The 55,690-nt window shown below is 69.2% G+C and carries 47 protein-coding genes (2 of these 47 cut by a window edge); 20 read left to right on the top strand and 27 right to left on the bottom strand.

Going from position 1 to position 55,690, the window contains the following annotated elements:
- Positions 1-214, bottom strand: partial view of a hypothetical protein gene (locus tag ACE3QP_RS08730; RefSeq protein ID WP_374435252.1) — the 5' portion only. The gene continues 236 nt to the left of window position 1, outside the view; only the first 214 of its 450 coding nucleotides appear in the window; it begins with the start codon at positions 212-214; the stop codon falls past the left edge of the window.
- Between the two features lie 140 nt (positions 215-354).
- Here ACE3QP_RS08730 and ACE3QP_RS08725 point away from each other — a divergent pair, with 140 nt between their 5' ends.
- Both ACE3QP_RS08725 and ACE3QP_RS08720 read left to right on the top strand, forming a co-directional pair.
- The gene (locus ACE3QP_RS08725) at positions 355-1,347 is read left to right on the top strand and encodes an acryloyl-CoA reductase (protein ID WP_374435250.1); all 993 of its coding nucleotides are present in this window, start codon (positions 355-357) and stop codon (positions 1,345-1,347) included.
- A gap of 135 nt (positions 1,348-1,482) precedes the next feature.
- Complete coding sequence (locus ACE3QP_RS08720) at positions 1,483-2,328, top strand: alpha/beta fold hydrolase (RefSeq protein WP_374435248.1); 846 nt, start codon at positions 1,483-1,485, stop codon at positions 2,326-2,328.
- A gap of 2 nt (positions 2,329-2,330) precedes the next feature.
- Here ACE3QP_RS08720 and ACE3QP_RS08715 read toward each other — a convergent pair whose 3' ends face one another.
- The 4 genes from ACE3QP_RS08715 to ACE3QP_RS08700 form a co-directional block, all read right to left on the bottom strand.
- Complete coding sequence (locus tag ACE3QP_RS08715) at positions 2,331-2,828, bottom strand: hypothetical protein (protein ID WP_374435247.1); 498 nt, start codon at positions 2,826-2,828, stop codon at positions 2,331-2,333.
- A 61-nt stretch (positions 2,829-2,889) separates the two neighbouring features.
- Positions 2,890-3,288 (bottom strand): hypothetical protein, encoded by a 399-nt coding sequence (locus ACE3QP_RS08710; RefSeq protein ID WP_374435245.1) that lies wholly within the window; start codon positions 3,286-3,288, stop codon positions 2,890-2,892.
- Positions 3,285-4,922, bottom strand: coding sequence for a calcium-binding protein (locus ACE3QP_RS08705; protein WP_374435243.1), 1,638 nt, complete (start codon positions 4,920-4,922; stop codon positions 3,285-3,287). The genes ACE3QP_RS08710 and ACE3QP_RS08705 overlap by 4 nt, the downstream gene beginning before the upstream one ends.
- Before the next feature lie 79 nt (positions 4,923-5,001).
- On the bottom strand, positions 5,002-5,670 hold the full coding sequence (locus tag ACE3QP_RS08700) for a TetR family transcriptional regulator C-terminal domain-containing protein (RefSeq protein ID WP_374435240.1): 669 nt from the start codon (positions 5,668-5,670) through the stop codon (positions 5,002-5,004).
- A gap of 135 nt (positions 5,671-5,805) precedes the next feature.
- On the opposite strand from ACE3QP_RS08700, the gene ACE3QP_RS08695 reads away from it, so the two are divergent.
- The 6 genes from ACE3QP_RS08695 to ACE3QP_RS08670 all read left to right on the top strand — a co-directional run bounded on the left by ACE3QP_RS08695 (position 5,806) and on the right by ACE3QP_RS08670 (position 13,674).
- The gene (locus ACE3QP_RS08695; protein WP_374435238.1) at positions 5,806-7,170 is read left to right on the top strand and encodes an NAD(P)-dependent oxidoreductase; all 1,365 of its coding nucleotides are present in this window, start codon (positions 5,806-5,808) and stop codon (positions 7,168-7,170) included.
- Between the two features lies 1 nt (position 7,171).
- The gene (preA, locus tag ACE3QP_RS08690; RefSeq protein WP_374435236.1) at positions 7,172-8,482 is read left to right on the top strand and encodes an NAD-dependent dihydropyrimidine dehydrogenase subunit PreA; all 1,311 of its coding nucleotides are present in this window, start codon (positions 7,172-7,174) and stop codon (positions 8,480-8,482) included.
- 689 nt (positions 8,483-9,171) lie between these two features.
- Positions 9,172-10,587, top strand: coding sequence for an NCS1 family nucleobase:cation symporter-1 (locus ACE3QP_RS08685; protein ID WP_374435234.1), 1,416 nt, complete (start codon positions 9,172-9,174; stop codon positions 10,585-10,587).
- 1 nt (position 10,588) lies between these two features.
- On the top strand, positions 10,589-12,037 hold the full coding sequence (gene hydA, locus ACE3QP_RS08680) for a dihydropyrimidinase (RefSeq protein WP_374435232.1): 1,449 nt from the start codon (positions 10,589-10,591) through the stop codon (positions 12,035-12,037).
- Positions 12,034-12,405 (top strand): bleomycin resistance protein, encoded by a 372-nt coding sequence (locus tag ACE3QP_RS08675; RefSeq protein ID WP_374435230.1) that lies wholly within the window; start codon positions 12,034-12,036, stop codon positions 12,403-12,405. The genes hydA and ACE3QP_RS08675 overlap by 4 nt, the downstream gene beginning before the upstream one ends.
- 9 nt (positions 12,406-12,414) lie before the next feature.
- Positions 12,415-13,674, top strand: a complete 1,260-nt coding sequence (locus tag ACE3QP_RS08670) for a Zn-dependent hydrolase (RefSeq protein ID WP_374435228.1) — start codon at positions 12,415-12,417, stop codon at positions 13,672-13,674.
- Positions 13,675-13,700: 26 nt separating this feature from the next.
- Here ACE3QP_RS08670 and ACE3QP_RS08665 read toward each other — a convergent pair whose 3' ends face one another.
- The 5 genes from ACE3QP_RS08665 to ACE3QP_RS08645 form a co-directional block, all read right to left on the bottom strand.
- Positions 13,701-15,065, bottom strand: coding sequence for an FAD-binding oxidoreductase (locus tag ACE3QP_RS08665; RefSeq protein WP_374435226.1), 1,365 nt, complete (start codon positions 15,063-15,065; stop codon positions 13,701-13,703).
- On the bottom strand, positions 15,055-15,282 hold the full coding sequence (locus tag ACE3QP_RS08660; protein WP_374435224.1) for a hypothetical protein: 228 nt from the start codon (positions 15,280-15,282) through the stop codon (positions 15,055-15,057). The genes ACE3QP_RS08665 and ACE3QP_RS08660 overlap by 11 nt, the downstream gene beginning before the upstream one ends.
- Before the next feature lie 2 nt (positions 15,283-15,284).
- Entirely contained in the window at positions 15,285-16,175 is an 891-nt protein-coding gene (locus ACE3QP_RS08655; protein ID WP_374435277.1) for a DUF1338 domain-containing protein, read from the bottom strand.
- 139 nt (positions 16,176-16,314) lie between these two features.
- A complete protein-coding gene (locus tag ACE3QP_RS08650) occupies positions 16,315-17,841 on the bottom strand; it encodes an aldehyde dehydrogenase family protein (RefSeq protein ID WP_374435222.1) in 1,527 nt (508 codons plus the stop codon).
- Positions 17,842-17,923: 82 nt separating this feature from the next.
- Positions 17,924-19,018, bottom strand: coding sequence for a saccharopine dehydrogenase C-terminal domain-containing protein (locus ACE3QP_RS08645; RefSeq protein WP_374435275.1), 1,095 nt, complete (start codon positions 19,016-19,018; stop codon positions 17,924-17,926).
- 167 nt (positions 19,019-19,185) lie between these two features.
- On the opposite strand from ACE3QP_RS08645, the gene ACE3QP_RS08640 reads away from it, so the two are divergent.
- Positions 19,186-19,641, top strand: coding sequence for an Lrp/AsnC family transcriptional regulator (locus tag ACE3QP_RS08640; protein ID WP_374435221.1), 456 nt, complete (start codon positions 19,186-19,188; stop codon positions 19,639-19,641).
- 14 nt (positions 19,642-19,655) lie between these two features.
- Here ACE3QP_RS08640 and ACE3QP_RS08635 read toward each other — a convergent pair whose 3' ends face one another.
- Entirely contained in the window at positions 19,656-20,522 is an 867-nt protein-coding gene (locus ACE3QP_RS08635) for a pirin family protein (protein ID WP_374435220.1), read from the bottom strand.
- Positions 20,523-20,590: 68 nt separating this feature from the next.
- On the opposite strand from ACE3QP_RS08635, the gene ACE3QP_RS08630 reads away from it, so the two are divergent.
- Together ACE3QP_RS08630 and ACE3QP_RS08625 are read left to right on the top strand one after the other, a co-directional pair.
- The gene (locus tag ACE3QP_RS08630; RefSeq protein WP_374435219.1) at positions 20,591-21,190 is read left to right on the top strand and encodes an NnrU family protein; all 600 of its coding nucleotides are present in this window, start codon (positions 20,591-20,593) and stop codon (positions 21,188-21,190) included.
- 28 nt (positions 21,191-21,218) lie between these two features.
- Positions 21,219-24,278 (top strand): fused MFS/spermidine synthase, encoded by a 3,060-nt coding sequence (locus tag ACE3QP_RS08625; RefSeq protein WP_374435218.1) that lies wholly within the window; start codon positions 21,219-21,221, stop codon positions 24,276-24,278.
- On the opposite strand, the gene ACE3QP_RS08620 is transcribed toward ACE3QP_RS08625, so the two are convergent.
- On the bottom strand, positions 24,279-25,250 hold the full coding sequence (locus tag ACE3QP_RS08620) for a 2-dehydropantoate 2-reductase (RefSeq protein WP_374435217.1): 972 nt from the start codon (positions 25,248-25,250) through the stop codon (positions 24,279-24,281).
- A gap of 58 nt (positions 25,251-25,308) precedes the next feature.
- Between ACE3QP_RS08620 and ACE3QP_RS08615 the strand changes: the two genes are divergently transcribed.
- Positions 25,309-25,743: a VOC family protein gene (locus tag ACE3QP_RS08615; protein WP_374435215.1), complete on the top strand. Its 435-nt coding sequence runs from the start codon at positions 25,309-25,311 to the stop codon at positions 25,741-25,743.
- Here ACE3QP_RS08615 and ACE3QP_RS08610 read toward each other — a convergent pair whose 3' ends face one another.
- From ACE3QP_RS08610 to pyrF, 3 genes are all read right to left on the bottom strand, one after another.
- Complete coding sequence (locus ACE3QP_RS08610; RefSeq protein ID WP_374435214.1) at positions 25,744-26,472, bottom strand: esterase; 729 nt, start codon at positions 26,470-26,472, stop codon at positions 25,744-25,746.
- A 10-nt stretch (positions 26,473-26,482) separates the two neighbouring features.
- Positions 26,483-27,274 (bottom strand): amino acid ABC transporter substrate-binding protein, encoded by a 792-nt coding sequence (locus ACE3QP_RS08605; RefSeq protein ID WP_374435213.1) that lies wholly within the window; start codon positions 27,272-27,274, stop codon positions 26,483-26,485.
- A gap of 111 nt (positions 27,275-27,385) precedes the next feature.
- Complete coding sequence (gene pyrF, locus ACE3QP_RS08600; protein WP_374435212.1) at positions 27,386-28,210, bottom strand: orotidine-5'-phosphate decarboxylase; 825 nt, start codon at positions 28,208-28,210, stop codon at positions 27,386-27,388.
- Positions 28,211-28,252: 42 nt separating this feature from the next.
- Between pyrF and ACE3QP_RS08595 the strand changes: the two genes are divergently transcribed.
- Positions 28,253-29,167: a GNAT family N-acetyltransferase gene (locus ACE3QP_RS08595; RefSeq protein ID WP_374435211.1), complete on the top strand. Its 915-nt coding sequence runs from the start codon at positions 28,253-28,255 to the stop codon at positions 29,165-29,167.
- Here the strand turns inward: ACE3QP_RS08595 and ACE3QP_RS08590 are convergent, their stop codons facing one another.
- A complete protein-coding gene (locus ACE3QP_RS08590; RefSeq protein ID WP_374435209.1) occupies positions 29,168-29,515 on the bottom strand; it encodes a translation initiation factor Sui1 in 348 nt (115 codons plus the stop codon).
- Positions 29,512-30,885, bottom strand: a complete 1,374-nt coding sequence (gene purB / locus ACE3QP_RS08585; RefSeq protein ID WP_374435207.1) for an adenylosuccinate lyase — start codon at positions 30,883-30,885, stop codon at positions 29,512-29,514. Before purB ends, ACE3QP_RS08590 begins: the two co-directional genes overlap by 4 nt.
- Before the next feature lie 252 nt (positions 30,886-31,137).
- On the opposite strand from purB, the gene ACE3QP_RS08580 reads away from it, so the two are divergent.
- Positions 31,138-31,767, top strand: a complete 630-nt coding sequence (locus ACE3QP_RS08580) for a glutathione S-transferase family protein (protein WP_374435273.1) — start codon at positions 31,138-31,140, stop codon at positions 31,765-31,767.
- 8 nt (positions 31,768-31,775) lie between these two features.
- Here the strand turns inward: ACE3QP_RS08580 and ACE3QP_RS08575 are convergent, their stop codons facing one another.
- Entirely contained in the window at positions 31,776-32,441 is a 666-nt protein-coding gene (locus ACE3QP_RS08575) for a hypothetical protein (RefSeq protein ID WP_374435206.1), read from the bottom strand.
- Between the two features lie 97 nt (positions 32,442-32,538).
- Positions 32,539-34,209: an FMN-binding glutamate synthase family protein gene (locus ACE3QP_RS08570; RefSeq protein WP_374435204.1), complete on the bottom strand. Its 1,671-nt coding sequence runs from the start codon at positions 34,207-34,209 to the stop codon at positions 32,539-32,541.
- A gap of 90 nt (positions 34,210-34,299) precedes the next feature.
- On the opposite strand from ACE3QP_RS08570, the gene sppA reads away from it, so the two are divergent.
- The 3 genes from sppA (at position 34,300) to metW (ending at position 38,022) form a co-directional block, all read left to right on the top strand.
- Positions 34,300-36,174, top strand: a complete 1,875-nt coding sequence (gene sppA, locus ACE3QP_RS08565) for a signal peptide peptidase SppA (protein WP_374435203.1) — start codon at positions 34,300-34,302, stop codon at positions 36,172-36,174.
- Positions 36,175-36,325: 151 nt separating this feature from the next.
- Positions 36,326-37,459: a homoserine O-acetyltransferase gene (locus ACE3QP_RS08560; protein ID WP_374435201.1), complete on the top strand. Its 1,134-nt coding sequence runs from the start codon at positions 36,326-36,328 to the stop codon at positions 37,457-37,459.
- Positions 37,456-38,022 carry a methionine biosynthesis protein MetW gene (gene metW / locus ACE3QP_RS08555; RefSeq protein WP_374435199.1) on the top strand — a complete coding sequence of 189 codons (567 nt, stop codon included), beginning with the start codon at positions 37,456-37,458 and terminating at the stop codon, positions 38,020-38,022. The genes ACE3QP_RS08560 and metW overlap by 4 nt, the downstream gene beginning before the upstream one ends.
- Before the next feature lie 6 nt (positions 38,023-38,028).
- On the opposite strand, the gene ACE3QP_RS08550 is transcribed toward metW, so the two are convergent.
- The 3 genes from ACE3QP_RS08550 to ACE3QP_RS08540 are packed head-to-tail and all read right to left on the bottom strand — an operon-like array spanning position 38,029 to position 44,184.
- Complete coding sequence (locus ACE3QP_RS08550; protein ID WP_374435197.1) at positions 38,029-39,072, bottom strand: adenylate/guanylate cyclase domain-containing protein; 1,044 nt, start codon at positions 39,070-39,072, stop codon at positions 38,029-38,031.
- Entirely contained in the window at positions 39,056-39,406 is a 351-nt protein-coding gene (locus tag ACE3QP_RS08545; protein ID WP_374435196.1) for an Hpt domain-containing protein, read from the bottom strand. The genes ACE3QP_RS08550 and ACE3QP_RS08545 overlap by 17 nt, the downstream gene beginning before the upstream one ends.
- Positions 39,403-44,184, bottom strand: coding sequence for a GAF domain-containing protein (locus ACE3QP_RS08540; protein WP_374435194.1), 4,782 nt, complete (start codon positions 44,182-44,184; stop codon positions 39,403-39,405). Before ACE3QP_RS08540 ends, ACE3QP_RS08545 begins: the two co-directional genes overlap by 4 nt.
- A gap of 151 nt (positions 44,185-44,335) precedes the next feature.
- Here ACE3QP_RS08540 and ACE3QP_RS08535 point away from each other — a divergent pair, with 151 nt between their 5' ends.
- Positions 44,336-45,013: a Crp/Fnr family transcriptional regulator gene (locus tag ACE3QP_RS08535; RefSeq protein WP_374435191.1), complete on the top strand. Its 678-nt coding sequence runs from the start codon at positions 44,336-44,338 to the stop codon at positions 45,011-45,013.
- A 29-nt stretch (positions 45,014-45,042) separates the two neighbouring features.
- Positions 45,043-45,417 carry a VOC family protein gene (locus ACE3QP_RS08530; RefSeq protein ID WP_374435188.1) on the top strand — a complete coding sequence of 125 codons (375 nt, stop codon included), beginning with the start codon at positions 45,043-45,045 and terminating at the stop codon, positions 45,415-45,417.
- Here ACE3QP_RS08530 and ACE3QP_RS08525 read toward each other — a convergent pair whose 3' ends face one another.
- From ACE3QP_RS08525 to ACE3QP_RS08510, 4 genes are all read right to left on the bottom strand, one after another.
- Positions 45,418-46,995 (bottom strand): diguanylate cyclase, encoded by a 1,578-nt coding sequence (locus tag ACE3QP_RS08525; RefSeq protein WP_374435187.1) that lies wholly within the window; start codon positions 46,993-46,995, stop codon positions 45,418-45,420.
- A gap of 36 nt (positions 46,996-47,031) precedes the next feature.
- A complete protein-coding gene (locus ACE3QP_RS08520; protein ID WP_374435185.1) occupies positions 47,032-48,588 on the bottom strand; it encodes an FGGY-family carbohydrate kinase in 1,557 nt (518 codons plus the stop codon).
- Complete coding sequence (locus ACE3QP_RS08515) at positions 48,585-50,087, bottom strand: FAD-dependent oxidoreductase (RefSeq protein ID WP_374435183.1); 1,503 nt, start codon at positions 50,085-50,087, stop codon at positions 48,585-48,587. The genes ACE3QP_RS08520 and ACE3QP_RS08515 overlap by 4 nt, the downstream gene beginning before the upstream one ends.
- 651 nt (positions 50,088-50,738) lie before the next feature.
- A complete protein-coding gene (locus tag ACE3QP_RS08510) occupies positions 50,739-52,343 on the bottom strand; it encodes an FAD-binding oxidoreductase (RefSeq protein WP_374435181.1) in 1,605 nt (534 codons plus the stop codon).
- 107 nt (positions 52,344-52,450) lie between these two features.
- Here ACE3QP_RS08510 and ACE3QP_RS08505 point away from each other — a divergent pair, with 107 nt between their 5' ends.
- Positions 52,451-53,515, top strand: coding sequence for an AraC family transcriptional regulator ligand-binding domain-containing protein (locus ACE3QP_RS08505; RefSeq protein ID WP_374435180.1), 1,065 nt, complete (start codon positions 52,451-52,453; stop codon positions 53,513-53,515).
- Between the two features lie 34 nt (positions 53,516-53,549).
- Here ACE3QP_RS08505 and ACE3QP_RS08500 read toward each other — a convergent pair whose 3' ends face one another.
- Positions 53,550-55,690: the 3' portion of a GNAT family N-acetyltransferase gene (locus ACE3QP_RS08500; RefSeq protein ID WP_374435178.1), read on the bottom strand. The gene runs 460 nt beyond the window's last position; 2,141 of the gene's 2,601 nt are visible here — the last part of the coding sequence; the start codon falls outside the window, past its right edge — the gene reads right to left on this strand; it ends in the stop codon at positions 53,550-53,552.

The following is a 55,690-nucleotide window of genomic DNA, read 5'->3' as shown; positions in this document are numbered from 1 at the left end:
CCGGCGCGCGGGCCTGCAGATCCACGCGGCTGCTGAGCCGGGACTGCGCCGTGCCGCTGGCCGTCACGGCAGCGGGTGCCTGCTGCAGCAGGCTGCTCAGGCTGGCCTCGAATTCGACCGCCGCATCGGCCGCGGCCGCGGGCGCCGCCGCGGCCAGCGCCATGGCCCAGGCGAACGTCCCCCGGCGGGCGGAACACAAGAAGGAAGAAGTCATCGCACCCATCCGGCCAAGTCCAGGTTCTGAATGCTGGGCCCGTGCGATTCATTCGCATTTGCGCTGGATCACGCGCCGCGCGTGCGTGTGTCCGTGCGGCCACGGTAGGCTGCCAAGCTCTCCGCAGCACCGGCCCCGCCATGAACTCCTACCTCGCCTACCGCGCCCACCAGCAAGACGGCCGCGTCAGCAGCCGCCTCGAAACCCTTGAAGCGGCCCCGCTGGCCGCCGGCCAGCTGCGCGTGGCCGTGCAGTGGTCGGGCATCAACTACAAGGACGCGCTGGCCGCCACCGGGGCCGGCAAGATCATGAAGCGCTTCCCGCTGGTGGTGGGGATCGACCTCGCCGGCACGGTGATCGAGAGTGCCGACCCGCGCTTCGCCGTCGGCGCGGAAGTCATCGTGGTGGGCTGCGGCATCGGCGAGGAAAGCGATGGCGGCTTTGCCGAACAGGCCGTGGTGCAGGCCGACTGGGCGGTGCGCCCGCCCGCGGGCCTGAGCCTGCGCGAGGCCATGGCCATCGGCACCGCGGGCTTCACCGCCGCCATGGGCATCCAACGCCTGGAAGACAACGGCCTCACGCCCGCCAACGGCCCGGTGCTGGTGAACGGCGCCACCGGTGGCGTGGGCAGCCTGGGCCTGAACATGCTGGCCGGCGCGGGCTACCGCGTCACCGCGCTGACGGCCAAGGCCGCCGCCGCCGACTGGCTGCGCGCGCTCGGCGCCGCCGAGGTGATGCTTGCCAGCGATCTGCCCGAAAAAGTGCGCCCGCTGGAAAAGGCGCTGTGGGCCGGCGCTCTGGACAACCTGGGCGGCGCCACACTGGCCTGGCTGTGCGCCACCACGCAGCCGCTCGGTTCGATCGCCAGCATCGGCCTGGCCAGCAGCCACGAGCTGCACACCACGGTGATGCCCTTCATCCTGCGCGGCGTAAACCTGCTCGGCATCAACAGCACCTACTGCCCGGTGCCGCTGCGCGAGAAGGTGTGGGCGCGCCTGGGCAACGACCTGAAGCCAAAGGCGCTGAACCAAATTGCGAACCGCGAAGTGGGCCTGCGCGAGCTGCCCGAAGTTTTCGCGGACTACCTGCAAGGCCGCGTCACCGGCCGTACCCTGGTTCGCACAAGAACTTGACCCCCCCGAAGCGCCTTCGGCGCCTCCCCCCAAGGGGGCGCCACCAGCGGCCCGGCAGAGCCGGTTCCGCGGTGGCACTTGATCACGCCAGATTCATGCCCTGCATGAGCCCTACCCAAGCTGTGGAGAGTTGAGATGCTGCTGGAAATCGAACCGGGCGTGCGCCTGTTCGTCGACATCGAAGGCCCCGAGTGGGTGCCCGACGGCGCGCGCCTGCGCCAGAAGCCCACGCTGATCCTGGTGCATGGCGGGCCAGGTTTCGACCACACCGGCTTCAAGCCCTTCTTCTCGCAGCTGGCCGACCTGGCCCAGATCGTCTACTTCGACCAGCGCGGCCACGGCCGCTCGGACCCACGCCCGCCGCAAGAGTGGCTGCTCGACACCTTTGCCGACGACATCGTGCGCCTGTGCGCCAAGCTCGGCATCGAGAAACCCATCGTGCTGGGTCAGAGCTTCGGCGGTTTCGTCGCGCAGCGCTACCTGGCCCGGCACCCCCAGCACCCGGCCAAGGTGATACTTTCCAGCACCTCGCACCACCTCGGGCTGGAGCGCAAGGTCGCCTGGTTCGGCCGCTTCGGCGGGCCGGCGGCCGCCGAGTCCGCGCGCGCCTTCTGGACCCAGCCGAACGCCGAGACCTGGGCGGTCTACGAGCGCCTGTGCCGACCCCACTACAACACCACGCGCCAACCGGCCGAAGGGGCCGGGCGCATGGTGTTCAGGCCCGAGATCCTGTTCACCAGCGCCAGCGGCGAGCAGCAGACCATGAACCTGCGCCCCGGCCTAAAGAACGTGCAATGCCCGGTGTTGGTGATGGCCGGCGAGCAGGACCCGGTGACGCCGATCGATGACGGCGAGGAGATTGCCGCGGCGCTGCCGTCCGCTTCAACGCGCTTCGAGCGCTTCCCGGGTGTGGGGCATGGGGCGTGGCGGGATGACCCGGCAGGCGCGCTGCGCGCATTACGGGGTTTTATTTCTGCTTGAACTCAGGCAGTCAAAGAGTCACGTGCCGCTGAGTCCGTCAATTCAATAGCGGCTCCGGCGAGACGCCCTTGCCTGTCAATCCAGCCAAAGCGGTCACAGCTCGAGCCTCTGGATGCATGACGCTCAAAAATGATGAGCCGACCTTTGTGCATCTCGAAGAACTTTCGTGTGAGCCTAGCGACCACACCCGGACGCGAAGCGGCAATCATGCTCATCAGCACCTCCTCGCCCTCCGGACTCAACTCACTCGCAGTTGGGAACGCACGGTTCTTGATCGCCTTGGACGCCGCATCCGCACTCAACGTAGTCCATCCGCAGGCCCCAACGAGCTTTCCATCTGCGATCGCAACAAGCAGACGTCCGCTCTTGAGCCACTGATTCACAAACACTACGCGCTTCAACGGGACTTCCCCATACAGCTTGTCCCGAGCGAGCCACTGAACCAGGGTTCGGTAGTTTTCAGCGTTGTCTTGCAGACGAGCGAATGTCAATGCGGTCATCCAGCTTCCTCGTGAGTTCACATTTCGACTCATTCTGAAACGGGAGGGAGAGTAGGCTCGCCTAGGACAAGCCCCTCCACGCCTCCACCCCGTGCGGCGCCAGCGCCGTGATCCAGGGTGGGCAGTCCGGCGCGAAGGCGAAGCCGTAGCGGGGGCTGACGAGGAAGCCGGCGCGCTCGAAAATTTCCGTGTCGTGGGCGCGCACGAAGGCCTCCAGATGCGCGAACGGGATCGCCAGTGAACCCAGGTGCAGCACCCAGGCACGCACGGTCACTTCTTCGAGCCGGCCGCTGTCCTGGAAGCGCAGGATGCGTTCCTCGTAGTCGTACTCGTTCAGGCCCACGGCATTGCGGCGCTCGTGCTGGGGCCAGCCGAGTTGCTGCACCAGCTCGGGCGGCAGCAGGGCAAAGCTGAGCCCGTCCACCGCTTCGAAGGGGTCCAGGCGCATCGCTCGCGTCATGGGGCGGGCAGGAAATCCAGCCCGGTCTGGGCCAGCCCCACCAGATCGATGTTGGCGATGTTCAGTGCGGTGTCGGCGGCCAGCACGGCCAGGGCGCCGATGGAGGTGCCGCTGTTCAGCATCGCCACATAGGGCGCGGCCTGCTCGGCCGTGGGCGCGCTGCCCACCACGTTCGTCCACAGCAGGGCCACCACTTCGGCCGCGGCACTCTTGCCCGCGGCGGCCACGGCCAGCGCGCCCAGGGCCTCGTAGCCCATGCCCTCGTCCACCAGCTTCAGCCCGATGCCGGCGTACTGCGCATTGCCCACTGCGGCACGGCCGAACACGGCACCGAGCAGCTTGGCCACTTGGCCGGCGCCGGCGTCCAGGTCGAGTGCCAGCGCGCGGCCACTGAAGTGCAGGCGTTCGATATGGCGCAGGCTGTCGCTGCCGGCGGCATCGGGCTTTTCCAGCGCAAAGGGGTACTCACCGATGCCGACGCGCAGGGTGTAGGCGCTGCGGGCCAGCGGGTAGTCCACGCGGTCCAGCCCCAGGCCGCCGAGCAGCACGTCGTCGCCCGCGGTGGAGAAGAAGCGGTCATTGCCATCGGCACCGTCGAGCAGGTTGTTGGCGCTGCTGCCGGTCAGGGTGTCGCCGAAAACCGAACCGACCACGCCCTCGATGTTGAGCAGGGTGTCGTTGCCCAGCCCGCCACTGGCGGTGCCGGCGCTCAGATTGACGACCACAGCGCCGGCGGCGCTGTAGTAGGCCACGCTGTCGGCGCCGTCCTTGCCGTCGATGAAGTCGTCGCCGCCGTTGCCTTCCAGGCGGTCGTTGCCGGCACCGCCGGTGATGTGGTCGTTGCCCTCGCCGCCCAGGAAGGCCACGCCCTGGTCGTGGCCCACGAAGGTGTCGGCAAAGGGGGTGCCGAACAGCAGCTCGAAGTTGCTGAAGCGGTCGCTGCCGGCGCCGCCCGTGGCCGTGCCGGCACGCATGTCGATCTGTACCCCGGCAGTGGCCTCGCCGAAGTAGAGGTAGTCGTAGCCGGGGCCGCCGTCCAGGGTGTCGTTGCCCAGGCCGCTGTAGGCGGCGTCATCGCCCTCGCCGGCATTGACGATGTCGTTGCCGCCGCCGGTGCGCAGGCTGTCGTTGCCGGCGCCGCCTTCAATGCGCTCGGAAAGCGCCGTGCCCGTCAGCTCGTCGTTGCCAGTCGTGCCCTGCAGCACGGGCAGAGGCAGGCTGGCCGTGCTGCCGACGAAGTTGCGTGGCGAGGCAGTCGCGGCCGCGCCGTTGCGGTCCAGCGACTGCTCGCCATTGGCCGGGAACCGGCCATAAGTGACCTCATCGGCACCCCCGAAATTCAGCCGTCCGCCGCTGAGGAACAGAAAGCCATCGGGCACGATGAAATCCGGTACCACCAGGCCCAGGTTCGCAAAACCCTGAGTGGCCACCAGCACCGTGGTGTTGGCGGTGTTGCTGCTGGGCAGATTGCTGGGAAAGGTGAAGCTGCGGCTCTCGGCACCCGCGAGGCTCTGCAGGCGCACCCCCGACCACTGCGATTCGCCGTTGGCGTTGCCCACACTGAGTTCGATGAACTGCACCGTGCCGCTGGGGTTGGAGTAGATCTCCGTGATGCGGTAGAGGTGAAAGCTCATGCTGCGCGCCTTGGTTCAGTGCCTGGAGCGGGCCAGGGTAAGGCGGGCGGCGTGCCGGATCAAGCCGGCACAAACTTCGTCACACGGGCTTGAGTTGGCCCAGCACCATGTCGGTGATCAGTTGTTGCGCGGTGGCGTAATCGCGCGGCTCCAGCGCGGGCTTGCCAAGCAGCAGGGCGAACTGCGGCGCCAGGTCGGCATAGGCCTGGGTGCAGGCCCAGATCAGGAACATCAGGTGCGTGAAGTCCACGCGCCGGATCAGCCCAGCCTGGGCCCAGCGCTCGAACTGGCGCAGATCGGCCTGCAGTTGCGGCTGCACCTGCTCAGCCAAGCGCGAGGCATAGAGCGGCGCGCCGGCCATCACCTCGCGCGTGAACACGGCCGAGCCGCTGGGCCGTTCGTGCGAGAAGCGCAGCTTGGCGGCGACGTACTCGGCGATCGCCGTGGCGGGGTCGTCATGCTGGGCGATGCGCGCCATGCCGGCCAGCCAGGAGTCCATCACATCGTCCAGCACCGCCAGGTAGAGCTGCTCCTTGCTGGGGTAGTAATAAAGCAGGTTCTGCTTGCTCAGGCCCAGTTCGCTGGCGATAGCCTCGATGGCCACCCCCTCCAGGCCGTAGCGCCCGAACAGGCGTTCGGCCGCGTGCAGGATCTGCTCCTGCTTGGCCAGGCGTGCGGCGCGCGGGGCGCGGGGCTCGGGCGAAGCGACTTCGGACACAGGCTTGGCGTGCGGCATCAGGACGGACATGGGGCGCGATTGTGGTGGCCCGCTGTGACAGCCACTGCAGCGCGCCATGCGGGCCAGAGCGGAGCGGGTTTGTACGGTCGCAGTATTTTTACCAAACGGTAAAGATCCGCGCATTCACGTTGTCCAGGAGAGGTCATGTCCGCCCCCGAGCTTCCCGCCGCACCCGCCTCGCGCGCCTGCGGCCTGCAGGCTGGTCGTCTGAGCGAGGCCGCCTACGCGCGCCACTTCGCCGATGCGCACCCGGACCTGACCCCGATGCAGGCGCAGGTCGAAGCCGAGCGTTGCCTGTACTGCTACGACGCCCCTTGCCAGACCGCCTGCCCCACGGGCATCGACGTGCCGCAGTTCATCGCCCGCATCGCCCAGGGCAATCTGCGCGGCGCGGCCAAGACGATTCTGGAGGCCAACCCGCTGGGCGGGATGTGCGCGCGCGTTTGCCCCACCGAGATGCTGTGCGAGCAGGCCTGCGTGCGCAATACCAGTGAGGACCAGCCGGTGGAGATCGGCGCGCTGCAGCGCCATGCCACCGATGCCCTGTTCGCCAAGCCTGGCGCGCCGCTGTTCACACGCGCACCGGCCACTGGCAAGACCATCGCCGTGGTGGGCTCCGGCCCGGCCGGTCTGGCCTGCGCGCATGGCCTGGCACGCCAGGGCCATGATGTGGTGATCTACGAGGCGCGCGCCAAGGGCGGCGGCCTGAACGAATACGGCCTGGCCACCTACAAGACGGCCGGCGGCTTTGCCCAGCAGGAGCTGGACTGGTTGCTCTCGATCGGCGGCATCGAGTTGCGCTGCGGCCAGCAGCTGGGGCGCGAGTTCACACTCGACGCACTGCTTGAAGCGCATGACGCGGTCTTCCTCGGCATGGGCCTGGCCGGCGTCAATGCCCTGGGTCTGAACGAGCCCGAACTGACCGGCCTGCGCGACGCGGTGGACTTCATCGCCGAGCTGCGCCAGTCGAACCCCAAGGACGTGGCGGTGGGCCGGCGCGTGGTCGTCATCGGCGGCGGCATGACGGCCGTGGACGCTGCGGTGCAGAGCAAGCTGCTGGGCGCCGAGGAAGTCACCATCGTTTACCGCCGCGGCGCGGAATCGATGTCGGCGTCTGAGGTGGAGCAGCGCTGGGCGTTGCAGCACGGCGTGACGATCCGCCACTGGGCGGCACCGAAGGCGGTCTTGGCCGAGAGCGGCGCCGTCACCGGCATGCGCTTCGCCTACACCGCGCTGGAGGGCGGCAAGCTGGTGGAGACCGGCGAGCACTTCGAGTTGGCCGCCGACATGGTGCTGCGCGCAATTGGTCAGACGCTCGAAGGCGCACCCGCTGGCATTGCCCTGCGGGGCGGTCGCATCCAGACCGATGAGGTGGGCCGCACCAGCCGGGCCAAGGTCTGGGCCGGCGGCGACTGCCGCTTCGGCGGCCGCGACCTCACCGTGGAAGCGGTCGAGCATGGCAAGCAGGCCGCGCTCTCCATCCACGCCGAACTGACCCAGGGAGCCTGAGATGGCGGACATCAGCAGCAATTTCCTCGGCATCAAGAGCCCCAATCCCTTCTGGCTGGCCAGCGCCCCGCCCACCGACAAGGAGGTCAACGTGGTGCGCGCCTTCGAGGCGGGCTGGGGCGGCGTGGTGTGGAAGACCCTGGGCGAGGACCCACCGGTGGTCAACGTCAACGGCCCGCGCTATTCCACGCTCTTGGGAACGGACCGGCGCGTCATCGGCCTGAACAACATCGAGCTGATCAGCGACCGCCCGCTGCAGGTCAATCTGGACGAGATCCGCCGCGTCAAGCGCGCCTGGCCGGACCGGGCCATGGTGGTCTCGCTGATGGTGCCGCTCGACGAAGGCGCCTGGAAGCGCATCCTGCGCCAGGTGGAGGACACCGGCGCCGACGGCGTGGAGCTGAACTTCGGCTGCCCGCATGGCATGAGCGAGCGCGGCATGGGCTCGGCCGTGGGTCAGGTGCCCGAGTACATCGAGCGCATTGCCGGCTGGTGCAAGACGCATACGAAACTGCCGGTGATCGTCAAGCTCACGCCCAACATCACCGACGTGCGCTACCCGGCGCGCGCGGCCAAGGCGGGGGGCGCCGATGCAGTGAGCCTCATCAACACCATCAACTCGGTGATGGGCGTGGACCTGGAACGCATGGTGATGACGCCCGCCACCGATGGCTGGGGCTCCCATGGCGGCTACTGCGGCCCGGCGGTCAAACCGATTGCGCTGAACATGGTGGCCGAGATTGCCCGCGACGCCGCCACTGCGGGGATGCCGATCTCGGGCATCGGTGGCATCACCACCTGGCGCGACGCCGCCGAGTTCATCGCCATGGGGGCTAGCACCGTGCAGGTCTGCACCGCTGCGATGGTCTACGGCTTCAAGATCGTGCAGGACCTGTGCGACGGGCTTTCCAACTTCATGGACGAGCAGGGCTACAAGACGCTCGACGACTTCAAGGGTCGTGCGGTGCCGAGCGTGAAGAACTGGAACCAGCTCAATCTGAACTACGTCGAGAAGGCGGTCATCAACCAGGATTCCTGCATCCAGTGCGGGCGCTGCCACATCGTCTGCGAGGACACCTCGCACCAGGCCATCTTTGCGCAGAAGGATGGCAAGCGGCACTTCGAGGTCAACGAGGCCGAGTGCGTGGGCTGCAATCTGTGCGTCTCGATCTGCCCGGTGCCCAACACCATCACGATGCGGCGCGTGGCGCCGGGTGAGGTGGATCAGCGCACGGGTCAGCCGGTACCGGCCGAGTACGCGAACTGGACGACCCACGCGAATAACCCGATGAGAAGCGGCTGCGGATCGTGATGAACTGAGGTCATTCCAGGTCAGGCAGGGAGGGGTCGATGGATCGGTACAGCCCGCAGGGGCTTCACCCCTGCACCCGACCCCCTTTTCTTTGTTTCGCCAAAGAAAAGGGGGGAAAAGAAAGGCGACCCCGATGCCTGCGCCCCTCGCCTGCGGCGAGGGGTTCCCTGCGGTGCGCGAAGAGCGGGCCCAGGCGCAAAACTCACTGCGTTCGCTTTGCTCACTCCGTTCAAACAGTTGCGCCAAGTCAGTTCACGAGGCGCGCTGCGCGCGCGGGCCCACTCTTCTGTGCTCCTCGGCTTGGCATAGGGGGAACTCCAAACAGCCAACAGCCGAATACCGAACAGCCCGGACTTCAACCAGCTCGCAGCTTCCAGGCTGTTGGCTGTTTGGCTGTTCGGGCTGCTGCCCCTATGCGCTGCCGAGAAGCGCAGCTTGGCTGGGCAGCGCGCGCCAGCGCGCGTTCCCTTCTGACTCGGCCCAACTGTCTGAACGGAGTGAGCAAAGCGAACGCAGTGAGTTTTGGGCCGGCCCAGGCAAGCGAGCATCGCAGGGAACCCCTTGGCGCAGCCAAGGGGCTGCGCATCGGGGCCGTGTTCTTTGCTTCCTTTCTTGCACGAGCAAGAAAGGGAGTCGCCTGCCGGGGCGAAATCCCGGCGGGGTCTTTCTAACCGCCAGGACCAGCATTGATGAACAAAGCGACGAACGACCTCGCCAACGAGGACCTCCTCCCGACCACGCCCGCCCAACGCCACTGGTCCGCCAAGGACTACGCCGCGCTCTGGGTCGGCATGGTCATCTGCGTGCCCACCTACACCATGGCCAGCTCGATGCTGGACCAGGGCTTCAGCTGGCAGCAGGCGATCTGGCTGGTGTTCATCGCCAACTGCATCGTGCTGGCACCCATGCTCCTGATCGGGCACGCGGGTGCCAAGTACGGCATCCCCTTCCCCGTCCTGGCCAGAGCCTCCTTCGGCGTCAAGGGGGCCAACCTGCCCGCCGTGCTGCGCGGCCTGGTGGCCTGCGGCTGGTTCTCGATCAATTGCTACTTCGGCGGCCTGGCCCTGCAAGGGCTGCTCAACACCCTGGGAATGGGGCTCGCGGGCCCGGCAGCAGGCGACACGATCTCGACCTCGCAGTTCGCCTGCTTCATGGCTTTCTGGGCACTGCACCTGGTGTTCATCTGGCGCGGGCTGGAATCCGTGCGCCTGCTGGAGGTGGTGGCCGCGCCGCTGATGATCCTGGCCTCGATCGGCCTCGTCATCTGGGCCTTCATGAACGTCTCGCCCGCACAGATCTTCAGCCTGCCGGCCAAGGTGGTGGAGGGCGGGCCCAAGACCTGGGCAGCTCTCACCGGTCTGGTCGGCTTCTGGGCCACGCTGGCGCTGAACATCCCCGACTTCACGCGCTTCGCCAAGAGCCAGCGCGAGCAGATCACCGGCCAGGCCATCGGCCTGCCGCTGCCGATGGCACTGTTCTCGCTGGTCGGCGTCATCGGCTTCTCGGTCAGCCAGATCCTCTACGGCAAGGCCCAGCTCTTCCCCGATGGCCTGCTGACCCAGATGGGCCCCTTGGCCGCGGGCATCGGCCTGGTGGTGATCCTGCTGGCGAACCTGACAACGAACGTCGCCGCCAACCTCGTCTCGCCCAGCTACGACTTCTCGCAGCTGGCGCCGGACAAGATCAGCTTCCGCATGGGCGGTCTGATCGCCGCCGGCATCGGCCTGCTCTTCATGCCCTGGAAGCTGCTGGCCACCTCGGGCGGCTATCTGTTCACCTGGCTGGGTGGCTACGGCACCCTGCTCGGCGCCATCGCCGGCATCTTGCTGGTGGACTACTACCTGGTGCGCAAGGCGCAGCTGAAGGTCGACGACCTGTACCGCCGCGGTGGCGCGTTCGAGTATTCGAACGGCTGGAACTGGAAAGCCGTGATCGCCTTCGCGCTCGGCGTGCTGCCCTGCCTGCCGGGCTATCTGGCGGTGTCGGGCGTGATCGCCAAAGACAGCATTCCGCCCCTGCTGCTCGGCCTGTTCGACTTCGGCTGGTTCTTCAGCCTGGCCGTCGCCGGCCTGGTGTATTTCTTGACCGCGAAGCGGGAGAACTGAGATGAGTAGTTTGTTGATCCGTGGCGCCACCGTCGTCAACGCCGACCGCGAGTTCGCCGCCGATGTGCTCTGTGTCGACGGCCAGATCGCCGCCGTGGGCGAACGCGCCACGCGCGAGGCGCCTGCGGGCACGCAGACGCTCGACGGCAGCGGCCAGTACCTGATGCCCGGCGGCATCGACCCGCACACGCACATGCAGCTGCCCTTCATGGGCACGGTGACGATGGACGACTTCTTCACCGGCACGGCAGCGGGGCTGGCGGGGGGCACCACGTCGATCATCGATTTCGTCATCCCCAACCCGCAGCAGCCGCTGATGGAGGCCTACCGCACCTGGCGTGGCTGGGCCGAGAAGAGCGCGGCCGACTATGGCTTCCATGTGGCCGTGACCTGGTGGGACGAATCGGTGAGCCGCGACATGGGCACGCTCGTCACCGAAGAAGGCGTGAACAGCTTCAAGCACTTCATGGCCTACAAGAACGCCATCATGTGCGACGACGAAACGCTGGTGAACAGCTTCCGCCGCGCACTCGAATTGGGCGCCATGCCGACTGTGCACGCCGAGAACGGCGAACTGGTCTACCTGCTGCAGCAGGAGGTGGCCAAGATGGGCATCACCGGGCCTGAGGGTCACCCCTTGAGCCGGCCACCGATGGTGGAGGGCGAAGCCGCCAACCGCGCCATCGCCATCGCCGACGTGCTGGGCGTGCCGATCTACATCGTGCACGTCTCCTGCATCGAAGCCGCCGAGGCCATCGCACGCGCCCGTGCGCGCGGCCAGCGTGTCTATGGCGAGGTGCTGGCCGGACATCTGCTGATCGACGACTCGGTGTACCGCGACAAGGACTTCGCGCGCGCCGCCGCACACGTGATGAGCCCGCCTTTCCGGCCCAAGATCCACCAGGACTTCCTGTGGCGCGGCCTGCAGGCCGGCCAGCTGCACACCACCGCCACCGACCACTGCACCTTCTGCGCGCAGCAAAAGGCCGCCGGCATCGACCATTTCGCCAAGATCCCGAACGGCTGCGGCGGCATCGAGGAGCGCCTGGCGGTGATCTGGGACGCCGGCGTCAACACCGGCCGCCTGACGCCGAGCGAATTCGTCGCCATCACCAGCGCCAACACCGCCAAGCTCTTCAACCTCTACCCGAGGAAGGGCGTCATCACCGAGGGTGCCGATGCCGACCTGGTGCTGTGGGATCCGGCCGGGACGAAAACGATCTCGGCCAAGACCCAGCACAGCAAGGGCGACTTCAACATCTTCGAGGGCCGCACCGTCAAGGGCATCCCCAGCCACACTGTCAGCCAGGGCCGGGTGGTCTTTGCAAACGGCGACTTGCGCGCTGAGGCCGGCCAGGGCCGCTACCTGAAGCGCCCCGCCTTCGGGCCCAACTTCCAGGCCGTGGCCAAGCGCAGCCAAGAGCTGGCGCCCAGCGCCGTTCAGCGATGAGCCCGCCCAAGCAAACCGTCGTGCCGCAGCTGCGCATGACGAACGCGGCGCGCAGCCGCGCCTTCTACGTGGACCAGCTCGGTTTCAGCGTCGACTGGGAGCACCAGTTCGAACCCGGCCTGCCGCTGTTCCTGCAGATCACCCGCGCCGGCCAGACCCTGTTCCTGACCGGGCACGCCGGCGACTGCGAGGTCGGCGGCGCGGTGTACTTCTGGGTACCCGACGTGGATCATTGCTACACCGCCTTCACCGCCCGCGGCGTGCAGCCCGTCAAGCCGATTGGCGACACCGACTACGGCGTGCGCGAGTTCCTGATCCACGACCCCGACGGCAACCGCCTGCGCTTCGGCACCCTGCTTTCCGACTAGGAGTACCCCATGGACACCGCCACCACCCCGCGCGTCGACACCCTGCGCATCAACGGCCAGCGCCTGTGGGACTCGCTGATGGAGTTGGCCCAGATCGGCGCCACCCCCAAGGGCGGCGTCTGCCGCCTCACACTCACCGATCTCGACAAGCAGGGCCGCGACCTGGTGCTGGGCTGGGCGCGCGCGGCCGGCATGACGGTCACCATCGACCAGATCGGCAACGCCTTCATGCGCCGCCCCGGCCGCAACAACAGCCTGCCGCCCATCATGACCGGCAGCCATATCGACACCCAGCCCACCGGCGGCAAGTTCGACGGCAACTATGGCGTGCTCGCCGGCATCGAGGTGGTGCGCACGCTGAACGACCACGGCATCGAGACCGAGGCGCCGATCGAGGTCGCGTTCTGGACCAACGAGGAAGGCTCGCGCTTCGTGCCCGTGATGATGGGCTCGGGCGTGTTCGCCAAGGCCTTCACGCTCGAACACGCCTACGCCGCCACCGACACCGAGGGCAAGACGGTCAAGGGCGAGCTGGAGCGCATCGGCTACATCGGCTCCGAGGTGCCCGGCCAGCACCCGATCGGCGCCTACTTCGAGACCCATATCGAGCAAGGCCCGGTGCTCGAGGACCACGGCAAGACCATCGGCGTCGTCACTGGCGTGCTCGGCATCCGCTGGTACGACTGCGTGGTCACTGGCATGGAGGCCCACGCCGGCCCGACCCCGATGGCGCTGCGCAAGGACGCGCTGCAGGTGGCCACGAAGCTGATGCAGGAAGTGGTGGCCTGCGCGCACCGCCACCCACCGCATGGCCGCGGCACGGTCGGCATGATCCATGTGCACCCGAACAGCCGCAACGTCATCCCCGGCCGCGTGAAGTTCAGCATCGACCTGCGCAATGCCAGCGATGCGCTGTGCGAGGCGATGGACGCCGACATCCGCAGCGTGGCCGCGCGCCTGTCGGCGGAGACCGGCTTGGCCATCCAGATCGAGCAGGTTTCCAACTACCCCGCCCAACCCTTCCACCCGGACTGCATCGCCGCCGTGCAGCGTGCGGCCGACCAACTCGGCTACAGCAACATGCCCGCGGTCTCGGGCGCCGGGCACGACGCCGTCTACATGGCCAGGCTCGCTCCGGCCGGGATGATCTTCATCCCTTGCAAGGACGGCATCAGCCACAACGAGATCGAGGACGCCAAGCCGGAGCACATCACGGCGGGGTGCAACGTGCTGCTGCACGCGATGTTGGAGAGAGCGGGCGCTGTTTGATTTGGGCTCTCACCCATCAGCGCAAGTCACCCGAACCTGAACTGCCCCAACAAGCCCTGCGGGTTCATCAGGCCCGCCACCGCCGCCGACAGCTGCTTCACGCCAACGTCGGTATGGACGTCATACGTGGACTGCAGCAAGGGCCCCAGCCCGTGCTCGGCGCTGAACGAGCCCCCATGCGCCATCACCAGCGCATAGATGCCGGCGCGCAGCCGCGCGCCCTCCTCGGCCGACAAGGCGGCCGCGGCCTTGGGCCAGACCAGGTTGAAGTGCTGGCCACCATCGCCCAGGTGGCCGAAGTCGCACACCTTGGCCGGTGCGAAGTGTTCGGCCAGCCAGGCGGTGGCCTGCTCGCGGAAGGCCCACACGGCGCGGCGCGGCAGGCTGATGTCGAAACCGATCACCGCGCCCTGCTCGCGCAGGCCCTCGCTCACCGCATGGCGCAGGCCCCAGAGGCCTTCGTCGTTGTCGAGCGCGGCGTCCACCACCTCGCCTGATTCAAAGGCTGCTTCCAGCGCCGTGTGCAGCAGCTCGCGCAGGTTCAGTTGCGAGGCGGGCAGCTCGGACGAGAGCTCGACCAACAGGCTGTAAGGCGGCAGCTCGGCCGCAAACGGCGAAGCCCCGCCCTGCACATGGATGGCCGCCTCCAGCGCGTTCGCGCTCAGGCCCTCGAAGGCCGAAACCAGCACGCCGAACTCGCTCATCCAGCGCTGGTAGAGCGGCCACACAGCCTCCAGTGAGGCCGGTGCCACCAGGGCCACAGCGGATTGCTTGGGCAGGGGTGCCAGCCGCAGCGTGGCCTCGGTGATCAGCCCCAGGCCGCCCGAGGAGCCGATGAAGAGCTGCTGCAGGGCCAGGGCCGAGTTGTCCTTGGCCAGGCCATGGCCCAGGCGCACCAGCCGACCATCGGCCAGCGCCACTTCCAGGCCCAGGGTGTTGGCGCGCACATCGCCGTAACGCAGCATGCGCGTGCCGCCGGTGTTGTGCGCCAGCATGCCGCCGATGCTCGGGTCGGCCGACAGGTCAATCGGGAACTGCAGGCCGTGCTCGGCCAGACGCTGATTGACCTCGCTGAGCTTGAAGCCACTGGAGACCCGCAAGGTGCGGTCCAGCGGGTCCAGCTCGAAGACCTCGCGCAGGCGCTCGGTGCTGAGCAGCACCTGGCCCTGTGGCGTGGCGGCCTTGACCAGGCCGGTGTGAGCACCCTGCAGCACCAGCGCCACGCCGTGCTCGCCAGCGAGACGCAGCAGCTCGGCTGCCTGCGCGGCGCTGCCGGGCTTCAAAAGCGCCGATGCACTGCCGGCGCCGTAGCGGGCGCCGCTCAGATAGCGCGGCTCGAGCTCGATGCTGGCCGCCGCGCCGGCGCCGGCAAGAAGGGCCTCAAGCGTCACGCGGGGCGCCCTTGGCTTCGCGGCGACGCCGCCAGGCGGCGGCCAGTGCGGCCGTGACCCCGGAACTGGCCAACAGCAGCGGCGTGAGGGCGCGCGCCTGCTCACGGGGCAGCACTTGCAGCCAGTCCATGAGGCCATTGCACACCCACACCACGAGCAAGACCGTGCTGATGGCGGCGAAGGCCGCCGCCACCCAGAAAAGACCCTTGATCGACATACTCAACTCAGAATTTCCAGTGCCTCATGCGTCGTCATCTTGAAGATGGCGGTTGCATTGCCGGCGTCGAAGGCCAGGTCCAGGCGGCCACATTGCAGGCGCTCGCGCTGGATGAACTCGTAGAAGCTGCCGGGCACATGGCGGGTCACCCAGTCGCCGTCCTCGTCCAGGAACTCGCGCTCCACCTGCGCCGCCTTGAAGGCGGTCTGCATCACGCGGCCGCTCTTGCTGACCTCGATCGCGTCCTTGATCGAGCGGCCGAGCTTCTTCTGCTGCGCACTCAAAGCCTCAAGATCCTCGACACGGTCGGTGGCATGGTTGAAGGCATTGCCCTCGGTGCTGATCCAGGCCATCTCGGCGGATTCGGCCAGCAGGGTCTCGTAGTCGGCCAAGGCGAAACCGCCGTGCTGGCGGCCGAAGCAGGCCACCACCTTGGGCATCAGGGCCAGGGCATCGGCCCAGGGCAGCGAGCCGTCGCGGCCCAGGCGCTCCAGGCGGCCGATGTCCTGCGGGCCCAGCGGGTCCACGGAATCGGCCAGCACACGGGTGACCGCTGCCTGGAACTCGACGCTGAACTGCTCGGGGTGCAGCTCGGAGACGAAGAACTGGGCGATGGTTTCCGGGAAGTCGGTGTGGGCCCAAGCGCGGCCGGTCATCTTCAGGCGCGGCAGCGGGTAGGTGTCGGCCACGGCGAAACCCAGCGGGCGCAGCACGCGGCTGATGGCCGCCTCGCCCGGCGGAAGCGCGCCGCTGGGCCAGGCCACGGTGCGCAGGGCGCCGTGGTCGAAGGTGATCTTGGCGCCCGATGCCATGACGTCCTGCACATAGTCGTGGCCCTCGGGCACGCGCTCGTGCAGGTCATAGAACAGCACCATGTTCAGGGCCTGAGCCATCTCGGCGCGGCTGACGGCCGCCGAGATGGGCTTGAGGATGCGCGGGTCGATCTCCAGCTGGGTGAAGAGCGCGTCGGCCGCCGAGGCGCCGAGCATGCCCTTGACCAGGCGGTAGATGCCGGTCTCGGCAGGGCGCAGGTCAAACATCGAACTTCACCCCCTGGGCCAGCGGCAGGCTGTTGCTGTAGTTCACCGTGTTCGTGACACGGCGCATGTACTGGCGCCAGGCGTCCGAACCCGACTCGCGGCCGCCGCCGGTTTCCTTCTCGCCACCGAAGGCGCCACCGATCTCGGCGCCCGAGGTACCGATGTTGACGTTGGCGATGCCGCAGTCGCTGCCGGCGGCCGACATGAAGGCCTCGGCCTCGCGGATGTCGGTGGTGAAGATGGCGCTGGACAGGCCTTGGGGCACACCGTTCTGCAGGGCGATGGCCTCATCCAGCTTCTCGTACTTCAGCACGTAGAGGATGGGCGCGAAAGTCTCGTGGCAGACGACCTCGGTCTGGGCCGGCATGGTCACCAGGGCCGGGGCGGCGTAGTAGGCCTCGGGCAGCTCGGCGGCCAGGGCGCGCTCACCGCCGCGCACCGTGCCGCCCTGGGCCTTGGCCTGCGCCAGGGCGGACTGCATGGCATCAAAGGCCAGCTTGTCCACCAGCGGGCCGACCAGGGTGCCGTCGGCCAGCGGGTTGCCGATCTTCAGCTGCACGCGCACCTTTTCCAGGCGCTCGACCAGCTGGTCGTGCACCGAGGCGTGGGCGATGACGCGGCGGGTGGTGGTGCAGCGCTGGCCGGCAGTGCCCCAGGCACCGAAGGCGATGGCGCGCACGGCCAGGTCCAGGTCGGCCTTGTCGCTGACGATCAGCGCGTTGTTGCCGCCCAGCTCCAGCAGGCAGCGGCCGAAGCGCGCGGCCACCTTCGGGCCGACGATGCGGCCCATGCGGGTCGAACCGGTGGCGCTGATCAGCGGCACGCGGGTGTCGTTCACCAGCGCCTCACCGACGGCGGCACCGCCGTTCAGCAGCAGGCTCAGGCCTTCGGGCGCCACATGGCCATCGGCCTTGTAGGCCGCCACGGCCTTCTCGAACAGGGCTTGCGTGGCCAGGGCCGTCAGCGGGGTCTTCTCGCTCGGCTTCCAGATGCAGGTGTCACCGGCCACCAGGGCCAGGGCCGAGTTCCAGGCCCACACGGCCACCGGGAAGTTGAAGGCCGAGATGATGCCCACGACGCCCAGCGGCAGCCACTGTTCCATCATGCGGTGGCCGGGGCGCTCGCTGGCGATGGTCAGGCCATGCAGCTGGCGGCTCAGGCCGACTGCGAAGTCGCAGATGTCGATCATTTCCTGCACTTCGCCCAGGCCTTCGGAGGCGATCTTGCCGGCCTCAAGCGACACCAGCGCGGCCAGATCGGTCTTGTGGGCGCGCAGCACCTCGCCGAACTTGCGCACCAGCTCGCCACGCTTCGGCGCGGGGATCACGCGCCACTCCAGGAAGGCGGCGTGGGCCTTGCCGATGGCAGCCTGCATGTCGGCGGCCGTGCTCTCGACGACCTTGCCGGTGACGGCGCCGTCAACCGGCGAACGCGCGGTCAGGGTGCCTTCGGTGTACAGGCTCTTGGCCACGCCCATGCGGGCCAGCAGGTCGTGGGCTTGGGTGGAAATGTTGGTCATTGGTAACTCCTGGAAGCGGAAGCGCCGCCGCGCTGAATCAAACAGGGCGGCGGCGCGTAGAGGTCAGCGCAGTGGGGCTAATTTAGGCGATCGACTGCACGTTGCGTTGCTGCTCGTAGGCCTTGCCGAAGCGGTTGGCCAGGAAGTCGGGCAGCGCCACGTCTTCCTGACGCACGAAGCCCTTCTGCGGCAGCTTGCCTTCGCGGAACAGGTCCACGGCCGTGCAGATGCCGGCGGCGGTGGTGATCTGGATGGCCGACAGCGGGGCCTTCACATCGCGGTCGGCAAAGATCTTGCGGGCGAACACTTCTTGCAGCAGCTGGCCGTTCTTCATGCCGCTGACGGTCACGAACACCAGCACCACGTCCTGCATGGTGGCGGGCATGCTCTTGCGCATGATGTCCTTGAGCTTCTCCTGGTCGCCGGCCAGGGCCAGGTCTTCCAGCAGGAACTTCATCAGGTCGCGGTGGCCGGGGTAGCGCACGGTCTTGTAGTCGAGGTTCTTGACCTTGCCGGCCCAGGTCTCGCACAGGGTGCCCAGGCCGCCCGAGGTGTTGAAGGCTTCGTACTCGGTGCCGTCCAGGCTGAAGTGCTCCAGGCCTTCCAGGGGCAGGGCCTGGATGAACTCGCCGCCGTGGATGGCTTCGCAGGGGTGGCAGTACTCGTTGATCAGGCCGTCGACCGACCAGGTCAGGTTGTACTTGAGCTTGTTGGTGGGGAAGGCCGGCAGCGCGCCGACGCGCATCTGCACATCACGCACTTCGTCGAACTGCTTGGCCAGGTGGTGGGCCACGATGCCGATGAAGCCCGGAGCCAGGCCGCACTGGGGCATGAAGGCGGTTTTGGCCGTCTTGGCCATTTCCATGATGGCCTTGGTGGCGGCCACGTCTTCGGTCAGGTCGAAGTAGTGGCAGCCGCACTCGAGCGCGGCTTCGGCGGCGGTGATGGCCAGGTGGTAGGGCAGCGCGTTGACGACGGCGTCATTGCCACGCACGCCGGCCATCAGGGCGGCCTTGTTCTCGCTGTCGACTTCCTTGGTGGCGATGCCCTCGGCAGCCAGCACGGCCAGGTACTTGGGGCTCTTGTCCATCACGGTGACCTGGTAGTCGCCGGTGGCGTGCAGCAGGCGGGCAATGGTCTGGCCGATGTGACCGGCGCCGAGCAGGGCAATCTTCATCATGGGGAGTCTCCAAGAGGGTTGTTGGGGGCTGCGGCAGCACCGCAGCGATGGGCGTGACTGTAGAAATGGCGCGCGACGAAAGAAAGCGTGAGTTCGTCGGAAAATCTGCAGCCAACGACGTTTCGTCATCGAATTCCGTCGAACCGCATCAAATAGGGAAAACCATGAGTTCCGCCGCGAGCACCACACTGGACGCCCTGGACCGCCGCCTGATCGCCCTGCTGCAGGCCAATGCACGCGCCGCCACGGCCGACTTGGCGCGCCAGCTCGGTGTGGCCCGCACCACCGTGGTGGCACGACTGGCGCGGCTGGAGAGCAGCGGCGTCATCGTGGGCTACACCGCGCGCCTGGCCGCCACCGAAGGCGGCCAGGGCGTGCAGGCCTTTGTCAACCTGGCCGTCAGCGCCAAGGCGGCGCGCGCGGTCATCGAGCGCCTGTCCTTGATGCCCGAACTGCGCCAGCTCGCCGCCGTCAGCGGCGAGTTCGACTACCTCGCCGTGCTGCGCGCGCCCTCAACCCAGCGGCTCGATGCCCTGCTCGACGAGATCGGCGAGATCGACGGCGTGCTACGCACCACGACCTCGGTGTTGCTGGCGATGAAAGTGGACCGGGTGGCGTGAGGGCCGAGCCGCCCTCAAGCGCGCCAAGGGGGCGCCTCGATCCGGCCCGTCTCCCCAGGGATGGCCGGAAATTCCCCGGCTGCCCAGCGCGCTGCCGCCCGGCCCAGGGTTTCGCGCTCATAAGCCACGAAGTTCCACCACATGCGCGGTGTTTGCGGCAGCGCCGCTCCGCCCAGGATCACGGCCCGCGCGCCAGCCGGCCCGGCCTGCAGGCGCAGGGGCTGCGGTGGCAGCAGCGCCAGCTGCTCGGCCGGCAGCGGCTGGCGGTCCAGCTGCAAGCCACCCCAGGGCAGGTAGAGCGCCGATTGCTCCGCCAGCGACGGCAGCTCCAGCACCGCGCCGGGCTCCAGCTCCAGATCCACGTACAGCGTGGGCCAGACCGTGGGCAGCGGGCTGCTGGCGCCCATCGCGCTGCCCACCAGCACACGCAGGCGGCCCCCAGCTAGCGGCAACTCGGGCAGGGCCGCGGCGGGCAGATGCCAGAAGGCCGGTTCCAGTTCGGTCTGCCCGGGCGGCAGGGCGGCCCAGAGCTGCAGCCCGTGCAGCCGGCGCGGCTGGCTGCGCAGATCGAACGGCGTGCGCTCGCTGTGCACGATGCCTCGGCCGGCCTGCATCCAGTTCAGGTCGCCCGGCGCGATGTCCTGCACCGTGCCCAAGCTGTCGCGGTGCGTCAACCGGCCTTCGAACAGGTAGCTGACGGTGGCCAGCCCGATATGCGGATGGGGGCCGACATCGCTGTGGACCTCGGCCGCCAGCTCGACCGGACCGAAATGGTCGAGAAACACGAAGGGCCCGACCGCGCGGGCCTGCGCGGCCGGCAGCAGCCGGCGCACCTGCAGGCCGCCGGCCAGATCGGTGCGATGACCTTGGATGAGTTGCACGGTTTTCCCTCCTGTGGCCGAACGCGCGCTGCCCCTACATTGCGCCACCGCTTGGTGAAGGAGATGCAATGGAACGGGCCTGGATCCTCTTTGTAGCCGGCTTGCTGCTGTTTCTGGGCAGCCATTCGCTGCGCCTGTGCGCGCCGGCCTGGCGCGAACGCCAGCTCCAGCGCCTGGGCGACAAGACCTGGAAGGGCCTGTACAGCCTGGTGTCGATCGCCGGCTTCGGCCTGCTGGTCTGGGGCTATGGGCAGCTGCACACGCAGCTGGCGCCACTGTTCCTGCTGCCAGAGGGCGCCGCGCGCGGCCTGCGCCACTTGGTGGCCCTGCTGGTGCTGCCGGCCTTCTGGCTGATGGTGGCCGCCTACGTGCCGCGCAACCACCTCAAGGCGGCGCTGAAGCACCCGATGACGCTGAGCGTCAAGCTCTGGGCGCTGGCGCATCTGCTGGTCAACCACACCGCGGCGGACCTGCTGCTGTTCGGCGGCCTGCTGCTCTGGTCGGTGCTGCTGTTCCGCAACGCCCGTCGCCGTCCGGCCCCTGCCGTGGCACCGGGAAGCTGGCCGGGCACGCTGGCGGTGCTGGTGCTGGGCACCGGGGCCTATGCGGTGTTCGCCATGGTGCTGCACGTGCGCTGGATCGGGGTGGCCCCGTTCTTGCAGGGCTGACCCAAGCCCAAGTCATAGGAACCCCACCATGCATGCCAGCACGGCTGAAGCACTGCCCCAGCCCGCGATCCGCCTGCAGAGTGACGCATTGCGTCTGCTCTTGCTGACGCTCTTCGTCCTCTCCGGCTTCTCGGCGCTGATCTACCAATCCATCTGGACCCACTACCTGGGCCTGATGCTCGGCCACGCCGCCTATGCGCAGACTCTGGTGCTGATCATGTTCATGGGCGGCATGGCCCTGGGCAGCTGGTGGGTCAGCCGGCACACCCTGCAGATCCGCCGCCTGGTGGGCTGCTACGCCGCGGTGGAGGCCGCGATCGGCCTGCTGGGGCTGATCTTTCACCCGCTCTTCAATGCCGTGGCGAACTGGAACCTGGAGCAGGCTCTGCCCGCTCTGGGCAGCCCGGGCCTGGCTGCTACTTGGCAATGGGCCAGCGCCGCTGCGCTGATTGCCCCGCAAACCGTGCTGCTGGGCGCGACCTTTCCGCTGATCGCGGCCGGTGTGCTGCGCGCCTTCCCGGGTGCCGGCACCAGTGCCCAATTGGGCGGCCTGTACTTCACGAACGGCATCGGCGCCGCGCTCGGTGCGCTGACTGCCACCTTCCTGCTGCTGCCGGCGGTGGGCATGCAGGGCGCCTTGCAGGTGGCCGCAGTGATGAACCTGCTGCTGGCAGCCACCACGGCCTGGACGAGTGGCGCACTGCATGAGGGCAACCGTCCCTTGCCGGGCGCCGCCAATGCGAGCGAACCCGCCAGCGCCCCCAGTGCCGAGCTGCCGCGCCTGCGTCGCGCGCTGCTCTGGGCCACTTTCGGTTCCAGTGCGGCCTCCTTCGGCTATGAGATCGGCTGGGTGCGACTGCTGAACCAGGCCCTGGGCACGACGCTGCATGGCTTCGAGCTGATGCTCGCCTCCTTCATCGCCGGTCTGGCGCTCGGTGGACTCTGGGTACAGCGACGCGGTCCGCGCATCGGTGATCCGGTGCGCTATGCGGGCTACGTCCAGGTGGCGATGGGCGTCGCCGCACTGCTCTCGGTGCCCGTGCTGGCCGGCAGCTACTCCTGGGCCGGCTGGCTGGTCGGCAGCCTCACGCCCAGCGATGGGGGCTACACGCTCTACAGCCTGGCCACGGCGTTCACGGCCATGGTGGTGATGTTGCCGGCGGCCTTCTTCGCGGGCATGACCTTGCCCCTCTTCACGGCCGCGCTGTTGCGCGAGGGCGGTAGTGAGCGCGCCGTGGGCCAGGTCTACGCCGCCAATACCCTGGGTGCCATTGCCGGGGTGGCACTGGCGGTGCACCTGCTGGTGCCCCAGATCGGCGTGGTGCTCAGCCTGCTGGTGGCGGCCACGGTGGACGTGCTGATCGGCCTGGTGCTGCTGCGCCGCTTCGGCCCACCGGAGTGGACCTTCGGCAGCGGCTTGGCCGCGCTGGGCTCCCTGGGCGTGCTGGCCGTGGTGATGGTCGCCGGCTTGCCCAATCCCCTGCATCAGGCCGCAGGCGTGTTCCGCAGTGGTTTCAATCCGGCCGCCCTGGGTGAGCTGGTGTTCTTCAAGGATGGCTCGACGGCGACCATTTCGGTGCGTGCACATGGTGACAGCCTGAATATCGCCACCAATGGCAAGCCTGATGCCGGCGTGAACCCGTTCGACAAAGTCCCCAGTCCAGACGAGATCACGATGCTAATGCTGGGTAGTCTTCCTCTGGCCGCCCACCCTGCCCCACGAAGAGTCGCACTGATTGGCTGGGGATCGGGCCTCAGCACGCACACGGTGCTGGGCTCACGCAGGCCAGAACAGGTCGACACCATCGAAATCGAGCCGGCCATGATCGAAGGGGCGCGCAGCTTTCATCCGCGCAACGTGCGTGCCTACAAGGACCCGCGTTCCCACGTCCGCCTTGAAGATGCACGCAAGTTCCTTTCGGTCCAGGGAGAGGCCTACGACGTAATCGTTTCAGAGCCCTCAAACCCATGGGTCAGCGGCGTCTCCAGCCTGTTCACCCAGGAGTTCTATCGCTTGGTCCGACGTCAGCTCAGCACCGATGGAGTGCTGGTGCAGTGGATTCACACCTACGAGATGTCGGATGCCCTGCTGGCACAGATGCTGGCCGCCCTGATCCAGCAGTTTCCGAATAGCGAGGTATATCAGGCGAATGCAGGTGACTTGGTAGTACTCGCTCACAAGGGCCGTCGGCACGGCTTGAATGCGCACCCCTGGGAAGAACCGGAGCTGGCCTCCGAGTTGCAGCGCGTCGGACTGGGTTCCAGAAACGATCTGGAGGCCCGCCGCCTTGGCGGCCCGACGCTGCTGCGCACCTTCGTCCGGCAGTTCAATGCGCCCATCCACAGCGACTTCTGGCCTACTGTGGCGCTGCAGGCTCCCGCTGAGCGCTTCAAGCGTAAGACGGCCTTGACCATGGGCCGCGCTGCGCTTGGTGGCGCACCCCTATTACGGGTGCTCGATTGCCGGGAACCGCTCGAAGAAGCGGAGCCCGTCCTCCAAGTCAGCGGGGCGGACAGTGTGGGCATCGCGTACCGTCAGGCCAGACTGGCGCGACGGGCATTGCTGGCACGTGAACGCGATGCGCAGCTCCCGGAGCTCAACCCAAGCTTGGCGACCGACATCGATGCCCTGCTGGCGCAACGCAGTGGCTTGGTGCGCTTTAATGCCCGACAGGCGCAGGCGCAGCTGAACACCTTGGCTCTCGCCACGTTCGGACAGTTGGATAGGCCCGGCCTGCAGGAGCTGTGGAGCGAAGCGTTCTGGGGGCGAGGAGCCGAGTGGCAACCCGACCGAGCCACGCAGACCCTGCTCCGCCTCTTCGGCACTGTGAGCCGTTCGGACTGGGCAGCTGCGCATGCCGCCGCACAGTCACTGGTCAGCGGGCCCAACAGTGGCCTCCAGGCGTCAGCCAGAGATCTCGTGCTCACACTCGGTTTGCTAAGCCTCGCGGCCCAAGGCGACTTGAGCGAGGCCTCGGCCTGGCACGATCGACATCACCAGCACTACATCCGTCCCGAATGGCGCGCGCTGGCCGACTTCACGCTGACCTGGGCCCGCCACGAACCTCGGTGCCAGCCGGCGAAATGATCAAGCCGCCGCCAGGCTCCCATCCAGTAGCCTGGCCAGTCCGTGCAGGGCATCGAGCATCGGCGTGGCCACGCCCACGCGCTGCGCGATCTCGCGGGGTGCCGCCAGCAGGGCATCGATCTCCAGGCGCCGGCCGGCCTCGCGGTCCTGCAGCATCGAGGTCTTGAAGGCGCCCAGACGCCGCGTGATGGCGTGACGCTCCTCGGGCGTGTGCGGCACCGGGCAGCCGATGGCCGCGCCCACCGCCGCCAGCTCGTGCATCGCCGCGTCCGTCAACGCCAGCACCTGCGGGTCGTCGAGGATGCGGTCGGTGGTGGCACCGGTCAGGGCCGAGATCGGGTTGGTGGTGGCGTTGCCCCACAGCTTGTACCAAAGGTCCTGGCGGATGTTGGCGCTGGCCTTGGCCTCGAAGCCGGCCTGCAGCAGCAGGCTGACCAGCCCGGCCTCGGCCGCGCTGCCGGCCGCATTCGGGTCGCCCACCAGCAGGCCCTGGCCCATGACATGGCGCACCAGGGCTGGTTCGGGGTTCTGGCAACTGGCGTGCACCACGCCGCCCAGCACCTCGGCAGCGCCCAGCTGGGCCAGCAGACGCCCCTCGGGGTCCAGGCTGCGCAGCGCCTCGTTCTGCAGCGCCGGCAGACCATCGGCGAACCACCAGGGCACGCCATTCATGGCGGTCCAGACCTTGCCCTCAGGAGCCCGCAAGGCCGCGGCCAGCGGCACCGCCTGCGCCGCCGCCTGGCCCTTGACGGCCAGGATGACGAGATCGTGCAGACCCAGTTCCTCGGGCCGATCGCTGGCCGGCAGCTTCAGGTTGCGCTCCACGCCCGCTTCCTGGATGCGCAGGCCGCGCTGCTGCAGCGCCCGCAGGGTGGCCCCACGCGCCAGCACGGAAACGGCCACGCCCGCATCGGCCAGCCGCCCCGCCAGCCAGCCCCCAATCGCCCCACAACCCACCACGGCCACACGCATCACTCAACTCCTTCGGACAATGCGCGCCAGTTTCCGCGATCCCCTTGATGGAGCCTTCATGAAATACCTACACAGCATGGTGCGCGTGCGCGACCTGGATGCCTCGCTGAAGTTCTATGTCGATGCCCTGGGCCTGCACGAGGTGCGGCGCAGCGAGCATGCGGCCGGCCGCTTCACACTCGTCTACCTGGCCGCCCCCGGAGACGAGCAGGCCCAGGTGGAGCTGACCTACAACTGGCCGGATGAGAACGGCCAGGTCGAGGACTACGGCGGCGCGCGCAACTTCGGCCACATCGCCTACGGGGTGGACGACATCTACGCCCTGTGCGAGCGCCTGCAGCGGCATGGCGTCACGATCCTGCGGCCGCCGCGCGACGGCCGCATGGCCTTCGTGCGCTCGCCCGATCAGATCTCGATCGAACTGCTGCAGAACGGCGCCGCGTTGCCGCCGGCCGAACCCTGGGTGTCGATGCCGAACACGGGCAGCTGGTGATCAGTGCCGCTGCGGGCGCGTGAGCGCCTGCTGGTCCGCCTGATCCATCTCCGCCGCCGTCTGCACCGCCTCTCGCCACAGCCGCGCCGGGATGAAGGTGCGCAACTGGTGCAGGGCGCGTTCGACCAGGCGTGGGTCCATCTCGTGGTGCACGCCGGGCAGCACATCGGCCGTCACGTCGGCTCCCAGTTCCACCCAGGCCTGCGCGGCGTCCACCACGTGGCGGTAGCTGATCTCTTCGTCCAGCACGCCATGCAGCAGGTGCAGGCAAACGCCCTCGGGGGCCTGGCTGGGGCGGCGCAGCGGGGCGGCGCCGAAGCTGAGCACCCGGCCAGCCAGCTCGGGTTCGCTCTGCACGGCCTCCAGCGCCATCAGCCCGCCTTGTGAGAAGCCGGCCAGCGCCACGCGCGGCCAGGCCAGGTTGAAGTGCTGCGCCCAGGCACGTACGCAAGCCACGAAGCTGGGCAACGCGCTGGCCACGCCGGCCACCATGCCGAAATGCTGTTCGTCGAACCACTGGTAGCCGTGCAGCACCTCACTGCCCAGGCGCTGCGGCGCATTCAGGCTCAGCACGGCGGCCTGCGGATAGGCCGTGTGCAGGGTCTGCGCCAGGGCCTGCATCTGGCTGCGATCGGCACCGGCGCCGTGGAACAGCAGGAACAGCAGCTCCACCGAGCCGCTCGCGGGCAGCAGGGGTTCAGCGCTGGGGTCGGGGAAGGGCGTCGTCACGGGTCGGCTTTCAAGGAACAGGCATGCGTTCGGGGTCGAGCCACAGGGCCTGGTGCTGCAGCGGGGTCTCCGGGGGCAGCAAGGGGTTTTGCAGGCGGATCAGCCGGCGCTCATGCAGGCGGGCGGCACGCACGGCGGTGCCATGGTGGCGCCAGAAGTGGCGCTCGAAGCTGCCGTCCTTCGCCATGGCGAGCAGGCCCTTCTCCACCCGCGCCGCCAGCTTGCCGTCGGCGCGGTTGAAGAAGAAGTAGTAGGGCATCGGGTAGTGCAACGCGAAGCTGTCCTCAATGGCCAGCTCGGGCATGTCGGCCACACGGGCCTCCAGCTCGGTGAAGACCTCGTTCACCCCGCGCGGGAACAGGTCGATGCGTCGGTTGCTCAGCATCGTGAACAGGCCCTCGTAGTGGCCGCCGCTGACGGTCAGGCCCTGGGAGCGCAGGATGTCCGTGTCCACCCAGGTGCTGCCCTGCCCTATGACGAAGCGTTGCAGATCCGCCAGGCTGCGCACCTTGCTGAATTCCGGCTGGCGGTCGCGCCGGATCAGCGCCAGCCGGAAGCCCAGCAGGCCACGCCGCGTGGGGAAACGCACGGGCAGCAGGCGCTGCTCCTTCTCCAGCGTGGTGGCAGACCATTGCACGCGCAGGCTGTGCCCGCGCTCCAGCTCCAGCAGCTGGCGCGGCTGGGTCATGAACTGCAGGCTGGGCTGCAGCTCAAACGGGCCGTGCGTGGGCACGGTGCGCTCCAGAGCGGCGCGCAGCAGCGCCACCATGTCGGCAAAGCGCAGGTCGCGGGGTGACTCCATGGCCGGATACACCACCCGCTCCACCCCCTGAGCGCGCGCGTGCACCCAGGGCCCGCAGGCGGCGGCCGCCCCCAGCCAAGTGCGACGGCTCAGCTGCCTGGGCGTCATCGCTCAGCCACGCGCCTGGGCCAGCTCGGCCTGCGTGCGCTGCGCTACGGCCCGCGCCGCCGCGCCCAGGTTCTCGACCGTCTTGCCCGCATAGAGGATGGCGCGCGAGCTGTTGACGAGGATGGGCGCATCGGCGCGCCAGCCTGCGCGCACCGTAGCCTCGGCATCACCGCCCTGCGCACCCACGCCGGGGATCAGCAGCGGCACGGTGGGGGCCAGCTCGCGCACGCGGGCGATCTCGGCCGGGTAGGTGGCGCCGACCACCAGGCCGAGCTGGCCGGGCACGCGCGCCCATTCGTGCTGCGCGCGCCGCGCCAGCTCCTCGAACAGGCGCGGTTGTCCCTCCACATCGGCGAGCGGCCGCATCTGCCAGTCGTCCCCACCGGGGTTGCTGGTGCGGCAGAGCACGAAGACGCCGCGGTCGGCGTAGTCCAGATAGGGCTCGATGGTGTCGTAGCCCATGTAGGGCGAGAGCGTCACGGCGTCCGCCCCGTAGCGCACGAAGGCCTCACGGGCGTACATCTCGGCCGTGGCGCCGATGTCGCCGCGCTTGGCATCCAGCACGATCGGCAGCTGCGGCGCCACTTGGCGGATGTAGGCGATCACGCGCTCCAGCTGATCTTCGGCGCCGTGCGCGGCGAAGTAGGCGATCTGCGGCTTGAAGGCGGCCGCGAGGTCGTGCGTGGCGTCGACGATGGCGCGGCAGAAGTCTTCGATGCGGCTGGCATCGCCTTGCCACGCGCCCGGGAACTTGGCGGGGTCCGGATCCAGGCCCACGCAGAGCAGGGAGTGGCGGGTGGCGGCTTGCAGGCGCTCGAAGAAACTCATGAGGAATGGCGGCGGGGTGGAGGTTCGGTATTGTCCGGCCCCATGCTCATCCTTGAAACCGACCGCCTGCGCCTGCGCTGGTTCCGCCCCGAAGACGCGGGCTTTTTGCTCGGCTTGATCAACGAACCCGCCTGGATTGCCGGCATCCGCGACAGCGGCGTGCGCACCGAGGGGGCGGCGCGGGATTGGATGCAGGGCCGCTTGCTCGACCTCTACTGGCGTGACGGCCACGGCTTCTGGATGGTTGAGCGCAAGGCCGACGGCGAGCCCCTGGGCATGTGCGGCATCTTCAAGCGCGACACCCTGCCCCTGCCCGACCTCGGCTACGGCCTGCGCGCCCAGCATGCCGGCCAGGGCTATGCCCGCGAGGCGGCGCGCGCCTGTCTGGACTATGCGCAGCGGGTGCTGGGGCGCGACGAGCTGCTGGCCATCACCTCACCGACCAATGAGGCCAGCAACCGCTTGTTGCGCGATCTGGGTTTTGCCGAGGAAGGCGTGGCCGAGGGCGGCCCCGATGGCCCGACGCTGAACTGGCGCTGGCGCGCCACGCCGCCGCCGGCGAACGATGCGCAGGCGCAGATCGACGCCCTGGTGCAGCGCTTCTTCGCCGCCTTCGACAACCGCCAGGGCGCCATCGCCCCGGTGGCCGCCTTGCCCGCCCTCTTCCTGCCTGAAGCCCGCATCACGGCGCCCGGGCAGGCGCCTTGCGACGTGCGCGAATTCGTCGAGCCGCGCGCGCTGCTGGTGCAGGGTGGCCGCCTGCGCGAGTTCCACGAATGGGAGCTGGAGCAGCAGACCGTGATCGACGGAACAAGCGCCCGCCGCGAGCTGCGCTATGCCAAGCAGGGCCTGCTGGATGGCCAGCCCTATGGCGGCTGCGGAACCAAACAGCTGGAGCTGGCGCAGGACGGCGAGGGGCGCTGGCGCATTGCCAGCCTGCGCTGGCAGGACGACTGATCAGCCCCCAGCCTTCTTGGGCTTGTAGCCATGCTGGGTCAGCCAGGCCAGCACACGCTCCACATGGTCGCCCTGCACCTCCACCACCCCGTCCTTGCAGGTGCCGCCCGTGCCGCAGGCGGCCTTGAGCTGCTTGGCCAGCTGCTGCAGCGGGCTTTCAGCCAGCGGCAGGCCGCGCACCGTGGTCACCGTCTTGCCGCCGCGGCCGCCGGTTTCGCGGCGCACGCGCACCTGCCCATCGCCCAGCGGCGCGCCGCTCTTCTTGCAGGCGCAGGCGGCCACGGCCTTGCCGCAGCCCGGGCACAGGCGCCCGAGCTCGGTGCTGTAGACGGGGCGGGAGGCGCTCAAATGCGGGCGGCCAGCGCGGCGGCCTTGCCGGTGTAGCCGCCCGGCGTCAGCGCCAGCAGGCGCTGCTTCTCGGCGTCCGGCAGGGCCAGGCTGTGGATGAAGTCCTGCATCAGCTGCTGGGTGATGACCTTGCCACGCGTGAAGGCCTTCAGCTGCTCATAGGGCTCGGGCAGGCCGAAGCGGCGCATGACGGTCTGCACCGGCTCGGCCAGCACTTCCCAGGCGGCGTCCAGGTCGGCCGCCAGATTGGCCGGGTGGGCCTCCAGCTTGCCCAGGCCCTTGGCCAGGCTGTCGTAGCCCAGCAGGGTGTAGCCCAGGGCCACGCCCATATTGCGCAGCACGGTGGAGTCGGTCAGGTCGCGCTGCCAGCGGCTGATCGGCAGCTTTTGGCTCAGGTGGGTGAGCAGCGCATTGGCCAGGCCGAAATTGCCCTCGGCGTTCTCGAAGTCGATCGGGTTGACCTTGTGCGGCATGGTCGAGCTGCCGACCTCGCCCTCCTTGGTCTTCTGCTTGAAATAGCCCACCGAGATGTAGCCCCAGATGTCGCGGCTCAGGTCGATCAGGATGGTGTTGACGCGCGCGAAGGCGTCAAACAGCTCGGCCATGTAGTCGTGCGGCTCGATCTGGATCGTGTACGGGTTAAAGGCCAGGCCCAGCTCCTGCTCGATCACGCGCTTGGCAAAGGCTTCCCAATCGACGTCCGGGTAGGCGCTCAGGTGCGCGTTGTAGTTGCCCACCGCGCCGTTCATCTTGGCCAGCAGCTGCACCCCATCGATCACCGTTCGGCCGCGCTGCAGGCGCGCCACCACATTGGCAATCTCCTTGCCCACCGTGGTCGGGCTGGCGGTCTGGCCATGGGTGCGGCTGAGCATCGGCAGCTCGGCCAGCTCATGCGCCATGGCCTGCAGCTTGGCCACGATGCCGTCCAGCGCCGGCAGCATCACCTGCTGGCGCGCGGCCTTGAGCATCAGGCCGTGGCTGGTGTTGTTGATGTCCTCGCTGGTGCAGGCGAAGTGCACGAACTCACCCTTGGCGCTGAGCTCGGGCAGGCCCGAGGCGGCGAACTGCTGTTTGATCCAGTATTCGACCGCCTTCACATCGTGGTTGGTGGTCTTCTCGATGTCCTTGATGGCCTGGGCATCGGCCGCGCTGAATTGCGCCACGCGCTGGTTCAGCCAGGCCCGCGCGGCGGCGGAGAGGGGCGGGAACTCCGGCAGGCCGGCGTCGCTCAGCGCCATGAACCAGGCCAGCTCCACCTGCACGCGGCGGTGGATCAGCCCGAACTCGGACAGCAGGCCACGCAGACCGGTCATGCGGCCGGCATAGCGGCCGTCCAGGGGGCTCAGGGCAGTCAGGGCGGAGAGTTCCATGGCGCGCACGGCCGCTGAAGGCCGCGTTGAGGGCAAAGCCCGCGATTTTAGGGAGAACCCTGGCGCCGGCCGCGCGATCCGGAGGAAGCGGCCGAGCATTCTGAACACCAGCACAGCTTCGCCAAGACCCTTTGATGACCGCGCGTTGCGGCCCCCAAACAGGTGGGCGCTCTAGGGGCGAGGCCCCAAAACCCCCTGCATAGAATCGCCGCGACCGGCCTCGTGCCGACCTCGCTGTCCTCTATGTCCTCCATGAAACTGATCGGCTCTACCACCAGTCCCTTCGCCCGCAAGGTGCGCGTCGTGTTGGCCGAGAAGAAGTTGGACTACCAGTTCGTGCTGGAGGACGTCTGGGCCAGCGACGAGATCCAGAAGTTCAACCCGCTGGGCAAGGTGCCGGCTCTGGTGATGGAGGGCGGACAGGACTCGATCACCGGCTCGATGTTCGACTCGCGCGTCATCGTCGAGTACCTCGACAACCTCTCACCCGTGGGCAAGCTGATCCCCGACAAGGGCCGCGAGCGCGCCGAGGTGCGCACCTGGGAGGCGCTGGCCGATGGCGTGCTGGATGCCGCCATCCTGGTGCGCCTGGAAAAGACTTGGAATGGCCGCAGCGAGCCGCAGCGCAGCGCGGCCTGGATCGAGCGCCAGATGGGCAAGGTGCACGCCGGCCTGGCTGCGATGGACCAGGCCCTGGCGGACAAGAGCTGGTGCGCCAGCAACCACTTCACGCTGGCCGACATTGCCGTGGGCTGCTGCCTGGGCTGGCTGAGCTTCCGCTTCCCCGAACTGGGCTGGCAGGAACAGCACGCCAACCTGGCGCGCCACCTCGACAAGCTGTCGCAGCGCCAGAGCTTCCAGGACACCGTCCCGGCGCTCTGAGCGCCGTCTCAGGCCGCGTCGAGCAACTCGCGCGCGGCCCAGTCGGCCGTGCAGCGCTGCGCCAGGCGCAGCACCTGGGCGGTGCGGCGCTCCACCTCGGCCACTTCCAGCCACCAAGCGCGGGCAATCTCCACCGCCAGCCAGCCATGCGCCAGCAGGCTCAGCAGGGCCTGCTGGGCCTGGCTGATGACGCCGGAGCCGGTGGCCGGCTTCGGGTCCAGGGCCAGCGAGCGCAGGCAGGCCACCGAAGGCGTCAGGCGCGGTGCGCCCAGGCGCTCCAGCAGCTGGCGGGCCAGCGCAGGGCTCAGGCGCATGCGGCCTTCCATCAGGTCTTCCAGCGCATTCAGCAGGCCGCCGCCCTTGGGGCCTTCGACGTGGTAGCCGCGCGCACCGGCCAGCAGGGCATCGATCAGCAGGGGCTCGTCGGCGCCGGGCACCAGCACCAGGGTGCGGATGCGCTGACCGCGCAGCTGCTGGATCAGGCGCGGCACCGCACCATCGAGCACGCGCAGATCGGTCACCAGCACATCGGGCTGCAGCAGGGGGATGCGTTCACGGGCTTCCCGCCAGCGCTGGGCATGACCCGCCAGTTCCCAATCCATGTCAGCCAGCAACTCGGCCTTGCTGAGCTGCAGAGGCGAGTCGGAGTGACGCAGGAGGAAGACTGATCGCATGGTGGGCGGGGTGGGTGCGCGATTGTGGGCGTCGAGCCCGCTCTGACCCATCCCACAAGCCGGGGGCCCACCCGGGCATGGGGGTGTCAGGTGCCTGTCAGGCCGCTGGGGCCAGCGCACGGCCGTGCAGCTGGGCCGGCAGCGGCCCCTGCGGCGCAAAGCTGTCCGGGCTGGCCAGATGCCAGTAGGCCTGGTAGACGGCATGGGGCAGATCGCCATTCAGCAGGCAGCCGGGCGCCAGGAAGGGCAGCAGATTGGCCAGCAGGCGCACGTCCTGGCCATTGACGCGGCGCACGATGTGGGCGGCGGTGATCTCGCTGGGGTGATGCAAGCCGGCGGCCTGCACCAGCTCCTTCAGTGCGAACAGGGTGTTGTGGTGGAAGCGGTAGACGCGCTCGGTCTTGTCGCCCACCACCAGGGCGCGCTGGCGCAGCGGATCTTGCGTGGTGACGCCGGTGGGGCAATGGCCGGTGTGACAGGCCTGGGCCTGGATGCAGCCGAGCGCGAACATATAGCCGCGCGCGGCATTGCACCAATCCGCCCCCAGGGCCATCAGGCGGGCGATGTCGAAGGCCGAGACCACTTTGCCGGCGCAGCCGATGGCGATCTGGTCGCGCAGGTTCAGGCCCATCAGGGTGTTGTGCACCAGCAGCAGTCCCTCCTGCAGCGGCGTGCCGACATGGTTGGTGAATTCCAGCGGCGCTGCGCCGGTGCCGCCCTCGCCGCCATCCACCACGATGAAATCCGGCGTGATGCCGGTACTGAGCATGGCCTTGCACAGCGCAAACCATTCCCAGGGGTGGCCGATGCAGAGCTTGAAACCGACCGGCTTGTCGCCGGAGAGATCGCGCAGGCGCTGGATGAAGTGCATCAGCTCGGTGGGCGTGCTGAAGGCGGAGTGCGAGGCCGGCGAGTTGCAGTCCACCCCCACCGGCACACCGCGTGCGGCGGCGATCTCGGGGGTCACCTTCGCCCCCGGCAGCACGCCGCCATGGCCGGGCTTGGCGCCCTGGCTGAGCTTGATCTCGATCATCTTGACCTGCGGGTCGCGCGCATTGGCACTGAACTTCTCGGCGTTGAACGTGCCGTCTTCGTTGCGGCAGCCGAAGTAGCCCGAGCCGATCTCCCAGATCAGATCGCCGCCGTTGACGCGGTGGTGCACGCTGATCGAGCCCTCGCCGGTGTCATGCGCAAAACCGCCCTTCCTGGCGCCGGCGTTGAGCGCCTTGATGGCATTGGCGGAGAGCGAGCCGAAGCTCATGGCCGAGATGTTGAACACCGAGGCCGAATAGGGCTGGGCGCGGCCCTCGCCCACGGTGATGCGGAAGTCGTGCGAAGCGATCGCGGTGGGCAGGAGCGAGTGGTTGATCCACTCGTAGCCGCCGGCGCTCACGTCCAGCTGGGTGCCGAAGGGGCGCTTGTCGGGGTCGCCCTTGGCGCGCTGGTAGACGAGCGAGCGCTGCTGGCGCGAGAAGGGTACGGCCTCGTTGTCGCTCTCGATGAAGTACTGGCGGATCTCTGGGCGGATGAATTCCAGGAAGAAGCGCAAATGCCCGATGACGGGGTAGTTGCGCAGCACCGCACGTCTGGTCTGCAGCACGTCGCGCAGGCCCAGCAGCACCAGCGCGGCGAAGGTCAGCGCCAGCCAACTGCCCTGCGCGCCAATCACCCAGGTGAAGGCCGTGAAGGCAAGGCCGAAGCCGCAGCCCAGCCAAGCCAGGTAGCGCAGCGGGAACTGCTGGTTCAGGGACTTCAGCAACTTCTGCATGGGCGGCTCCGCAGGGAATGCGGGCCATGCTAGGCGGCCTGCCGCAGACGCCCGCTCCCTAGAATCCCGCGCCGCTACCAAGGGATTGCCATGGCCATCAAGTCCGTACTCGCGCCCGTCGGGCGCTTTATCGCCCGCGCCTGGGCCTGGCTGGACACCAGCCGTCGCTTCTTCTTCAACCTGCTGTGGCTGCTGATCCTGATCGCGCTGGTCTCGGCCCTGCTCAAGCGCGACCCCGAGCCGCTGCAGGACAAGACCACGCTGGTGCTGAACCTTCAGGGCCGCCTGGTGGAGCAGCACTCCGGCAGCCCGCGCGAGCGCCTGGAGGCCGAGCTGCGCGGCAACGACACCGACCAGACCCAGTTGCGCGACGTGCTGCGCGTGCTCCAGCACGCCGCCCAAGACGCCAAGATCAGCCAGCTGCTGCTGGACCTGAACGGCTTTGCCGGCGGGGGTCAGGCCGGCCTGCATGAACTGCAGCGCGCGCTCACCGAGTTCAAGAAGAGCGGCAAGAAGATCGTGGCCTATGGCGACGGCTTCGACCAGCGCGGCTACCAGCTCGCGGTCCTGGCCGACGAGATCTATCTGCACCCCATGGGCATGGTGCTGCTGGAGGGCTTTGGCCGCTATCGCAACTACTACAAGGACCTGTTCGAGCGCGTCGGCGTCAGCGCCAATGTGCTGCGCGCCGGCAAGTACAAGAACTTCGGCGAGCCCTACTTCACCAACGGACCTTCGGACGCCACCAAGGAAAGCGAAGGCGCGCTCTATGGCGACCTGTGGCAGCGCTACCTGGCCGGTGTGGAAGCCGCGCGCAAGCTGGAAAAGGGTGCCGTCACCAGCTACATCGAGACCCTGCCCGCCCGAATGGCCGAGCTCAAGGGTGACACCGCCAAGCTGGCCCTGGAGGCCAAGCTGGTGGACGGCATCAAGAACCGCGACGAGGTGCGCGCCCTGCTGATGGGGCGCGGCGCCAAGGACGAAAAGGGCCACAGCTTCCGTCGCGTCGACTTCAAGCAGTACCTGGCCCACGCCAAGGAAAAGCCGGTGCACGGCAAGCATGTGGCCGTGGTGGTGGCCGAGGGCGAGATCGTGGACGGCAGCGCCAACCCCGGCCGCGTGGGCGGCGACAGCACCGCCGCCCTGGTGCGCCAGGCGCGCGAAGACAAGAACGTCGCCGCCGTGGTGCTGCGCGTCAACTCGCCGGGTGGCTCGGCCTTTGCGAGCGACCTGATCCGCCGCGAGCTGGAGCTGACGCGCAAGGCCGGCAAGCCCGTGGTCATCTCGATGGGCGACGTGGCCGCCTCGGGCGGCTACTGGGTCAGCATGGATGCCGACGAGGTCATCGCCCACCCCAGCACCGTCACCGGCTCGATCGGCGTGTTCGGCATGCTGCCCACGGCCGACAAGCTGCTCGAAAAGCTGCCGGTGCACACCGGCGGCGTGGCCACCACCTGGCTGGTGGGCGCCGGCGACCCGCGCCGCCCGCTGGACCCGCGCGTGGCCCAGGCCGTGCAGGCCGGCATCGACCGCATCTACCTGGACTTCATCGCCAAGACCGCCACGGCGCGCAAGAAGACGCCCGAGCAGATCGACGCCGTGGCCCAGGGCCGCGTGTGGACGGGCCAGCAGGCGCTGGAGGTGGGCCTGGTGGACCGCCTGGGCCTGTTGGACGATGCCATTGCCGCCGCCGCCAAGCGCGCCAAGCTGGAGGGCAAGCCGGCGGTGCAGTATGTGGAGAAGGAGCGCAGCTTCATGGCCCGCGTGGTGGAGGACTTCGGCAGCAGCCAGGCCGCCCACGCCGCCGCCTGGGTGCGCACAGCGCTGGACCTGCCGCGCCTGCCCGCGCCGATGCGCGAAGCGGCAGCCGAGCTGAGCTGGCTGACCGAGGCCCAGCAGGCCGTGCCCGGCCAGGCCAAACTGCCCGGCAGCGTGCATGTGCACTGCCTGTGCACGGCCCCTTGAGCCCCAAACCCGGGCGGCCTCGTTAAGATGCCGCCCTTCAGCGCCGATTTGAACCAGATTGCGGGCGCTCAATAAATGCCGCTAAAGAGGGACTCCGAAACCGGCGTCCGCAACTCGACCAGCGGCGCCGGTTTTGTTTTTGGAGTTCCCCATGCCCTCAGCCTCCCTGGGCCAGGTGCAGCCGCAAACCCTGCGCTTTGACACGCCGCTGCCGCTGCGCGGCGGCAGCGCCTTCGGCCCCTACGAGCTGAAGGTCGAAACCTATGGGCAGCTCAATGCCGCCAAGAGCAACGCAGTGCTGGTCTGCCACGCGCTGAACGCCAGCCACCATGTGGCCGGCGTGGCCGAAGACGGCGCCATCGGTTGGTGGGACAACCTGATCGGTCCCGGCAAGCCGCTGGATACCGACCGCTTCTTCGTCATCGGCGTCAACAACCTCGGTTCCTGCTTCGGCTCCACCGGGCCGATGCACGCCAATCCCGCCACCGGCAAGGCCTGGGGGGCGGACTTCCCGGTGGTGACGGTGGAGGACTGGGTCGACGCCCAGGCCCGCGTGGTTGATCACTTCGGCATCACGCAGCTCGCCGCGGTGCTCGGCGGCAGCTTGGGTGGCATGCAGGCCCTCTCCTGGGCCATCCGCCACCCCGAGCGCCTGCGCCACTGCCTGGCGATTGCCACCGCGCCCTGCCTGTCGGCGCAGAACCTGGCCTTCAACGAGGTGGCGCGGCGCGCCATCGTCACCGACCCCGACTTCCACGGCGGCCACTACTACGAGCACGGCGTACTGCCGGCACGCGGCCTGAAGGTGGCGCGCATGCTGGGCCACATCACCTACCTGAGCGACGACGTGATGGACGCCAAGTTCGGCCGCGAACGCCGCGCCGAGACGCCGCTGTTCTCCACCCAGGAAGTCGAGTTCCAGATCGAGAGCTATCTGCGCCACCAGGGCGACAAGTTCGCCGGCTACTTCGACGCCAACAGCTACCTGCTGATCCAGCGCGCGCTGGACTACTTCGACCCCGCGGCCGAGTTCGGCGGCGAGTTGGCGCGCGCCTTTGCGCGCGCGCGCTGCAAGTTTCTCGTCGCCAGCTTCACCACCGACTGGCGCTTCTCGCCGGCGCGCTCGCGCGAGATCGTGCAGGCCCTGCTCGACAACAACCTGGACGTCAGCTACGCCGAGATCGACGCCCCGCACGGGCACGACGCCTTCCTGCTCGAGGACCCGCGCTACCACCAGCTGCTGCGTCACCGCTTCAACCAGATCGCCCGCGAGGTGCGCGCATGAAAGCCATCCTGGACTTGGTGCCCCAGGGCAGCCGCGTGCTGGACCTGGGCTGCGGCAGCGGCGAACTGCTGGACCGGCTGATCCATGAGAAGGCCTGCAGCGGCTATGGGGTGGAGCTGGACGACGCCAAGCTGCTGGCCTGCGCGGAGCGCGGCGTCAATGTGCTGCAGCTGGACCTGGAAAAAGGCCTGGCGATGTTCAAGGACCAGAGCTTCGACGTGGTGCTGCAGCTGCAGACCCTGCAGCAGGTGCGCCATGCCGAGGCGATGCTGCGCGAGACCGTGCGCGTGGGCCGCATCGGCGTGGTGAGCTTTCCCAACTTCGCGCACTGGCCCAATCGCCTGCAGGTTCTGGCCGGCCGCATGCCCGTCACCCGCACCCTGCCCTACCAGTGGTACGACACACCCAATATCCGCGTGGGCACGCATGCCGACTTCGCACTGCTGTGCGAGCGCCTGGGCATCCGCGTGCTGGACAGCTTCGGCCTGCAGGGCGAGCGGCGCATTGACCGCGGCGCCAACTGGCGCTGCCCGGTGGCGGTGTTCGTCATCCAGCGCGCCTGAAGGCCCTCAGAGCAGCAACGCGAAGGTTGGCACCGGCTCGGCCAGGCCCTTGAAGGCCAGCGCGCCCAGCTCCTCGGTGCGGAACTCCGGCACCAGGGCCTGGGCGGTCGGGGCATCAAGCAGCACGCTGAAGTCGGTCTGCTTGGTATGCGCCTCCAGCCGCGCGGCCAGGTTCACGGTGCTGCCGATGCAGGTGTAGGTGGCGCGCTGCTGGGTGCCGGTGTAGCCGGCAATCATGGCGCCGCTGGCGATGCCGATGCCGATGGCGATCGGCGCCTTGCCCTCGGCCGCGCGCTCGGCGTTGTAGAGCTGGATCAGCTCCAGCATGTCCTGCGCGGCGCGCGCGGCGGCGCGCGCCGGCTGGGCCAGCGGCAGGGGCGCGCCGAAGATCGCCATCAGGCCGTCGCCGATCATCTGGTTCACCACCCCGCCCTGGCCGCTGATGGCGTCGAACATCAGCGTGTAGTAGGTGTTGAGCAGCTCGATGCTTTCCTCGGGCGCCTGCGTGTCCACCATGCGGGTGAAGCCGCGAATGTCGGCAAACATCACCGTGCCCTGCACATGGCGGCCGCCGAGTGAAAAGCCGCTGTCCTGCAGGTCCTCGGCCACCTCGCGGGTGGCAAAGCGGCGGATGAGCTCCTTCTGCTGGTCACGCAGGCGCTTCTTTTCCAGGCTGGAGCCGATGCGGGCCTTCAGCAAGGTGGGGTTGACCGGCTTGGGCAGGTAGTCCTCGGCCCCGAGCTCGATGCAGCGCACCACATGGGCCAGACCTTCGAGGGCGCTGGTGATGATGACCGGCAGGTCGCGCAGCTGGCGGTCGGCGCGCAGGCGCTCCAGCAGCTCGAAGCCGTCCAGCTCGGGCATTTCCATGTCCAGCAGCAGCAGGTCGAAGGCCTCGCGCTGGAGCAGCTCCAGCGCCACGCGGCCGTTCTCGGCGCAGGTCACCTGATGCCCCTGGATCTCCAGATTGCGCGTCAGCAGCAGGCGGTTGACCTTGTTGTCCTCGGCCAGCAACAGGCGCGCTGGCCGCCCCTCAAGGGCGGCGGCCATGGCGCAGCTCCTGCAGGGCGGCAGCACTGCGCTGGTAGAGCGCATCCAGCGCATCCAGCGCCGCAGGCTCCACCGGCAAGCCACCCAGCTCCAGCGCACGCGCCGCCTCGGCCAGAGGCTGGGCGCCGAAGGACAGGCTGTTGCTCTTGATCGAATGCGCGGTGCGCCGGAAGGCCTGGGCATCGGCCTGGGCCAGCGCGCCGCGCAGCCCGGCCAGCATGCGCGGCGCCTCTTCCAGGAAGGTGCCAACCAGCTCGTGCACGAATTCGGCGCCGGCGGTCTGCTGCAGCTCGGCAAAGGTGTCGGGGTCGACCAGGGTGCGGATGTCGCTCATGGCGAGGCCTCCTCTCGGACGGGTTGGGCCGCAGCGCGGCAGAGCGACAGGGCCTGGACCAGGGCCTCGACGCGGATCGGCTTGGTGACGTAGTCGTCCATGCCCGCGGCCAGGCAGGCCTCGCGGTCGCCCTGCATGGCGTTGGCGGTCATGGCGACGATGCGCGGCCGCGCCGTCGCCGGCCAGCGCTCGGTGATACGGCGGCTCGCTTCCAGCCCATCCATCTCGGGCATCTGCACGTCCATCAGCACCACGTCATAGCCCTGGCGGGCGACGGATTCCACCGCCTCCAGCCCATTGCTGGCGACATCGGCCCGGTAGCCCAGTTGGCTGAGCAGGCGCAGCGCCAGCTTCTGGTTCACCAGGTTGTCTTCGGCCAGCAGGATGCGCAGCGGGTGGCGGCGGCCGAGTTCGGCGTCCAGGCGCGGCGCCGTGCGGATGGCTTCCACGGCAGGCGCCTCGCCCAGCAGGGTCACCAGGGTGTCGAACAACTGGCTCTGGCGCAGCGGCTTGTGCAGATAGGCGGCGAACACGCCCTCCTCATCACCGACCTCCTTGCGCCCCAGCGAGCTGAACAGCACCAGCGGCAGCTGCGGGCGCAGCGTGCGTAACTGGCGTGCCAGCGTCAGGCCGTCCGTGTCGGGCATGTGCATGTCCAGCACGCCCAGGTCAAAGCCCGCGCCGGCCTGTACGGCCGCCAGCGCGGCCGCGGCACTGGCGTAGTCCTGCGGCACCATGCCCCAGCGCGCCGCCTGCAGGCTGAGCACGCGGCGGTTGGTGGCGTTGTCGTCCACCACCAGCAGGCGGCGGCCCTGCAGCACGGGTTGCGGGCCGAGGAATTCGCGCCGCCCGGCCGGCGCCGGCAGGGCGCTGGCCGGCGCCTGGATGCGGAAGAAGAAGCGGCAGCCCTGGCCGGGGCCGGCGCTTTCGGCGCGCATGCTGCCGCCCATCAGCTCGGTCAGGCGGCGGCTGATCGCCAGGCCCAGGCCGGTGCCGCCGTACTTGCGCGTGGTCGAGCTGTCGGCCTGGCTGAAGCTCTGGAACAGGCGCGCCATGCCGGCCGCGCTGATGCCGATGCCGGTGTCGCGCACCTCGAACTCCAGCTCGCCGGGCCGCGGCGCGCGCACGCTCAGCACCACTTCGCCCACGTCGGTGAACTTGACCGCATTGGCCAGCAGGTTCAGCAGCACCTGGCGCAGGCGCGTCACATCGCCCAGCACCGCCGCGGGCAGCTCGCCCTCGAATTCGTAGGCCAGATCGAGGCGCTTGTCGGCCGCGCGCGCGCTGACGAGATCGAGCGCGGATTCGACGCAGTCGCGCAAATCGAAGGCCTGGCGCTCGATGTCCATGCGGCCGGCCTCGATCTTCGAGAAGTCCAGGATGTCGTTGATGATGGTCAGCAGGGCCTCGCCGCTGTCGCGGATGGTGTGGGCGAAGTCGCGCTGCTCGGGGCTGAGCGGGGTGTCGAGCAGCAGACCGGTCATGCCGATGACGGCATTCATCGGCGTGCGGATCTCATGGCTCATGGTGGCCAGGAAGGCCGACTTGGCTTCGTTGGCGCCCTCGGCCGCTGCCCGGGCCTCGCGCGCCTCGGCAAACAGCTGGGCATTGCGGATCGCCACGCCCACACCGGCCGCCAGGGTGCCGAGCAGGTTCTGGTCGGCGGGGGTGAAGCGACCCTCGCGCTGCGTGCTCTGCACGCTGAGCACGCCGATGGCGCGCTCGCCCACGCGGATCGGCACGCCCAGGTAGCTGGCGGCCTCGGCGCCGAGTTGCTCGGCACCGAGCCGTTCGGCGGCAGCATCCACGTCCTCGTTCAGCAGCAGGGCCTGGCCGGTCTCGATGATCTTGCCCGTCAGGCCCTCGCCCGCGGCCTGATCGTCCAGCACCTCGCCGTGGGCGTAGGGGAAGCGGATGCAGCCCGCCGCCTCGTCCAGCAGCGCGATGTAGGCGATGTCGGCCTTGAAGGTCTCGCGCATCTTCTCGCCCACGCCCTGGATGAGTTCGCCGAGGTCGATGCTGGAGGTCAGCGACTGGCCGAGGGCGTTGACGGTGGCCAGTTCGTCGGCGCGCTGCTGGGTCTGCTGGAACAGGCGCGCACTTTCGAGCGCCACGCTCATGCTGCCGGCCAGGGTGGTGAGCAGGCGCACATCGGCCGCGCTGAAGGCGTGCTCGCGATCGACGTTGTCCAGGCCGATCAGGGCCACCACCTCATCGCCCACCAGCACCGGCACGCGCAGCAGGCTTTGCGCGCTGACGGTGCCCGGCACCGTCAGGCGTTCGATGCCCAGCTTGGCCATCGCGGCATCCATGTCGGCATTGATCAGCAGCGGCGCGCGGCTGTGGATCAGGTGCAGGGCCAGGGTGCTGAGCGGCCCGTCGGGCACCTGGTGGCGTTGGCCCCGCTCCAGCAGGTAGGCAAAGTGGCGGCGGTTCTCGGCCAGGCTGACTTCGGCAATGCTGATGCTCTGCGAATCGAACAGCTCGCGCAGGCGTTCGCCCACCAGCTCGTAAATGGCTTGGGCATCGAGCTTGTTGGCCAGGCCCTGCTGCACGCCGTTGATGACCGCCAGCTCGGCAGCGCGCGCATCGGTCTCCTGCAGCAGGCGCTGGGTCTCGTCGAACAGGCGCGCGTTCTCCAGCGCCACGCCCATCGAGGAGGCAATGGTCTGCAGCAGGCGCACTTCAGCTTCGCCGTAGGCGTGCTCGCGCTCGTGGTCCTCGGTGTCGATGATGCCGAGCACGCGGTCGCCGACGATCACCGGCACCTTGAGCACCGACAGGGCCTGATCGGTGCCCGGCATCACGGCGATGCCGATCGCCTCCATTTCCGCCACGGTACCGAACACCAGGGGTTGCCGGCTGGCCTGGATGCGCGCCCAGCTGCCGTTCGGCGCCGGTTCGCTCGGCGGCACATGCAGGCGCTGGTCATGCTCCACGATGTAGAGGTTGTGCAGCAGATTGGTCTGCGGGTCGTGCCAGACGATGCCCAGGTTCTCGGTCTTCAGCAGCTCACGCAGCTTGTCGCCGACCAGCTCGACGATGCCCTGGAAATCCAGCGAGCCGGCCATGCCCCGCTGGATGCTGTTGATGACCGCCAGCTCGGCGTTGCGCTGCTCGGTTTCCTTCAAGAGGCGCTGGGTCTCGTCGAAGCGCAGGGCCGACTGCAGGGCCACGGCCATCGACGCGGCGACAGTCTGCAGCAGGCGCACCTCGGCCTCGCCATAGGCCTGCTCGCGCTGGTGGTTCTCCATGCCGAGCAGGCCAAGCACCTGGTCGCTGGCCATCAGCGGCACATAGACGGCGGACTTGGCGCGGTCGGTGCCCGGCATCACGCCCAGGCCCAGGCCCTCGCTCAGCGAGTTGCGCACATAGGGTTGGCGGCTGCGCGAGATCTGGTCCCAGGTGCCGCCGGGCACCGGCGGCGCCGGCGCGATCTGCAGGCGCTGCCCATGCTCGACCTCGTACAGGCAATGCATCTCGCCGCGCACGGGGTCGAACCAGCGGATCGCGATGTCCTCGCTCTCCAGCACGCGGCACAGGGTCGCGCCGACCAGCTCGACGATGCCCTGGAAATCCAGCGCACCGGCCATGCCCTGCTGGATGCTGTTGATGACCGCCAGCTCGGCGTTGCGCTGCTCGGTCTCCTTCAAGAGGCGCTGGGTCTCGTCGAACAGGCGGGCGTTTTCCAGGGCCACGCTGAGGCTGTTGGCCAAGGTCTGCAGCAGGCGCAGGTCGGACTCGCTGAAGGCCTGCTCGTGCTCCATGTCGATCAGGGAGATCAGGCCGTGCACGGTGTCACCCGTCTTGAGCGGGAAGAAGGCGACCGACTTCTCCAGTTCGGAACCCGCAAGGATGTAGCTGCCCAGCGCCGCCATGGCCGTCGCCATGTCCCGCTGGACGACCAGGGGCTGGCCGGTGGCCTGGACCTGCGCGCTGACACCCCGCTCGGCCCAGGGCTCCGAAGCCACTTGCAGGCGCACACCCCGCTCGTAGATGTAGGGGAAGTGCTCCATGCGTGTGGCGGCGTCGAAGATGCGGATGCCCACGTCGCGCCCGCCGAACACCTCGCGCAACTTGTCGCCCACGGCTTCGTAGAGGCGCTGCAGGTCCAGCTCGGCCGCCAGCGCGGCCTGCACACTGTTGATGACCGCCAGCTCGGCATTGCGCTGCTCGGTCTCCTTCAGCAGGCGCTGGGTCTCGTCGAACAGGCGGGCGTTTTCCATCGCCACGCCCATGGCGCCGGCCAGGGTCTGCAGCAGGCGCACATCGGCCGCGCTGAAGGCGTGCTCGCGCTCCAGGTCAACGAGATTGAGCGCGCCGCAGACCTGCTGGCCGCTGCGCAGCGGCACCATCACCAGGGCCTTTTCGCTCTGGGTGCCCGGCTGGGTGGCGCCGCTGTAGCGGCGGTCGGCCGCCTCGATGTCCTCATTGACGACGATGCACTCGCCGGTGCGCAGCACATGCGCGAAGTAGCCCCGATCCAGCAGCGGCGAGGGCGCCAGGTGCAGGCGCTGGCCGCCTTCCACCAGGTAGACCCAGTGCACCTGGCGCAGCTGCGGGTCGAGGATGCGAATGTTCAGGTCGCGGCCGCCGAAGATCTGGCGCAGCTGCTCGCCCACACGCTCGTACAGCGCGTGAAGGCCCAGCTGGGCGCTCATGGCCTGCTGCACGGTATTGACCACCGCCAGCTCGGCACGGGCCTGGTGCAGCTGCTGCAGGGCGTCGTCGAGCGAGACCGGCGGTGCTGCGGCGGGTTCGGGGTCGGCCAGAGTCATTCTCAGCTCCCTGCGCTGGCCGGCCCGGGCGCAAACAACGCCGAGGTCGCCAGCCGGGCAGCCTATTCCTGGCCCGGCGCGGCCTGCACAGCAGGAACCCTGAGAAAAGTCACGGCTACAGTCGTCGGGCTTTTGGGCGCGGAGGACTTCGATGGAAATCCTGGGCTATGTGCTGGGCGGGCTGGGCGCGGTGCTGATGCTGGCCAGCTACCTGATGAAAAGCATGATGCCGCTGCGCATCGTCGCCCTGCTGGCCTGCGTGTGCCTGCTGGCCTACGGGGCGGTGTTCAAGGCCCTGCCCACGCTGCTGCTTTACGCCGCCCTGGTGCCGATCAACATCAAGAAGGTGCTGCACATGCGGCGCCTGGTGCGCGAGATCGAGGCCACGCGCGTCGACGACCCGGTGGCCGACTGGCTGCTGCCGCACATGAAGCGGCGCGAGCACAAGGCCGGCGAGTTGCTCTGGAACAAGGGCGACCACGCCGACGAGATGCTCTACCTGGCCCAGGGCGAGCTGCTGCTGGTGGAGCATGACGAGACGCTCTGGCCGGACAGCCTGGTGGGCGAGATCGGTCTGTTCGCGCCTGACAACCGCCGCACGCTGAGCCTGCGCTGCAAGACCGATTGCGTGGTCTACACGATGTCCGGCGAGATGCTGCAGCAGCTCTACTTCCAGAGCCCCAAGCTGGGCTACCACGTGATGCGCCTGATCGTGGCGCGCCTGATGCACGATGTGGAGAAGGCCGCGGCCAAGGCGCGTGCCGCCGTGCACGCGGCACCGCGCCCGCCCGGCCCGGGCCGGGCGCCGATGCCCGCCATGCCACAGTAGCCGCCCCAACAATTCACCGGGAGCCCCCCATGATTGGCTACACCACCCTCGGCACCAACGACCTGCCCCGCGCCACCGCCTTCTACGACGAGCTGTTTGGCGTGCTCGGCATCCAGCGCATCATGGACTTCGGCCGCGGCTACGCCTGGGGCACGGGCATGGACAAACCGGGCTTCGGCGTCATGAAGCCCTATGACGGCCAGCCCGCCAGCGTCGGCAACGGCGTGATGGTGGCCCTGGTGGTGGACAGCAAGGACAAGGTGGACGCCGTGCACGCCAAGGCGCTGGCACTGGGCGGCAAGGACGAGGGCGCGGTGGGCTTCCGCGGCGAGGGCTTCTACGCCGGCTACTTCCGCGACCTGGACGGCAACAAGCTCAATGTGTTCTGCATCGTCAAGGGCTGATCAGGCCGCGCAGACCACGCGGTTGCGCCCCTGCTGCTTGGCCTGGTAGAGCGCCGCATCGGCGCGTGAACTCAGCGCGCTGAAATCCTCGCCCGGCACGCGCTGGGCCAGGCCCACGCTGACGCGCACCGGTGCCAGGCCGGGCGCCAGCGCCGCCCAGTCCTGCGCCATCACGGCCTGACGCAAGCGCTCGGCAATGGCCAGGGCCGCGGCCCCTTCGGCCCCGGGCAGCAGCAACACGAATTCCTCGCCCCCCAGGCGCGCCAGCAGATCGCCCTGGCGCAACTGCGCGCCCAGCACCTGCACGAGCTGGCGCAGCACCGCATCGCCCACGGGGTGGCCATGCTGGTCGTTGACCTGCTTGAAGTGGTCCACGTCCACCAGCAGCAGGGCCAGCGGCGCCTCGCGCTGGCCCCAGAGCGGCACGGACGCCTGCTGCAGGCCCAGGCGGTTCAGGGCGCCGGTCAGCGGGTCGTGCAGGGCGGCGTCTTCCCAGGCGCGGGCGCGGTCGCGCAGGCCGTCGGCTTCGCGGCGGCTGCGCTCCAGTTCCTCGAACAGACTGGCGCTGCGCGTCAGCAGCTGCACGCGCTGGGCCAGCTGGCGCTTCCAGTGGCGCACGCCCTGGCGCGCCCAGTCCAGCGCGGCCTCGGCCTGGCCGGCGGCCTGCTCCAGGTGAACCCCTTCGTCCAGGATGCGCCCGCGCACATGCGGCAGCTGGGATTGCGTGGCCAGCTGCTCGGCCTGTTGCAAGTGCTGGCGCGCCTCATCCAGCCGACCCAGGCGGCGCAGCGCCACGGCGGTGCCGAACAGGGCCTCGGCATGCATCGAAGGGTGGGCAGCGGTGAGGGTCTCGGCGCGCTCGAACACCGGCAGGGCTTCTTCCACGCGGCCCAGCTCCAGCAGGCCAAAACCCAGGCTGCTGCAGGCAAAGCCGGCGTGGGCCTGCAGCCCCGCCTGCAGCGCCAGCGGCAGCGCGCGCTCGGCGTACGCCATGGCCAGCCGGGCCAGCACGCCGCGGCGTTCGGCCTGATCGGCCTCGTCGCGGTGCCAGCTTTCGTCCACGCAGGCGTAGGCCAGGTTCACCAGGGCCACCACCACACCGCGCGGGTCGGCCTGCTCCTCGGCCAATTCCAGGCAGGCCTGCAGGGCCACCCGCGCCGGCTCGAACTGCTCCAGCATGGCCAGCAGCGTGCCCTGCGTGCCCAGGGCCTTGCGGCGGCCGGGCGAACGCGGCGCGTCTTCGGTGAGCGCGAGTGCGCGCGCCGCCCAGCCCAGGCCGCGCTCGGCATCGCCCAGCATGCCCAGCGCATAGGCCAGGCCGGTGTAGACCCAGTCGAGCCGCGGCGCCAGTGCGCTGTGCTCCAGCTCGTGCAAGCAGGGCACCAGGCGCTGCAGCGAATCCTGCACATGGCCCTGCTGGATGGCGACGACCGCCTGCAGCGCCACGCCCAGGGCCTGGTTCAGCGGCGAGGGAGCTGAAGCAGCGGCATGCCAGTCCTGCGCAGCGCCGGCCACATCGCCGGCCTGGGCACGCGCCAGCACGGCCTCGCGCAGGGCCTCTGTCGCCTGTTCGTCCATCGCTCCCTCGGTGTTCTTTGCGGTCAGGCGCGATTCTCAGCCCGCCCGGCCGCCACCGATGCGCAGCATCTCCTGGTACAGGGGTTTCAGGCGCCCATACATCGGGCGGTAGACCGAGCCGTAGTACTGGTCGTACAGATCGGCCGCGGCCGGGTTGGGCTGGAACCAGCGGGTCACGCGGGTCATCTCGCGCACGGCGGTGGGGAAGTCGGCGTGCAGGCCCAAGCCCACGGCGGCGTCCATGGCCGCGCCCAGGCCCGAGGTCTCGTGCGTGTGCGGGCGGGCCACCGGCAGGCGGAACACATCGGCGGTGAGCTGCATGGCGGCGTTGCTTTGCGAGCCGCCGCCGCTGACGCGCAGCTCTTTGAGCTGGAGGCCGGCGCGCTTCTCCAGCCGCTCGCGCCCGCCGCGCAGCGCGTAGGCCAGGCCTTCCAGGATGGCGCGGTACAGATGCGCGCGGGTGTGCTGCTCGCTGAAGCCGATGATGGCGCCGCGCGCCTCGGGGCCGGGCTCGCGGATGCCGGGGCTCCAGGTGGGCTGGAGCGTCAGGCCCAGCGAACCCGGCGGTACCTGGGCCACCAGCTCGTCGAACAAGGCCTCGGGCGCCACGCCCAGGCCCTCGGCCAGCGCGCGCTCGGGGTGGCCGAACTGCTCCTTGAACCAGCTCACCAGCCAGAAGCCGCGCGTGATCTGCACCTCGACGCTGTAGTGGCCTGGCACCGCAGCCGGATAGGGCGGCACAAAGGCCGTGTGCTCCAGGTAGCGCGGGCTGGTGAGGTTGATGGTGGCGGTGGTGCCGTAGCTCAGCGCGCCCACCTCGGGCGCCAGCGCGCCCGAGCCGAGGATCTCGCAGGCTTTGTCGGCCGCGGCGGCCAGCACCGGCGTGCCGGCCGGGATGCCGCTGGCGGCGGAGGCGGCTGGCGTCACCTGGCCGATGGCGCTGCCCACTGGCAGCAGCTCGGGCAGCTGCTCGGGCCGCACGGCCAGGGCCTGCCACTTCCAGTCGCTGCTCGGGGCCCAGGCGTGGCGCTTGTAGTCGAAGGGCAGGTAGGCCACCTGGCTGCCGATGCTGTCGGCAAAGCGGCCGGTGAGGCGCTGGTTCAGCAGGCCGCTGAGCAGCATGAATTTGTGGGTGCGGGCGTGCAGTTCGGGTTCGTGCTGGGCCCACCAGTTGACCGGCGCGGCGCGCTGGAAGCCGTCGATGGTGCCGGCCACGCCGGCGAGCGCGAAGGCGGCGCGCCACCAGGGGGCGATGCGCGGCAATGCATCCGCTCGGCGCTGATCCAGCCAGATGACGGCCGGGGCCAGGCAGCGGCCATCGGCATCCATCGGCACGAGTGAACCGCGCTGGGTGGTGACAGAAACGCCGGCCAGGCGCTGGCGCCACGGCGGTTGCTCGGCCCAGAGGCGCTGGCAGCAGCTGGCGGCGGCCAGCCAGAAGGCCTCGCCGTCATGCGTCATCCAGCCCGGGTGTTCGCGCTGGTAATCGGTGAAGACCTGCTGCTGGCGACCCAGCAGCTGGCCCTGCAGATCGAACAGCAGGGCGCGCACGGACTGGGTGCCGAGGTCAATGGAGAGCAGCAGATCCTTCAAGCGAACACTCCGTGTTGGCTCCGCGCGAGCGCCAGGTAGCGCTCAGCTTCTTGCGCGAAGCGCGCGGCGTCCCAGCCCAGCAGTTCCTGGCAATGCGGACGCAGGGCCGGCAGCAGGCCGGCGCCGAAATCGGGCTGCAGCAGCCCCAGGCGGGTGCGGCGCAGCAGCAGGTCGTCGAGATGGTGCACCTGCTCATGCTGCAGGCTGTGGCGCAGCTCGCCGATCAGGGTTTGCGTGCCCGGCAGCGGCGCGCCGCCCTGCGCCAGCACGGCGGGCGCCAGCGCGCCAAAGCGGCCGCGCAGGCGCCGGGCCTGGGCGGGCTCCAGCGGCAGCGCGGCGCCGCCAGCGGGCATCAGGATCTGCGCGCCGCTTTCCGCGCGCAGCCCCGGCAGCCAGGGGCGCGCCGCCTGCAAGGCCTGGCGCGCCATCACGCGGAAGGTGGTGAGCTTGCCCCCACCCACGGCCACCAAGCCTTGGTGGGCGAGCACCAAATGCTCGCGGCTCTCTTCCGAGGGCTTGAGCCCCGCGCCGCTGGCAATGACTGGGCGGATGCCGGCCCAACTGCTGCGTACATCGGCCGCTTGCACGGAAGCGCGCGGGAACTGCGCGTTCAGGCCGCGCAGCAGGTAGTCGAGTTCCGGTTGCGTGAGCCGGGGCTCCTGCGCCAGGTGGGCGTGGTCTTCATCGGTGGTGCCCACCAGCAGCGCGCCCTGCCAGGGGTAGGCGAACACGGGTCGGCCGTCGTCGGGGTGGGCCCAGGCCACGGCACAGGCCAGCGGCAGGCGCCACAGCGGCAGCAGCAGGTGCGAGCCGCGCAGCGGCCGCAGCTGGGGCGCGGGCAGGCCCAGCTGCGCGGCCAGCGGGCCGAGGTAGGCGCCGGTGGCGGCGATCACGGCCTGGCAGTCGATCGTCTGTTCGAAGCCGTTCGCCCCGCGCAAGCGCGCCCCGCGAACCTGGCCTTGCGCGTCGCGCAGCAGCTCGGTCAGTTCGGTGCGGTTGCTCAGCTGCGCGCCATGGGCCTGGGCTTCCTGCAGCACGCGCAGGGTCAGCCTTGCATCGTCGGTGCTGGCGTCTTCATACAGGCTGGCGCCTGCTTGGGCGCGCAGGCCAGGGGCCAGCCATTGCACGGCCTCGGGTGTTGCCAGGGCGCGCGTGCGGCGGCCGGCCAGGCGGTCGTACAGCCACAGGCCGGCCTGCATGGTGCGCGGACCGGGTTTGCTGCCTGGGTTGTGCGCCATCAGAAAGCGCAGGGGCTCCACGAGGCCGGGGGCATCCTGCAGCAGCTGTTCGCGTTCCTGCAGCGACTCTTTCGTCAGATGCAGCGCACCCTGCTTCAGGTAGCGCAGGCCGCCGTGCACCAACTTGCTGCTGCGGCTGCTGGCACCCCAGGCGAAGTCGTTTGGCTCGATGAGGAGCACCTTCAGGCCGCGGCGGGCGGCTTCGAGGGCGCAGCCGGCGCCGGTGATGCCGCCGCCGAGGATGAGAAGGTCGAACTTCATGCCTGGACTCGTTTGGTATCGCCCAGAGCCCGCAGGGGCTTCACCCCTGCACCCGACCCCCTTTTCTTTGCTTCGCCAAAGAAAAGGGGGGAAAAGAAAGGCGACCCCGATGCCTGCGCCCCTCGCCTGCGGCGAGGGGTTCCCTGCGGTGCGCGAAGAGCGGGCCCTGGCGCAAAACTCGCTGCGTTCGCTGCGCTCACTCCGCTCAAACAGTTGCGCCAAGTCAGAGCACGAGGCGCGCTGCGCGCGCGGGCCCACTCTTCTGTGCTCCTCGGCTTGGCATAGGGGGAACTCCAAACAGCCAACAGCCGAATGCGGAGCAGCCCCGACTGACTCCATCGCGCTCTTTTCCGGCTGCTGGCTGCTTGGCTGTTCGGGCTGCTGCCCCTATGCGCTGCCGAGCAGCGCAGCTTGGCTGGGCAGCGCGCGCCAGCGCGCGTTCCATTCATGCTCGGCCCGACTGTCTGAGCGGAGCGAACGCAGTGAGCGCAGCGAGTTTCGGGCCGGCCCAGGCAAGCGAGCAGCGCAGGGGACCCCTTGGCGAAGCCAAGGGGCTGCGCATCGGGGCTTGACCTTTTGGTTCCTTTTGGGTCAAGCCAAAAGGAACTCGCCTGCCGGGGCGAGACCCGGCGGGCTGCACCGACCAGCAACTCACTCATCGCCAGCAATCAGATTGCCGCTACCCAACAAGCGAGCGGGATCGAAATGGCGAACCATCGAAGCAATCGCCGCCACCCCACCCGCACCCTTCTCGGCCACGAGATACGACGCATGGTCGCGCCCCACCCCGTGCTGGTGGCTGATCGTGCCCCCTTGCGCAACGATGGCCTCCGACACCGCCGCCTTCAAGGCCACCCAGCGCGCCCGGCTCTCCTCCGCCGAAGCACCAATCCGGAACACAAAGGTCGAGTACACCGAAGACCCGGTGGCATACACATGCGAGAGATGCGTGTACGCATGGCAGCGTTCGCCAAAGCGCGCCAGCGCCTCGCGCCCGGCCGTCTCGATGGCGTTCACCATGGCCGTGGTGCCGCCCCAGGGTATGGCGGTCTCCATCGTGTCCACCATGTAGCCGGCCTCCCACAGCGCATTGCGCAGGTACACGCCCGCAAAGCGCTTGGCCGCCCACTTCTTGCCCAGCAGCTGGCCGGTGGACACGCCGCCAAACCGGCGCAGCAGCGCCAAGGCCTCGCGCCGTGCGACGCGCACCTGGGTAGCTGAGCCGGTGAGGCCCACGAACAGCAGCACCTTGCCGTCACTACAGCCGCGCCAGCTCAAGAACCGCTCCAGCCAGGCAATCTGCCCCGCATGCCCGGCCAGGCGCAGCGTGGTGTCGGTTTCCACCGCATTGGCCAGGCGCAGCATGGAAAGCGGCACGCGCGCCTGCGCCAGCTCGCGCACCGCGGCCAAGCCGGCGTCCCAGCTGGGCAGGAAGACCCCGAGGAAGCGCTCGCTCTCGGGCAGGCGCTGCACGCGCACCGTCACATCGGTCAGCACGCCGATGCGGCCCTCGCTGCCCAGCACCCATTCGCGCAGGTCCGGCCCGGCCGCGCTGGCCGGCAGCGGCGGAATCAGCAGCTCGCCGCCCGGCGTCAGCAGGCGGCCGCCGGCAAACCATTGTTCGGCGCGGCCGTAGCGCAGCGACTGCTGACCCGAGCTGCGCGTCACCACCCAGCCGCCCAGCGAGGCGTACTCGAAGCTCTGCGGGAAGTGGCCGAGCGTGTAGCCCTGCGCGCGCAGTTGCGCCTCCAGGTCCGGGCCCAGCACGCCGGCCTGGAAGTCGGCCAGCTGGGCCTCGCGGTTCAAGGCGGTGAGCGCGCGCAGGCGCGTCAGGTTCAGGGTCAGCACGGCGCGGGGCTCGTCGGCCGCCGGGCTCAGGTGCCCCACCACCGAGGTGGCGCCGCCGCAGGGGATCACCAGCAGGTTCTGCGCGGCCGCCCAATCCAGCAGCTCGCGCACCTGCTCGCGGCTCTCGGGAAAGGCCACGCCGTCGCTGACGCGGCCGATGGCGCCAAAGCGCAGCGCAATCCAGTCGCCCAGGCTCTGGCCGTAGCTGCTGCGCAGGCGCGCCTCGGGGCTGCGGTCCACCAGCGGGTGTGTGGGAAGGCGGCTGGGCGGAATCTGCGCGCATACCGCCTCCAGCGAAGCGTCCTGGGGCGTCAAGCCAGCGCCGATGCGTTCCTGCAAGAACGCCAACGCCTCCGGCGCCAGCGTGGCCGCCACCGTGTCATCGCCCCAACCGTTCCAACGCCGCATCATGCCCTCCTGAGTGGAGCGGCATGCTAGGAACAAGCGCCGCTTTAAGCTTGCGCGCCGCCGCCAAGGCGCTTTGTGAAATCGCGCCAAACCGCCCGCCACGCCGCATGCATCACGCCCACGACCACAGCGCCGCCGAACTCGGCCTGCCTCCCCTGGCGCAAGCCCGGGTGGCCGCCGCCTATGCGCAGGCGGCGCTGGACGAGGCCGTGGCGCTCGGCATCGAGGCCGGCGTGCCGGCCGGCGAAGACCTGCCGGTGCGCAGCTACATCGAGCTGCTGGAGCGCGGCGGCGCGGCCGTGCCGGATTTCGGCCTGCGCGTGGGCGCACGCATGAAGGCCAGCCATTTCGTCGCCTACGGCCATGTGCTGCTTTCTTGCGCGAGCTTTGGCGACGCCGTGCAGCAAACCCGCCGCTTCGAGGGCCTGGCGCACGAGCTGGGCCGCAGCGAGCTGGTGCTGCAGGGGCAAGAGGCCGTCTACCTCTGGCATTGCCCCTGGCTGCACAGCCTGCCCAGCCGCCAGCTGCCCGAATCGGTGATGGCCAGCATCCTGGCCTTCACCGCCTGGTTGGCCGGGCGCCGTCTGGCCGTGCACGAACTCGCCTTCCCCCACCCAGAACCGGCCGACCCGGTGCTGCGCCGCCGCCTGGACGACTGGTTCGGCCTGCGCGTCAGCTACGGCGCGCCGGTCACCCGTGCGCGCTTCGACGCCGCCCTGCTGCAAGAACCCATCCCCGGCGCCGACCCCGCCCTCTTTCCGCTGCTGGAGCAACGCGCCGCCCAACTGCTGGCCGCCCGCCAGCAGGCCCTGGCCCAGCAGGCCCCCAGCGAAGCCGCCTGGCTGCAGGCCGTGCGCGCGCAGATTGCCGAACGCCTGGCCCAGGACGGCGCCCGCGTTGGCGAAGTGGCGCTGGCGCTGGCGGTGTCACCGCGCACCCTGCAGCGCCGCCTGGCCGAGGCCGGCTCCAGCTTCCAGGCCCTGCTGGACGCCACCCGCAAGGAGCTGGCCGCGCAGTACCTGCGAAACCCCTCCATCAGCTTGACTGAGACGGCCTTTCTGCTCGGCTATGCGGAGCAGAGCAGCTTCAACCATGCGTTCCGGGCTTGGTTTGGGTGCACGCCGCAGCAGTGGCGGGGGCGGAGCCCAAACCTGCCCCTTGCGCCGGGCTGATGGGTTCACCGCGGCGGCTTGCGGCCGGCGCGCCTCAAAGCAGCTTCGTCACCTCGCGGAAATCCGGCTCGTCCTCACAAGCCTCCACACTGAACCCCAGCCCCTTCACCAGCTTCAACATCGCCGTGTTGGCCTTCAGCACCAGGCCGTCCAGCCGCTCCAGGCCCTGCTCGCGGGCCACGGCGAAGAGCGACTCCATCAGCCGCGAGCCCAGGCCCTGGCCGGCGAAGGCGTCGGCAATCAGGAGCGAGAACTCGGCACTGCGGCCGTCGGGGTGGGTGGTGTAGCGGGCCACGCCGGCGATCTGCTCGTCGGCATCAGGCCCGGCGCGGTGCAGCGCCAGCAGGGCCATTTCGCGTTCGTAGTCGATCAGCGTGAAGCGCGCCAGCATCTTGGGCGGCAGCTGCGTAAGCGTGGCGGCGAAGCGGTTGTAGCGGCTCTCGGGCGAAAGGCCGGCCACCAGGGCCTGCAGGCGCTCGGCGTCGTCGGGCTGGATGGCGCGCACCTGGCACAGGCGCCCGTCGCGCAGCGCCACGGTGTGCGCCAGCTGCACCGGGAAGGGCTTGATGGCCAGGTGCCGGTAGGCCGCCCCCACGGGCGCCGTGGGTTCGGCCGCCAGCACGATGCGCGCGTCCACCGCCACGCAGCCTTGTTCGTCGGCCAGCACGGGGTTGATGTCCATCTCGCGCAGCTGCGGCAGCTCGCAGGCCATTTCGGAGACGCGCATCAGCAGGGCTTCGAGCGCGTCCATCTGCACGGCGTTGGCGCCGCGCCAGGGGCCGAGCAGCTTGGCCACGCGGGCGCGCTCGATCAGCTGCCGCGCCAGGAAGCGGTTCAGCGGCGGCAGCTCCATGGCGCGGTCGTTGATCAGCTCCACCAGGGTGCCACCGGCGCCGAACACGATCACCGGGCCGAAGGGCGGTTCATGCACCAGGCCGATGTGCAGCTCGCGCGCCTGGCGCGTGCGCGCCATGGGCTGCACGGTCACGCCCAGCTCCTTCAGCTGCGGGGCGTGCTGGCGCACGCGCGTGAGCAGCAGTTCGAAGCCGTCGCGCACGGCCAGGGCATTGCGCAGGTCCAGCAGCACGCCCTCGACATCGCTCTTGTGCGTGATGCCTTCGTCGTCGATCTTCAGCGCCACCGGGAAGCCGATCTGCGTGGCGATCATCATGGCCTCGTGCGCGCTGCGCGCCTTGAGCGTGCCGGTCACCGGGATGCGGAAGGCCGCCAGCAAGGCCTTGCTCTCCATCTCGGTGAGCAGGCTGCGGCGCTGCGCCAGCACGGTATCGATCAAGAGGCGCGCGCCGTCCAGATCGGGCGCGGGCAGGGGCGAGAGGGGCGCGGGCACCTGCTCCAGCAGGTGCTGGTTGCGGTGGTAGCTGGCCAGGTGCGCCAGCGCGCCCACGGCCGCCTCGGGGGTGCGAAAGCTCGGGATGCCGGCCGCGCCCAGCTGGGTGCGGGCCTCGGCCGCCACGCCCTCCCCCATCCAGCAGGCCAGCAGGGGTTTTTCCAGCTCGGGGCGCACTTGCAGCAGGGCCTCGGCGCAGGCCGTGCCGGGGCTGCCGGGGAGCGGGGCGTGCAGGGCCAGCACGGCGTCGGTGTCGGCACGGTTTTGCAGGGCGCGCACGGCCTCGCGGTACTGCTCTGGGTTGCCGTCGGGGCTGAGGTCGTGCAGGGCGCTGACCTGCAGGCCGACGCGCTCGGCCCAGTCGGCCGCCAGCACGGCCGCGCCGCCGCCGTTGCTGACCAGGCCCAGGCCATGCTCCACCGTGCGGCCGCGCCGCCCCAGCACGCCCAGGGCCTTGGCGGCGGCAAAGAGCTCGGCCGATGCGTTGACGCGCACCGCGCCGGCACGGCGCAGCGCAGCGTCAAACACCTCGTCGCGCCCGGCCAGTGCGCCGCTGTGGGTTTGGGCCACGCGCTGGCCTTCATCGCGCCGGCCGGTCTTCAGCACCAGCACGGGCTTGGCATGGGCGGCCAGGCGCAGGGCACTCATGAAGGGCCGTGCCGCGCTCAGGCCTTCCAGGTGCAGCACGATGGAATGGGTGTGCGGGTCCGCGGCCAGATAGAGCAGCAGGTCGGCCAGGTCCACGCCCGGGTGCGGCCCCAGGGCGACGACGCTGGAAAAGCCCACACCGCTGGCGTTCGCGCCCTCCAGCAGCGCGGCGCACAGCG

The sequence above is a fragment of the Inhella sp. genome (assembly GCF_041912635.1).
Classification (GTDB): Bacteria; Pseudomonadota; Gammaproteobacteria; order Burkholderiales; family Burkholderiaceae_C; genus Inhella.
Note: the sequence above shows the minus strand (reverse complement) of the source record. Positions and strands in the feature narration are given on the sequence as shown.

What these genes read in the sequence shown, in the direction of transcription:
- ACE3QP_RS08725 (WP_374435250.1), top strand. Translation starts at nt 355, where the DNA reads ATGAACTCCTACCTCGCCTACCGCGCCCACCAGCAAGACGGCCGCGTC.
- ACE3QP_RS08720 (WP_374435248.1), top strand. Translation starts at nt 1,483, where the DNA reads ATGCTGCTGGAAATCGAACCGGGCGTGCGCCTGTTCGTCGACATCGAA.
- ACE3QP_RS08715 (WP_374435247.1), bottom strand. Translation starts at nt 2,828, where the DNA reads ATGACCGCATTGACATTCGCTCGTCTGCAAGACAACGCTGAAAACTAC.
- ACE3QP_RS08710 (WP_374435245.1), bottom strand. Translation starts at nt 3,288, where the DNA reads ATGACGCGAGCGATGCGCCTGGACCCCTTCGAAGCGGTGGACGGGCTC.
- ACE3QP_RS08705 (WP_374435243.1), bottom strand. Translation starts at nt 4,922, where the DNA reads ATGAGCTTTCACCTCTACCGCATCACGGAGATCTACTCCAACCCCAGC.
- ACE3QP_RS08700 (WP_374435240.1), bottom strand. Translation starts at nt 5,670, where the DNA reads ATGTCCGTCCTGATGCCGCACGCCAAGCCTGTGTCCGAAGTCGCTTCG.
- ACE3QP_RS08695 (WP_374435238.1), top strand. Translation starts at nt 5,806, where the DNA reads ATGTCCGCCCCCGAGCTTCCCGCCGCACCCGCCTCGCGCGCCTGCGGC.
- preA (WP_374435236.1), top strand. Translation starts at nt 7,172, where the DNA reads ATGGCGGACATCAGCAGCAATTTCCTCGGCATCAAGAGCCCCAATCCC.
- ACE3QP_RS08685 (WP_374435234.1), top strand. Translation starts at nt 9,172, where the DNA reads ATGAACAAAGCGACGAACGACCTCGCCAACGAGGACCTCCTCCCGACC.
- hydA (WP_374435232.1), top strand. Translation starts at nt 10,589, where the DNA reads ATGAGTAGTTTGTTGATCCGTGGCGCCACCGTCGTCAACGCCGACCGC.
- ACE3QP_RS08675 (WP_374435230.1), top strand. Translation starts at nt 12,034, where the DNA reads ATGAGCCCGCCCAAGCAAACCGTCGTGCCGCAGCTGCGCATGACGAAC.
- ACE3QP_RS08670 (WP_374435228.1), top strand. Translation starts at nt 12,415, where the DNA reads ATGGACACCGCCACCACCCCGCGCGTCGACACCCTGCGCATCAACGGC.
- ACE3QP_RS08660 (WP_374435224.1), bottom strand. Translation starts at nt 15,282, where the DNA reads ATGTCGATCAAGGGTCTTTTCTGGGTGGCGGCGGCCTTCGCCGCCATC.
- ACE3QP_RS08655 (WP_374435277.1), bottom strand. Translation starts at nt 16,175, where the DNA reads ATGGCTCAGGCCCTGAACATGGTGCTGTTCTATGACCTGCACGAGCGC.
- ACE3QP_RS08650 (WP_374435222.1), bottom strand. Translation starts at nt 17,841, where the DNA reads ATGACCAACATTTCCACCCAAGCCCACGACCTGCTGGCCCGCATGGGC.
- ACE3QP_RS08645 (WP_374435275.1), bottom strand. Translation starts at nt 19,018, where the DNA reads ATGAAGATTGCCCTGCTCGGCGCCGGTCACATCGGCCAGACCATTGCC.
- ACE3QP_RS08640 (WP_374435221.1), top strand. Translation starts at nt 19,186, where the DNA reads ATGAGTTCCGCCGCGAGCACCACACTGGACGCCCTGGACCGCCGCCTG.
- ACE3QP_RS08630 (WP_374435219.1), top strand. Translation starts at nt 20,591, where the DNA reads ATGGAACGGGCCTGGATCCTCTTTGTAGCCGGCTTGCTGCTGTTTCTG.
- ACE3QP_RS08625 (WP_374435218.1), top strand. Translation starts at nt 21,219, where the DNA reads ATGCATGCCAGCACGGCTGAAGCACTGCCCCAGCCCGCGATCCGCCTG.
- ACE3QP_RS08620 (WP_374435217.1), bottom strand. Translation starts at nt 25,250, where the DNA reads ATGCGTGTGGCCGTGGTGGGTTGTGGGGCGATTGGGGGCTGGCTGGCG.
- ACE3QP_RS08615 (WP_374435215.1), top strand. Translation starts at nt 25,309, where the DNA reads ATGAAATACCTACACAGCATGGTGCGCGTGCGCGACCTGGATGCCTCG.
- ACE3QP_RS08605 (WP_374435213.1), bottom strand. Translation starts at nt 27,274, where the DNA reads ATGGAGTCACCCCGCGACCTGCGCTTTGCCGACATGGTGGCGCTGCTG.
- pyrF (WP_374435212.1), bottom strand. Translation starts at nt 28,210, where the DNA reads ATGAGTTTCTTCGAGCGCCTGCAAGCCGCCACCCGCCACTCCCTGCTC.
- ACE3QP_RS08595 (WP_374435211.1), top strand. Translation starts at nt 28,253, where the DNA reads ATGCTCATCCTTGAAACCGACCGCCTGCGCCTGCGCTGGTTCCGCCCC.
- purB (WP_374435207.1), bottom strand. Translation starts at nt 30,885, where the DNA reads ATGGAACTCTCCGCCCTGACTGCCCTGAGCCCCCTGGACGGCCGCTAT.
- ACE3QP_RS08580 (WP_374435273.1), top strand. Translation starts at nt 31,138, where the DNA reads ATGAAACTGATCGGCTCTACCACCAGTCCCTTCGCCCGCAAGGTGCGC.
- ACE3QP_RS08575 (WP_374435206.1), bottom strand. Translation starts at nt 32,441, where the DNA reads ATGCGATCAGTCTTCCTCCTGCGTCACTCCGACTCGCCTCTGCAGCTC.
- ACE3QP_RS08570 (WP_374435204.1), bottom strand. Translation starts at nt 34,209, where the DNA reads ATGCAGAAGTTGCTGAAGTCCCTGAACCAGCAGTTCCCGCTGCGCTAC.
- sppA (WP_374435203.1), top strand. Translation starts at nt 34,300, where the DNA reads ATGGCCATCAAGTCCGTACTCGCGCCCGTCGGGCGCTTTATCGCCCGC.
- ACE3QP_RS08560 (WP_374435201.1), top strand. Translation starts at nt 36,326, where the DNA reads ATGCCCTCAGCCTCCCTGGGCCAGGTGCAGCCGCAAACCCTGCGCTTT.
- metW (WP_374435199.1), top strand. Translation starts at nt 37,456, where the DNA reads ATGAAAGCCATCCTGGACTTGGTGCCCCAGGGCAGCCGCGTGCTGGAC.
- ACE3QP_RS08550 (WP_374435197.1), bottom strand. Translation starts at nt 39,072, where the DNA reads ATGGCCGCCGCCCTTGAGGGGCGGCCAGCGCGCCTGTTGCTGGCCGAG.
- ACE3QP_RS08545 (WP_374435196.1), bottom strand. Translation starts at nt 39,406, where the DNA reads ATGAGCGACATCCGCACCCTGGTCGACCCCGACACCTTTGCCGAGCTG.
- ACE3QP_RS08540 (WP_374435194.1), bottom strand. Translation starts at nt 44,184, where the DNA reads ATGACTCTGGCCGACCCCGAACCCGCCGCAGCACCGCCGGTCTCGCTC.
- ACE3QP_RS08535 (WP_374435191.1), top strand. Translation starts at nt 44,336, where the DNA reads ATGGAAATCCTGGGCTATGTGCTGGGCGGGCTGGGCGCGGTGCTGATG.
- ACE3QP_RS08530 (WP_374435188.1), top strand. Translation starts at nt 45,043, where the DNA reads ATGATTGGCTACACCACCCTCGGCACCAACGACCTGCCCCGCGCCACC.
- ACE3QP_RS08525 (WP_374435187.1), bottom strand. Translation starts at nt 46,995, where the DNA reads ATGGACGAACAGGCGACAGAGGCCCTGCGCGAGGCCGTGCTGGCGCGT.
- ACE3QP_RS08515 (WP_374435183.1), bottom strand. Translation starts at nt 50,087, where the DNA reads ATGAAGTTCGACCTTCTCATCCTCGGCGGCGGCATCACCGGCGCCGGC.
- ACE3QP_RS08510 (WP_374435181.1), bottom strand. Translation starts at nt 52,343, where the DNA reads ATGCGGCGTTGGAACGGTTGGGGCGATGACACGGTGGCGGCCACGCTG.
- ACE3QP_RS08505 (WP_374435180.1), top strand. Translation starts at nt 52,451, where the DNA reads ATGCATCACGCCCACGACCACAGCGCCGCCGAACTCGGCCTGCCTCCC.